The following is a 57,671-nucleotide window of genomic DNA, read 5'->3' on the forward strand; positions in this document are numbered from 1 at the left end:
GGCGCGGCCGGCGCCGGGCCCCGGGATGCGGGGGCCGGAGCACCCGCCAGCACCGCCGGGCCACCCGCCGGCGTCGTCGGGGCCACGGCGGCGGCCGCGGCCGTGGTGGTGACGGTGACGGTCGCGCCGGCCGCGGTGACGTCGGTGACGGTCACGGTGAGGCCTCCGCCGGGGGCCGACACGGGCGTCCCGACCGGGAGGGCGGCCTGCAGGTCGCGGTCCCAGGAGCCGGCCGGGGCCGGGGTCCCGTCGAGGAGCAGCGACGTGTCCGGCATCGAGCCGGCCCGGTGCAGGAGCACGCCGGTCTGCAGCCGGAAGCGGTTCTCCGCGGCGCCGAGCCAGGCGTCCCGGAGGGCGGGCGCGCGGTACTCCAGCCAGTAGGTGCCGCCGTCGGAGCCGGCCAGCCGGATCGCGCGGGTGCCGGTGCGACCGGAGAGCGGGGCCAGGGTGAGCGTCGTCGTCGCGCCGTCGGCGGGCAGTACCGCCTGGGCCGCCGCCGGGAGGACCCCGAGAGCCGCCGCCTGCGGGGCGTTGAGGACGCCGACCTGGCTCCAGGAGGCCCCCATGACGTCGTAGTAGTCGCGGTAGGCGGCGGTGCGGCAGGTGCCGCCCTCGACCGCGCCGTCGCACTGGTGGCCCGAGGAGTGGCCCAGGCCGAAGTTGTGGCCCAGCTCGTGGGAGATGACCGAGGGCAGGACGTCGCGGACGTACAGCCGGCCACCGGAGTCGGGACCCGAGCCGACCTCGCCCATCGCGTAGGCGCAGCCGGAGCCGTCGCCCGGGGCGCCGGCCACGTACAGCAGCAGGTGCCGGCCCGGGCCGTCCTGGAAGCCGACGGCGGCCGCGACCTGGTTCCACAGGACGGTGGGTTCGGCGCAGTCGACGGTCGCCTGCACCCAGCCCGGGACGGCGGTGGTGACCCCGACCCGGATGGCGCCGTCGCTCTCGTCCGCCCAGAACCCGGCGACCGGCCCGTCCACGGCCGCCACGAGCTGCTCCAGCGACGTGCCGTCGTCGGAGCCGCCCGGCGGCAGGACCCGCACCACGGTGACCTCGTTGGTGAGCGGCGCCGCCCCGCCGCCGTCGGCCGCCTCGGCCGGGCGCAGCAGCTGGGCGTCGAGCAGGTCGAGCGCCGGCTCGAGGCCCGCCTCGGCCGCGGCGTCGGGGAGCTGCCCGCCCACGGTGACCTCGACGGTCGCGCCGACCGGGAGGTCGCCGGCGGCCTCGGTCGGGATGCGGACCTCCCCGGTCGCCGTCTCGACCAGGGTCAGCGGCGCGCCGTCGGCGTCGTGGTCGCCGGCCGGGCCGGCCTCCGGGTAGACCTGCACGACCTCGCCGACCACGGTCTGGACCGGGGTCTCGTCGGCCTGCGCGGCCGTCGCGGGCAGCGCCAGGGAGACGGCGACCGCCGCCACGGCACCGGCCAGCGCCCGGATCGGGCGGCGGCGGTCGGCGGGGGACGTCGGCTGGAGGCGCATCCCCCACCCCATCGGCGGGATCTGCGCCCATCGGCACCGGATCCGGGAAATCCAGCCGAACGCGCCGCCACATCCGCCCCGCGGACCGCGGCGCCCCCACCCGTTACGCCAGGGCGTCCCCGTTACGCCAGGGCGTCGGCCCCCATCAGCCGGCGGCCGGCCTCGGTGATCGACCCGGACAGCGACGGGTAGATCGCGAACGTGTGCGCGAGGTCGGTGACCGTCAGCCCCTTCGTCACCGCCAGCGCGATCGGCAGGATCAGCTCCGACGCCCCCGGGGCCACCACGACCCCGCCGACGACGACGCCGGTCGCCTGCCGGGCGAACAGCTTGACGAAGCCGTCCCGCAGGTCGCTCATCTTGGCCCGGGCGTTGGTGGCCAGCGGCAGCCGGACGACGTCGATCTGGACGTCATCGGGCAGCGACGCCTCCTGCACCCCGACGGTGGCGATCTCGGGGTGGGTGAAGACGTTGGCCGCGACGGTCTTCAGCCGGATCGGGGTGACCGCCTCACCGAGGGCGTGCCACATGGCGATCCGGCCCTGCATCGCCGCGACCGAGGCCAGCTGGAACACGCCGGTCACGTCCCCGGCGGCGTAGATGCCCGGCACGCTGGTGCGGGAGACCCGGTCGACGACGACGTGGCCGGACTCGGCCACCTGCACGCCGCACCGGTCCAGGTTCAGCCCGGCGGTGTTGGGCACGGTACCGACGGTCATCAGCGCGTGCGAGCCGTCGACGCTGCGCCCGTCGGTGAGCTCGACCGAGACACCCTTCTCGGTGCGCCGGACGCCGGCGGCCCGGCCGCGCTCCAGCCGGCCGCCGCGGGACTGGAAGACCTGCTCGAGCACCTCGGCGGCGTCGGGGTCCTCGCCGGGCAGCACCCGGTCGCGGGAGGAGACGAGGGTGACCGGGACGCCGGCCTCCAGGTAGCCGGAGGCGAACTCGGCGCCGGTGACGCCGGAGCCGACCACGACCAGGTGCTCGGGCATCTCCTGCAGGTCGTAGACGTCGCGCCAGTCGAGGATCCGCTCGTGGTCGGGCTCGGCGCCGGGCAGCACCCGCGGGTCGGCGCCGGTGGCGATGAGGACGACGTCGCACTCGAGGGTCTCGCTTTCCGCGCCGTCGGCGTCCACCACGTCGACGCGGTGCTCCGCCAGCCCGCGCACCTCGTCCGACAGCCGGCCCTGGCCGGCCAGCACGCGCACGCCGTCGGCGAGCAGCCGGGCCTTGATGTCGGCGGACTGCGCGACGGCCAGCCCCTTGACCCGCTGGTTCACCGCGTCCATGTCGATGCCGACGGCGGCCAGCTCCGCGCCCTGCACGCCCAGGGACACCGAGTCGCGGACGCTGGTCATCACCCCGGCCGAGGCGATGAAGGTCTTGGAGGGCACGCAGTCGGTGAGGACGCTCGCGCCGCCGATGCCGTCCCGCTCGATGACGGTGACCTCCGCACCGAGCGAAGCGGCGACCAGCGCGGCCTCGTAGCCGGCGGGGCCGCCGCCGATGATCACGATGCGGGTCATGGGGGTCCTTGTCGGTGCGCGGTGGACACGAGCGGGCCCATTCTCCCCGCCGGTGCGTGCTGCCGTCGTCCATCCCCCGGGGTCGGTCGCGCCACACGCCCGTAGGCTCGGGGGCGATGGGCCTCTACGCCGCCTACGGGTCGAACATGGACCCCGCGCAGATGTTGCGGCGGTGCCCCTCCTCCCCGCACACCGGGACCGGCTGGATCCGCGGCTGGCGGCTGACCTTCGGCGCGGAGGACCTCGGGTGGGAGGGCGCGCTGGCCACCCTCGTCCCGGACGACACCCCGCCCGGCGAGGCTCTCTCCCCCGGCGTCTTCGTCGCCCTCTACGACCTCACCGAGGCCGACGAGCGGGCACTGGACGCCTGGGAGGGCGCCGACGTCGGGCTCTACCGGAAGCTGCACCTCCGGGTGCACACGCTCACCGGCGACCAGGTCGCCTACGTGTACGCGCTGGACGCCTTCGAGGGTGGACTTCCCTCGGCCCGCCACCTCGGCGCGCTGGCCGACGCCGCGCAGGCCGCGGGTGCCCCGGACGACTACGTGGAGGAGCTCCGCTCCCGGGAGTGCCGCTCCACCAGCTTCTGAGGCCGGTGATCCGCCGCGATCATGAAGTCCGGGAACCGACACGCCGGATCGCCGCCGCGTGTCGCTCTCGGCGACTTCATGATCGCGGCCTGAACGGGACGCCGAGGGCGCGCGCCGTCCGCGCCACCATGGCCACGTGCCGGCGGTACACGTCGCTCGCGGTGAAGTGCAGCAACGTCCACCGGTGCGCGGTCACCCAGTTGTGCCGGCTCCGGTCGGCGTCGAGCTGCTCACGGGTCATGTGCGCCTCGAGCCCATCGAACTCCGCCCCGACCGACTGCTCCTCCCACCCCATGTCGAGGAAGTGCCTCCGGCCTGCGCCGACCAACCGGACCTGCAGCCGGGGAGCAGGCAGGCCGGCGTCGAGGAACCGCCACCGCATGCGCGACTCCATCGGCGACTCGGCCGCTGCGTCGGCCACCGGTACGAGTTCGCGCAACCGGATGACCTGCCGCAGACCGGCCTGGTCGGCGGCCGCCGCCGCCAGCTGCTCACGGGTGCACGCACCCGCCCGGAGCGCGGCGTCCAGTGTCGCCAGGCCGTCGATCGGTGCGGTCGTGCGGACGACGTCGCAGGCCGTGCGCGCGGGCGGGGTGCGCCAGACACCGCCCACGAGCACCGCGTCGTCCGTCCCGAGCGAGGACGGGTGCACCTGCACGCCCGGCAGCCTCCGGTTCACCAACTGGGGCGGCCCCAGGAAGTGCAGCGTCCGGTCCCCGAGCACGTCGAACCCCCACACCGACGCCGCGGTCGAGTGGCACGCCACGAGGTCACCGCCGACCGCCAGCGCCGCGGCGCGCAGTAGCAGCACCGGTGAATCGGGGAGCTCCCCGTCGAGGAGCACGCCCCTCCACGGGCTCCGGCGCCAGCGGCCCGTGCGCACCAGCGATCGGACCTCGGCGTCGGTGCAGTGGTCCAGCGCCTGCGACGTGGAGAAGACCCCGTGCTGTGCGGCGATGAGGCGGTAGAGCGCGAAGTCCACGCTGGGCAGCGTCCGGCGTCACCGGACCCCGCTGCCCCGCCCCGGTGCATCTGTGGACCCCTGCGAGGCTGTGGACAGCCCCGTGATCATGAAGTCCGGGAAGTGACACGCCGGGCGACAGCGGTGTGTCGGTTCCCGGACTTCATGATCACGCCGAGAGAAAGGTCTCCAGCAGCTGCTGGGCGGCCAGCGCCGGGGTGAGCTCGCCGGCGAGCACCGCCTTCTCCAGCTCCGGGGCGGACGAGCGGACGCCGGGGTGCGCGCGCAGCCGGTGCTCGAGCTCGCCGCGCACCAGCTGCCACGTCCACCGCACCTGCTGGGTCCGCCGCTGCTCCTCGAGGGCCCCCGACGCCCTCCGGCGGTCCTGGTGCTCGACCAGGGCCGCCCAGACGACGTCGAGCCCCTGGCCGGTGAGCCCGGCGCAGGTCAGCACCGGGACCTCCCAGTCCTCGCCGTGCCCGCGCAGCATCCGGATCGCCCCGGCCAGCTCGCGGGCCGCCTTGCGCGCGTCGGCGGCGCCGGGGCCGTCGGCCTTGTTCACCGCGATGACGTCGGCGATCTCGAGGATGCCGCGCTTGATGCCCTGCAGCTGGTCGCCGGTGCGGGCCAGCGTCAGGAACAGGAACGAGTCGACCATCTCCGCGACAGCGATCTCCGACTGCCCGACCCCGACGGTCTCCACCAGGACGACGTCGTAGCCGGCCGCCTCCACGACGACCATCGACTCCCGCGTCGCCTGGGCGACCCCGCCGAGCGTGCCCGAGGTCGGCGAGGGCCGGATGAAGGCCGCCGGGTCCACCGACAGCAGCGCCATCCGCGTCTTGTCCCCGAGGATCGACCCGCCGGACCGGGCCGACGACGGGTCGACGGCGAGCACCGCGACGCGCGACCCCGCCGCGGTCAACGACACCCCGAGCGCGTCGATGAAGGTCGACTTGCCCACGCCCGGCACGCCGCTGATGCCCACCCGCCGGGCGGCACCCGCGTGCGGCTGCAGCCCGACGAGCAGCTCCTGCGCCCGCTCGCGGTGGTCGGTGCGGTGCGACTCGACCAGCGTGATCGCCCGCGCGACCGACCGCCGGTCGCCGGCCAGCACACCCTCGACGAGCGCCGGGACGTCGACCGGCCGGCTCACGCCCCGTCCCCCGGAGGGGCAGAAATGGCCATTTCTGCCCCTCCTGTCAGTGGCCGAGGCGCGCGGACAGCGTGCGCAGCAGGTCCTGCGCGGCCTCGGCGATGACCGTCCCCGGCAGGAAGACCGCGGCCGCCCCCATCTCCTTCAGCGTCGGGACGTCGTCGGGCGGGATGACCCCGCCGACCACGACCACCACGTCCTCGGCGCCCAGTGCGGCGAGCGCCTCCCGCAGCGCCGGCACCAGCGTCAGGTGGCCGGCGGCCAGCGAGGAGACGCCGACGACGTGCACGTCGGCCTCGACCGCCTGGCGGGCGACCTCCTCCGGCGTCTGGAACAGCGGCCCGACGTCGACGTCGAAGCCGAGGTCGGCGAAGGCGGTGGCGATCACCTTCTGGCCGCGGTCGTGGCCGTCCTGGCCCATCTTGGCGACGAGGATGCGCGGACGGCGTCCCTCCGCCTCCTCGAAGGCCTCGGCCATGCGGCGGGTCTCCTCCACGGGTCCGGAGTTCCCTGCCTCGTCGCGGTACACACCGCTGATGGTGCGCACCTGACCGGCGTGCCGCCCCCAGACCTCCTCGAGCGCGTCGGAGATCTCCCCCACCGTCGCCTTCGCACGGGCCGCGTCGACGGCGAGCTTGAGCAGGTTCGAGTCGAGCGAGGAGTCCCGCCGTCCTTCTGCGGCGGCGCGCGCGGCGTCGGTGAGCCGGCGCAGCGCCTCCTCGACCGCCGAGCCGTCGCGGGAGGACCGGAGCTCGACCAGCTTGGCCTTCTGCTGGGCCAGCACGTCGGCGTTGTCGACCCGCAGCACCTCGATCGCCTCGTCGGCCTCGACGCGGTACTTGTTCACGCCGATGACCGGCTGCCGGCCGGAGTCGATGCGTGCCTGGGTGCGGGCCGCGGCCTCCTCGATGCGCAGCTTCGGGATGCCGTCGTCGATCGCCTGCGCCATGCCGCCGTGCTCGGCGACCTCCTCGATGTGCGCCCACGCGCGGCGGGCCAGGTCGTAGGTCAGCCGCTCCACGTACGCCGACCCGCCCCACGGGTCGATGACCCGCGTCGTCCCCGACTCCTGCTGCAGCAGCAGTTGGGTGTTGCGGGCGATCCGGGCGGAGAAGTCGGTCGGCAGGGCCAGCGCCTCGTCCAGGGCGTTGGTGTGCAGCGACTGGGTGTGCCCCTGGGTGGCGGCCATGGCCTCCAGGCAGGTGCGGACGACGTTGTTGTAGACGTCCTGGGCGGTCAGCGACCAGCCCGAGGTCTGCGAGTGGGTGCGCAGCGACATCGACTTGGCGTTCTGCGCGCCGGCGTCCTTCACCAGCCGGGCCCACAGCAGCCGGGCGGCGCGCAGCTTGGCGACCTCCATGAAGAAGTTCATCCCGATCGCCCAGAAGAACGAGAGCCGCGGCGCGAACGCGTCGACGTCCAGCCCGGCGTCCTTGCCGGCGTTCAGGTACTCCACCCCGTCGGCCAGCGTGTAGGCCAGCTCCAGGTCGGCCGTCGCCCCGGCCTCCTGGATGTGGTAGCCGGAGATGGAGATCGAGTTGAACCGCGGCATCTCCTGCGAGGTGAACGCGAAGATGTCGCTGATGATCTGCATCGACGGCTTGGGCGGGTAGATGTAGGTGTTGCGGACCATGAACTCCTTGAGGATGTCGTTCTGGATGGTCCCGGTCAGCTGACCGTGCGCCACCCCCTGCTCCTCGGCCGCGACGATGTAGAGCGCCAGCACCGGCAGGACGGCGCCGTTCATGGTCATCGAGACGCTCATCTTGTCCAGCGGGATGCCGTCGAACAGCTGCCGCATGTCCAGGATCGAGTCGATCGCCACGCCCGCCATTCCGACGTCGCCCGGTACCCGCGGGTGGTCGGAGTCGTAGCCGCGGTGGGTGGGCAGGTCGAAGGCGATCGACAGGCCGCGCTGCCCGGCGGCCAGGTTGCGCCGGTAGAACGCGTTGGACTCCGCCGCGGTGGAGAAGCCCGCGTACTGGCGGACCGTCCACGGCTGGGTCGTGTACATCGTCGGGTAGGGCCCGCGCAGGTACGGCGGGGCGCCCGGGTAGGTGTCGAGGAAGTCCAGTCCGGCCAGGTCCGCCGGGGTGTGCAGCGGCGGGACGGCGATGCCCTCGGGCGTCTCCCAGGTCGCCTCCTCCACCCCGCGCCCGGTGGCCTCCTTGAACGCCTTCGCCCAGTCGTCGGTGGTCGCCCGCGCCGCGGGCCGGCCCAGCTCGACGCTGCCGAAGTCGGGGATGCCGCTCATGCCGTGACTCCCAACTGCTCGTGGACCGTACGGAGGACGTCCAGCGCGTCGCACCCGGCGTACACGTACCCGTCGACGCCGTCCACATCCTGGGACGGCTTGCCGGCCAGCCACACCTGGGTGGCGCCGGCGGCGCGCAGGTCGGCGGCCAGGGTGGCCGCGGACTCTGCGTAGTCGCGGTCGGTGCCGCAGATGCAGGCCACCGTCGTCCCCGCGCCGGCCAGCCCCGCGGCCCCGGCACCGGACGGCGTCTCGAGGCCGCCGGCCTGGAACAGGTTGCCCGCGAAGGTGGCCCGCGCCGTGTGCCGCGCGATCGGGCCGATGGTGGCCAGGTAGACCCGCGGCCGGCTCGCGGCGGCGTCGGCGCGGTCGCGCAGCTCCTCGTAGGCCTGCGCGGCACGGACCCGCGGCAGCCCGCCCCCGGCCCGCACCTCGGCCGCGGGCTCGCGGACCGGCAGCCGCTCGGTGAGGTTCGGGAACTCGCTGACGCCGGTGATCGCATCGGTGCGGTGCGCCAGCCGCTCGACCCGGGCGTCCCAGGCCGCGGCCAGCCGGTCCCGCACGAGCCCGGAGTCGAGGGCGGCGGCCAGCCCGCCGGCCCGCTCGATCTCGGTGAACCAGTCCCACGCCGCCTGGGCCAGCGACTCGGTGAGCGACTCGACGTACCAGGAGCCTCCGGCCGGGTCGAGCACGCGGGCGAGGTGCGCCTCCTCCACCAGCAGGCTCTGGGTGTTGCGGGCGATCCGGCGGGAGAAGGAGTCCGGGAGGCCGAGCGCCGCGTCGAAGGGCTGCACCGTCACGACGTCGGAGCCGCCCACGCCGGCGGCGAAGCAGGCCACCGTCGTCCGCAGCATGTTGACCCACGGGTCGCGCTTCGTCGTCATCACCGCGGAGGTGACGGCGTGCTGCCGCTGGGCCCGGACGTCGGGCGCCGCGCCGCTCTCCTGGCCGACGCGGTCCCAGAGCCGGCGGGCCGCGCGCAGCCCGGCGATCGTCGTGAACTGGTCGGCGCTCGCGGAGTAGCGGAACTCCAGCTGGCCGAACGCCTCGTCGACGGACAGCCCGCCGTCGGTGAGCGCCCGCAGGTAGGCCACCCCGGCGGCCAGCGAGCACCCCAGCTCCTCGACCACCGAGGCACCCGCGTCGGCGTAGACCGTCGCGTCGACGACCACGGTGCGCAGGCCGGGGTGGGCGGCGGCCCGGCGGGCGACGTCGGCCAGCCCGGTGAGGTCCTGCGGCCGCCCGGAGGCGGCGTGCTCGCCGATCGGGTCCAGCCCGAGGGAGCCGCCGGGGGCCAGCTCGCGACCCTCGGCGAGCGCGAGGAACGCCTCCGCGGCAGGCACCCCGCCCTGCACGGCGATCGGCGCCAGGTCGAGGTAGACGTCGGTGAGCACGTCGCCCAGGGCGTCGACCGGGACGGCGCCCTCCCCGAGCACCAGCCACAGCGACGTGACGCCGTTCTCCAGGTCGGCGGCGATCGCCTCCCTGGTCCCCGCCACGTCGGGGTGCGCGTGCCGCTGCCGCACGTCCCAGCCCCCGGGCACGTCACCGCCGGCCGCGCCGGCGCGCGCCCCGCGCACGAACGGCGCCAGGCCCGGGACGCCGACCGCCGTCGGCAGGTCGCCGGCGTCCTCGGCGGTGTAGAGCGGCGCCACCGTCACCCCGGTGGCGACGGGCACCCGGAGCACGTCCTCGACGGCGTCGGGCAGCCCCTCGCGGCCGGCCTTGCGGAGCACGGCGGCGAGGAGCTCGCGCCACTGCTCCCGGGTGGTGACGGGGAACTCGCCGGCGAGCCGGAGCTCCTCGGGCACCTCGTGCTCGGCCGGCACCTCGGCATCGGGGTGGGCGGGCTGCTGATCGGTGGAACGCATCGTCGGGCTCCCCTCGGGTCGATCAGCGACAGTGTCTACCGGCGCTTGGGCTGTCCGGAACGCGCGGGGTGCGGCGAGGGTCCGGACGGGGCCACGCCGGCGTCCGCCGCGAGCGCGTGCAGGGCGGTCCGGGCCAGCAGCCGCACGCCGACCTCGATCGCCCGCTCGTCGACGTCGAACGTCCCGCGGTGCAGGTCCAGCGGGGCCCCGCCGCCGTGGGTGCCCAGCCGGGCCAGCGCGATGGGCAGCACGTCGGCGAACCAGCCGAAGTCCTCGCCGCCCATGCTCTGCGGGGACAGCCGGAGCCCCTCGCTGCCCACCGTCTCCAGCGCCGCCGAGCGCAGCAGCGCCACCGCGCGCGGGTCGTTCACCACCGGCGGGACACCCCGGATGTAGTCGACCTCCACCTGGGCGCCGGTGGTGGCGGCCACCCGCTCGACCAGCGAGCGCAGGACCGTCTCGGCCTCCTGCCACATGTCCCGGTCCAGCACCCGCACGGTGCCGCGCAGGCAGCCCCGCTGCGGGATCGCGTTGGCCGCGACCCCGGCGTTGACCGCGCCCCACACCAGCGACATCCCGGCCCGGGGGTCGATCTGCCGGGACAGCAGCGAGGGCAGGTCGGTGATCAGCCGGCCGAGGGCGTCGACCAGGTCGACGGTGAGCTGGGGGCGGGCGGTGTGCCCGCCGGGGCCGGTCAGGGTGACGTCCATCCGGTCGCAGGCGGCGGTGATCGCCCCGGTGCGCAGCCCCACGGTGCCGGCCGGGAGGGAGGGGTCGCAGTGCAGCGCGAAGGCCCGGGAGGCGCCGGCCAGGATCCCGGCGGCGACCACCTCGGTGGCCCCGCCGGGCACCGTCTCCTCCGCGGGCTGGAAGACGCAGCGCACGGTGCCGGGCAGGTCGTCGAGCGAGGCCAGCGCGAGGGCGGCGCCCAGGACGACGGTGGTGTGGACGTCGTGGCCGCAGGCGTGGCACAGCCCCTCGCGGGTGGAGGCGTACGGGACGTTCTTCAGGTCGGCCAGCGGCAGCGCGTCGATGTCCGCGCGCAGCACCACGGTCGGTCCGGGCCCGCCCGCCCCCTCGCCGATCTCCACGACCAGCCCGGTCCCGCTGGGCAGCCGCTTGGGCTCCAGGCCCTCGTTGCGCAGCCGCTGCTCGAGGAAGGACGTCGTCTCGAACTCGGCGAAGGCCAGTTCGGGGTGGGCGTGCAGGTGCCGGCGGACGGCCACGAGCTGCTGCTGCCGCTCGGCGGCCCACTCGTCGACCGCCGTGCCCAGCTTCTCGGCGAACTCCGTCATGCGGAGCTGCCCCCGGCGAGGCCGGCGGGGTCGGGCGCCGGCAGGCCGTTCCGCAGCTCGGCGAGCAGGCTGTCGACCACCGCGCACAGGTCGCCGTCGTGCGCTGCGGCGACCGCCCGCTGCCGCTGGTAGGAGGCGCCGACGGCGAGCACGCGCTCGACGTCGGCCAGCTCGGCCTCGCAGCCCAGCCGGCGGGCGGTGGGCGTGAGGTCCTCGACCAGGTCGGTTATAGCCTGGCGCACCGGCCGGACGGTGCCCTTCTCGTCGACGACGATGTCGGCGTCCAGGCCGTACCGGGCCGCCCGCCACTTGTTCTCCCGCAGCACCCAGGAGGCCGGGACCGGCAGCGTGTAGCCGCGGTCGAGCTCGCGGTCGAACTGCTCGACCAGGCACTGCGACATCGCGGCGACCGCGCCGATCTCGTCGAGCGTGGGCAGCCCGTCGCAGATGCGCAGCTCGACGGTGCCGAAGTCCGGGTGCGGGCGGATGTCCCACCACACCTCCCGCACGCTCTCGATGGCGTGGGTGGAGATCAGCGTCTCCATGTACTGCTCGAAGCGCTCCCAGCCCGCCAGCTGGTAGGGCAGCCCGGCGGTCGGCATCCCCTCGAAGACCTTGGACCGGGCCGAGGCCAGCCCGGTGTCGGCGCCCACCCAGTACGGGGAGGACGCCGAGAGCGCGAGGAAGTGCGGCACGTACTGGGTGAGCGCGTTGACGATCGGGATGGCCTTCTCCGGCGCCCGGACGCCGACGTGCACGTGCACCCCGAAGATCTGCAGCCGGCGGGCCAGCCACTGCATCTTCTCGACCAGCTGGAGGTAGCGCTCCTTGGGCGAGATCTGCTGGGTCTGCCAGTCGGTGATCGGGTGGGTGCCGGCGCACATCAGCCCCAGCCCGTGGCGCTCAGCCGCTGCCCGGACCTCCTCGAGGGTGCCGGCGAGGTCGGCCTTGGCCTCGCCGACGGTCGTGCAGATGCCGGTGATGATCTCGATCGTCGACTGCAGCAGCTCGTGCTTGGCCTTGGGGTGCTCGGCGGCGCCGTCGGGCCGGATCTCCTCGAGGATCTCCACCGCGCCGGCGGTGAGCTGCCGGGTCTCCAGGTCGACGAGCTGCAGCTCCCACTCGACTCCCAGGCTGGCGCGCTCGGAGGAGCGGAAGGGGATCTGCACGCCCGGAGTCTAGAAGGACCCGCCTGTCCCCCACCCCTCGCGAGCTCGCGGCGGGCCCCTGCAGGCGGGCCGACCGCTCCCGGCTGCCGGAACCGCTTCACGGCGACCGGGCGGCCCCGACGTCCCGTCCGGCGCCGGGGCGACGTCCCGGACCGGCGCGGTCAGGACGCCGCGACGAGGTCCTCCGTGCGGGCGACCGGCCGGTGCACCCAGCGGTCGGCGGGCACGCGCGCACGGACGACGGCTACCGCGCGCCGGCCGAAGACGGCCTCGTGCACCCGCACCGTGCAGAGGTTCCGGCCCACGACGAGGACCCCCCGGCCGTCCTCGGTGGGGACGGCGCACTCCAGCAGCTCCCACGGCACCCGGTGGACGTCTCCGTCGGCGTCCTGGTGCGCCAGGACCGTGTCGCCGATGACGAGGGTGCGCCGGTCCACCGGGCGGAGCAGGCGGGTCAGCAGCGGCGGGCGGAACGTCTCGCCGTCGGGCAGCACGGACTCCAGCGTGCACAGCGTGCGGTGCTCGACCGGCGCGCCGGGGCCGGGGTACCGGACGCCCTCGGGCACGGCGAGCACCGCCGTCGTCCGTGCGCGCCGCAGCGCGGCGGCGACGTCGGCGGGCGTGGTGGCCCGCCAGGCGCGCACCACGTCGTGGACCGGGCGGAACGGCAGGCCGGCGACCGTGCAGTAGGCGGCGTCGGCCAGCTCGGCCTCCACCACCGCCTGCTCGTCGGCGTCGAGCTCCTCCTCGAAGCCGGCCACCGCGTGCGCCAGCTCCCCCGGCGTCGGCCCGGCGTCGCCGAGGGCCACCAGCTGCTGCCAGACCAGGTCGGCGACGGCGGCCTCCTGCCCCTGGCGGGCGTCGACGACCACGGCGACCTCGCGGTGGCCGGCGTGCAGGTCCAGGCCGACGGAGTCCACCGAGTAGCTGATCCCGCGGGTGTGCCGGGCGGTGTCCCGCAGCCGGTCGAGCAGCACCTCGACGCCGAGGCGCAGCGCCGGGTCCCACGGCCCGGTCGCCCCGAGCAGCAGGCCGACCCCCGCGCCGGGGACGACGGTCCACACCGGCCCGGTCTGCGGGCGCGGCTGCGGCGTGGTGCGTCCGGGCGACGGCCCGTCGGGCAGCGGCAGGCGCAGCCCCTCCGGCAGCGGACCCCGGCACCACAGCGCGGCGTTGCCCCGCACGAACCAGCGGCGGGCGTGCGCGCGGACGACGTCCTCGGTGAGGAACTCCCGGCCCGGACCGTCGGCGACGACGAGACCGGGGCCGGCCAGGCCGAAGCGGGCCGCCCACAGCGCGCCGAGGGTGGAGTCGGCGGTGGAGCAGTTCTCCGCCTCCAGCACCCCGATCTCGACGTCGATCCGGTCGGTCGGCAGGTCGGCCAGCGCCCGGCAGACGCCCTCGAGGAACGCGCCCACGGCGGCCGGTCGGCCGGTCGCGAAGAAGGTGGTGGTGTCGACGTCGGTGACCGCGTTGCAGCGCAGGTGCGACTTGGGCAGGGCGCTCATCGCCAGGTGCTCGACGAGGTGGGTGACCTCGATCGCGGCGAAGGTCTCGTCCCGGAGACCCACCCCGAAGACGAGCGCGGCGGTGGTCCGGTCCCCGCCGGGGGCGGTCAGGACCGGGACGCCGTCGATGTCGGTGTGGTGCACCCGCCCATGCTCCGGGTGCGACGCCCCGCGGCCGGTGGACACGCCCGAGCGGGAGAGGAGGGGCAGGTGTGACGTCCCGGACCCGCCGAGCACTGGGTTAGCGTCGCCCGGTGAGCCAACCTCCCGCGGGGAACGACCCCGCGACCCTCGCCCGCCTGGCGGCCGACGACCTCACGACCGCCCTCGGCGCCGGTGCCGACGTCGCGATCGTCATGGGGTCGGGCTGGGCGCCGGCCGCCGACGCGTTCGGCACCGTCGAGGCGTCCGTCGCGATCGGGGAGCTGCCCGGTTTCGCCGCACCGACCGCGGTCGGCCACGGTGGCGAGGTCCGCGCGGTGCGGGTGGGCGAGCGCCGGGTGCTCCTCTTCCTCGGGCGCACGCACCTGTACGAGGGCCGGGGCGTCGACCCGGTGGTGCACGGCGTCCGGACGGCGGCGGCCGCGGGCGTGCGCACCGTCGTCCTCACCAACGCCGCGGGCGGGCTGGCGCCGGAGCACCGCGTCGGGCAGGCGGTCCTGATCAGCGACCACCTCAACCTGACCGCGCGCTCGCCGCTGGTCGGCGCCACCTTCGTCGACCTCACCGACCTCTACTCGGCCCGGCTGCGGGCGCTGGCGCGGGAGCTCGACCCCACCCTCACCGAGGGCGTCTACGCCGCGCTGCCCGGCCCGCACTACGAGACGCCGGCCGAGATCCGCATGCTGCGCACGCTCGGCGCCGACCTGGTGGGCATGTCCACGGCGCTGGAGGCGATCGCCGCGCGCGCCGCCGGGACGGAGGTCGTGGGCATGTCGATGGTGACCAACGCCGCCGCCGGCATCACCGGGGAGAAGCTGGACCACGAGGAGGTGCTCGCCACGGGCAAGGCCGCCGCGGGGCGCCTCGGCGAGTTCATGGTCGAGTTCGTGGGGCGGCTGCCGTGAGCCTGGTGCTGGTCACCGGCGCCGCGGGGCGGATCGGCACGGTGCTGCGCGGCGGGCTGCCCGAGCGGGGCTGGGCGGTGCGCTGCATGGACGTCGTCCCGATCATCGACACCCGCCCCGGCGAGGAGCAGGTGGTCGCCGACATCACCGACCTCGCCGCGGTGCAGGACGCCGTCGCGGGTGTCTCCGCGGTCGTGCACCTGGCGGGGATCGCCACGGAGTCGACCTGGCCGGCCATCTCGCACGCCAACATCGAGGGCACGTACCGCGTGCTCGAGGCGGCGCGGCTGGCCGGGGTCTCCCGCGTCGTCCTGGCCAGCAGCAACCACGCCACCGGGTACACCCCGCGGCCGGACGGCGGGCTGCTGCGCGAGGTCGACGCACCGCCGCGGCCGGACACCTACTACGGCGTCTCCAAGGTGACGATGGAGGCGCTCGGCTCCCTCTACGCCGACCGGTACGGGATGGACGTCGTCTGCCTGCGGATCGGCAGCGCCTTCCCGGAGCCGACCACCACGCGGATGCTGGCCACCTGGCTCTCCCCCGGCGACACCGTCTCGCTGGTCGACGCGGCGCTCCGGGCGCCCGCCCCGGGATACACGGTGGTGTGGGGCGTCTCGGCGAACACCCGCAACTGGTGGGACCTCACGGCGGCCCGCGCCCTGGGCTACGAGCCGGCCGACGACGCCGAGGTGTTCGCCGAGGCGCTGGTCGAGGTGCACGGCGAGCCCGACCCCGCCGACCCGGTGCACGCGCGGGTGGGCGGCGAGTACACGACCGCCGCCTTCGACGCCGACGCCCTCGAGCCGCCGCTCCCCCGCGGGGACATCGCACCGGGCAGCGGGGCCTCGTGACCACGATCGACCTGGCCCGGGAGTGGGCCGCCGCCGACCCGCACCCCGGCGACCGCGCCGAGATCGAGGCGCTGGTCGAGGCCGGGGACACCGTCGAGCTGGAACGCCGCTTCGCCGGCCCGCTGGCCTTCGGGACCGCCGGGCTACGCGGACCGCTGCGCGCGGGGCCGGCCGGCATGAACGCCGCCGTGGTCACGCGGGCCGCGGCCGGGCTGGCCCGGTACCTGGTCGACGCCGGGCGCGCCGGTGCCCGGGTGGTCATCGGGTTCGACGCCCGCCGCCGCTCCGACGAGTTCGCGCGGATCTCCGCGGCGGTGCTGGCCGGGGCCGGGTTCGCCGTCCACGTCCTGCCCCGGCCGCTGCCCACGCCGGTGCTGGCCTTCGCGGTCCGGCACCTGGGCTGCGCCGCCGGGGTGATGGTGACCGCGAGCCACAACCCGCCCGACGACAACGGCTACAAGGTCTACCTGGACGACGGCGCCCAGCTGGTGCCCCCGGCCGACCGGCTGATCGAGGCCGCGATCGCCGGCGTCGGACCGGCCCGCGAGGTGCCCCGCTCCGACGGCTGGGACACCCTCGGGGACGGCATCGCCTCCGACTACGTGGCCGCCGTCGTGGCCGCGCTGGAACCCGGCCGCGTGCCCGCTCCGGCCCGCGCGGGGCTGCGGATCGCCTTCACGGCGATGCACGGCGTGGGCGCGGAGACCACGCGCACGGTGTTCGCCGCGGCCGGGTTCGCCCCGCCGGCGAGCGTCGACGAGCAGGACGTGCCCGACCCGGCCTTTCCGACGGTCGCCTTCCCGAACCCGGAGGAGCCGGGCGCGGTCGACCTGCTCCAGGCCCTGGCGGCGCAAATCGGCGCCGCCGTGGCCATCGCCCTGGACCCCGACGCCGACCGCTGCTCGGTGGTCTGCGGCGGCCGGCAGCTCACCGGCGACGAGGTGGGCGCGCTGCTCGCGGACTGGCTGATCGGCCGCGGTGTGCGGGGCACGTACGCGTCGTCGCTGGTGAGCGGCTCACTGGTGCACGCCATCGCGGCGGCCCACGGGGTCCGGTCCGCCGAGACGCCGACCGGCTTCAAGTGGATCGTGCGCGCCGGCACCGCCGACGACCCGCTGGTCTTCGGCTACGAGGAGGCGCTGGGCTACGCCGTCGCGCCGGACGTGGTCAAGGACAAGGACGGCATCTCCGCCGCGCTCGCCGTCGCGCTGCTCGCCGCGGAGCTCGAGGCCTCGGGCCGCACGCTGCTGGACCGGCTCGACGAGCTGGCCGGCGAGCACGGGCTGTTCGTCACCGGGCAGCTCTCGGTGCGGGTCGAGGACCTCTCCCGCATCGGCGCGATGATGACCCGGGTGCGCGCCCGGCCCCCGGCCACCTTGCTCGGGCGGCCGGTCGCCTGCTCCGACCTGGCGCACGAGGACCCGCCGGTGGACGCCGTCCGGCTGCTCGGCGACGGCGTCCGGGTGATCGTCCGGCCCAGTGGCACCGAGCCCAAGCTCAAGGCGTACCTGGAGACGGTGGTGCCGGTGCACGACGACGCCGGCCTGATCGCCGCCCGCGGCCGAGGAGCCGACGAGCTGGACGAGCTGCGGGCGGAGATGTCCGCCGCCCTCGGGCTGTAGCCGTGGACGTCGGCGCCCTCGTCTTCGACGTCTTCGGCACGGTGGTCGACTGGCGCGGCGGTGTGGCGCGGGAGGTGCGCCGGCTGCTCGGCCCGTCCGTCGACGCGTCCGCCGTGGCCGACGACTGGCGCCGCCGCTACGTGCCGTCGATGCAGCAGGTCCGCTCCGGCGAGCTGCCCTGGACGCCGCTGGACGCGCTGCACCGGTCGTCGCTGGACGACGTGCTCGCCGACGCCGGCCTGTCCGGGGTGCCGGCCGAGGTCCGGGACGAGCTGACGCTCGCCTGGCACCGGCTGGACCCGTGGCCGGACGTCGTCCCGGGGCTCACCCGGCTGCGCCGGGAGCACGTGCTCGCCCCGCTGTCCAACGGCAACGTGGCGCTGATCGTGGACATGGCGCGCCGGGCCGGTCTGCCGTGGGACTGCCTCCTGGGCGCGGAGATCGTGCGGCACTACAAGCCCGACCGGGAGGTGTACGACTCCGCACCCCGGCTGCTGGCGCTGCCGCCGTCCCGGGTGCTGATGGTGGCCGCGCACGTCGAGGACCTGGCCGCTGCCCGCGCCCGCGGGCTGCGCACGGCGTACGTGCACCGGCCCGACGAGTCCGGCGGCCGGCGCGTGCCCCCGGCGACCGACCCGGACGCCGACCTGTCGGTGCGCTCGTTCGAGGAGCTGGCCGACCGGCTGGGCGCCTAGGGTCTGGCCGTGATCACCGGCTTCCACACGATCGTCTACTCCGAGGACCCGCCGGCCACGCGGCGCTTCTTCAGCGAGGTGCTGCGGTGGCCGTCGCTGGACGCCGGGGGTGGCTGGCTCATCTTCCGGACCCCGCCGAGCGAGCTGGGCGTGCACCCCAGCTCCGCGGACCCGGCCGAGGCCTGGGCCACCGTCCCGTACCACCAGGCGTCCCTGATGTGCGACGACATCGAGGCGACGATCGCCGACCTGAGCGCCCGCGGAGTCGACGTCCGGACCGAGGTGCAGGACCAGGGCTTCGGCCTGGTGACCTCGCTGCGCGTGCCGGGAGCCGGCTGGATGCTGCTCTACCAGCCCCGGCACGGGCTCGCGTACGAGCTCGAGGGGTGAGTCAGCGGACGGGCGCCAGCAGCGAGTCCAGGTCGACCTCCCCGTCGAGCAGCCCCTGGGCCTCGGCCAGGTCGGTGAACACCTCGAACGTCTCCTCGCTGACCTCGGTGTTCCACTCCGGCAGGCGGACCTGCGCGGCCAGCTCCGGCGTGATGTCGAGGTAGGTCGGCAGGACGGCCCGGACGGCGTCGGGGTTCTCCTGCGCGAAGGTCAGCGACTGCTCCATCGCGGTGGTGAAGCGCTCCACGACATCGGCGTTCTCGGTCGCGAACTGCGTGCTCGTGAAGTAGGTGGAGACCTCGATCTGCACGTCGGTGAAGTCGTTCAGCGGAGTGGTGAGGACCCTGATCCCCTGCTGCGCGGCCAGGGTGACGAACGGCTCGACCAGCCAGGCCGCGTCGACGTCTCCCGCCAGCACCGCCGCAGCCATGTTCGGGAACGGCAGCTCGACGAAGTTGATCGTGTCCGGGTCACCGCCGTCGGCGCGCACGGAGGCGCTGACGACGCTGTCCCCGATGGCGTTGATCGTGTTGGTGGCGACGGTCTTGCCCGCGAGGTCGGCGGGCCGGGTGATCGCCGGGTCGGCGGTGACGATGGTGAAGGGGTCCACCGCGGGGTCTCCGGTGCTGTCGACGGCGCTGCAGATCACCTGCAGCGGCAGGCCGCTCGAGGCGGCGACCACCAGGGAGAGGTTGTTGCCGAAGCCGATGTCGATGCTGCCGCTGGCGACGCCGGGCACGATCGCCGCACCGCCCTGCCCCGCACTCAGGTCGAGCTCGATCTGCTGCTCCTCGAAGAAGCCCTGCTCGATGCCGAGGTAGACGGGGGCGACGTCGATGATCGGGATGATGCCGAGCGCGACGGTCTGCGGCCCCTGCCCGCCGTCGCCGCCCTCCTCCCCGGAGCCGCTCTCCGAGCCGCTGGAGCAGCCCATCAGCAGCACCGGCAGGGCGAGCACCGCGGCGGCCGCCGACCGTCCGACTGTCCAGGCGTTGGTCACCTGCGAATGGTGACACGAGGCACCGGAGGGGGCGCGGGTTGCGGGTGTTCCTCGCCCGTTGCCGGTCCTGCACGGTCGGCAGACCGCGAGGAACGCCGGCAATGCGATCGGGTGGTTGTCCACAGGGCCGCGTGCCCGGTCCGGCGCGGCTCCGTAGTCTCCCGGCGGTCGGAGTGATCAACACGGGGGTGGACGACGTGGCACGGCGCGCGACGCTGCGACTGGTGGCGGGCATGACGATCGGTGTGGCCCTGCTCGGCGGGTGCGCGGAGGAGCAGCCGGCCAGCGACACGCTGCCGGCTGCGAGCGCGGAGGCCGAACCGTCGGACGCCGACCTCCCACCCCTCGGCCCCGCCGACTTCCCCGTACCGCCCAAGGCGCGCGAGAAGACACCCGAAGGCGCGGCGGAGTTCATGCGCTATTACATGGACTTGAACGCGTATGTCGCGGAGGGACCGCGCGATCCCAGTCCACTGCTGGAGCTCAGTCAGGAATGTGCGTATTGCCGAGCGTTGGCAGACTCTTACAGAAACGATCTGTCCGCGGGATACACCTACGCACCTCTGTCCTACGAGTATCAGGCAAATGGCCCCGGACTAGTCTCCGGTGATGCAGCTGAAGTTGGCTTTGTCTACAGCCAGGGCGCATTCCAGACGTACGACTCCAACGGTCAACTCGTCCCCGGCAGATCCGGACCTGCATCTGGCGCGCTCCAGTCTGGCGCACATCTCGCCTGGAACGAGCGCCTCGACACCTGGATCGTAACTAGCATGACAGTCGGCTGAGCGAATGAGCCGCTACACGCTTGCCGGCCTTTTGCTCGCGGTTGTCTTCCTACTCCAGGCGCCAGCTGTAGCGGATGATTGCCTCGGTGGGATCTGCAGCACTCCGCAGGTATCAACTGGACCGGGCACCCTCGAAGCCTCCTACGTCGCTGGCACGAACGGCACCTGGATTGCAAGCAACGCCGCACCCGTTGCGCATCCATACACCTATCGCCTGATCGACCCGTGCGTGTTCAACGACGCCACGACCGGCAGTTGCCAGGGGCAGGACTTCCGGGCCTGCCCGTCCGCGCCGGGCCGCGTGGCCGACTTCCTTCTCATCCAGCAGCGACGGCTGGTGCTGCCGGACGGGTCGACGATCGACGGATTCACTGTCCCGCCCGGTACCGCTCCCGGGACCCCGGTCGGGGACTGGCAGAGCGTCGCGCGCGAGTGCGTGGACATCACGGCGCTCAACCCGCCGCCGTCCCCCGGTGAGGTGTTCCGCTACTTCCAGACCCTCCCGCTGCCCCAGCTCCCCACCCAGCAGCAGCCGCCGGGCAACGCACTGGTCGGCCTGCCCGTCGTCTTCTACACCGACGGGCCGACCACCCAGACCTTCACCGTCGACATCCGCGGGTTCAGCGTCGACATCGTCGCCACGGCGAGCGGGTTCGCCTGGCACACCGGCGACGGCACCACGCTCACCAGCACCGACCCCGGCGCCCCGTACCCCGACCACACGGTCAGCCACGACTACCGCACCGGCACGTACAGCGCCTCGCTGACCACCACTTGGAGCGGCACCTTCAGCGTCGACGGCGGGGCCAGCGCCGACGTCCCCGGCACCACGACCACCGACGGCCCGCCGGTCACCTTCGCCGTCCTCCAGGCCGCACCGGTCCTGACCAACCCCTACGACTGAGCCACTCCCGCGGTGTCCTGCACCCTCTTGCGGCGCTGCACCACCGCAAGAGGGGGAACGAGACCGCGGGAGCGGGAGCCGGAGCGGGAGCGGGATCAGGAGCGGGAGTTGGAGCCGGAGCTCAGGCCGACACCGGCTCCCGGCAGCCCGACTCCAGCGCCCGCCGGGCCGTCGCCAGGACCGCGACCACCTCGCGGCCGAACCCGACGTCGCAGGGGTGGATGCCCCCGGCGACCGCCGCGGCCGAGAGCTCGTCGACCGCCACGGTCAGCGCCTCCACCGGGTGCTCGGTGTCGGGCAGCAGGACCACCCGGCCGGCGTCCCCGTGCACGTAGAACTCGATGCCGGTCGACATCGGCGCCACGGTGTGCGAGAGCGTCACCGTCGAGGAGACCCCCGCCTCGTGCTGCAGCACCAGGTGGACGGTGTCACCGGACCCGCCCCCGGCCTGCACCGTGACGACCGGGCCCAGCGCCGGCAGCAGCAGCGACAGCGCGTGCGGGCCGATGTCCCACAGCGCCCCGTGCCTGCGCCGCCAGGCCGAGTCGAAGGGGCTGCCGGCCAGGGCGCTCAGCCACGTGCCCGAGCCACCGGCGAGCAGGGTCCGCCCCGCCTGGGCCAGCCACGAGGAGGTGCCCGCCTGGAACCGGAAGGTGAAGAAGACCACCGACGCCACGCCCGCCGACCGCACCGCCGCCACGACCCGGTCGGCGTCGGACAGCGACAGCCCGATCGGCTTCTCCAGCAGCACGTGCTTGCCGGCCGAGGCGGCCTGCTCGACCAGCGGCACCTGCACGTCCGGCGGGACGGCGATGGCGACGGCGTCCACCTGGTCCAGCAGGGCCCCCAGGTCGTCGTACCCGGGGACGTCGAACTCCGCACCCAGGGCCTTGGCCTTGGCCAGGTCGCGGCCCCACACACCGGTGAGCGACGCCGACGGGTGCTCCGACAGCGCGGTCGCGTGGACGACGCGCGCCCAGTGACCGGTGCCCAGCACCCCGAAGCGCATCGTCACACCGCGCCGAACTGCCGGTCGCCGGCGTCGCCCAGGCCCGGGACGATGTAGGCCTTGTCGTTGAGCCCCTCGTCGACCGACGCGGTGAACACCCGCAGCGGCAGCCCGCTGGCCTCCAGCCGGGCGATCCCCTCGGGCGCGGCCAGCGCGCACAGCACCGTGATCGAGGTCGTGCCGCGCTCGGTGAGCAGACCGCAGCAGTGCACCAGGGAGCCGCCGGTGGCCAGCATCGGGTCGAGGACGAACACCTCCCGGTCGACGAGCGACTCGGGCAGCGAGGCCATGTACGCCTCGGGCTGGAAGGTCTCCTCGTTGCGGGCCAGCCCGACGAAGCCCATCTGCGACTCCGGGAGCATCCCGTGCGCGGTGTCGGCCATGCCCAGGCCCGCCCGCAGCACCGGCACGATCAGCGGCGGGGCGGCCAGCCGGTAGCCGGTGGTGCCGGTGACCGGCGTGGTGATCGGGTCCTCGGCGACGGCGAGGTCGCGGGTGGCCTCGTAGACCAGCATCTGGGTGAGCTCGCGCAGCGCCGCGCGGAACGCCGCGTTGTCGGTCCGCTCGTCCCGCATGCGGGTCAGACGGGCGCGGGCCAGCGGGTGGTCGACGACGGTGAGCTGCACGCGCGACACCGTAGCGGCCGTGCTGTCGGCGGCTCAGGGGAGAATGCCCCCATGACCCACGTGCTCGACCCCGACGCTCTGACGGCGAAGACCCCGCCGCGGCGCGAGCCCCTGGCGCCGTTCGGCGACGTGACCCGCTCGGACGCGGCCTTCCGGGCCTTCCTGCACGGCCTCCCCGGCGTCGACCAGGTCGGCGCCGAGGCGCGCGTCGGCGTGCTCGGCACCCGGTCGATCAAGACCACCGCGAAGGCGTGGGCGATCGACACCGCCATCTCGATGGTCGACCTCACCACCCTCGAGGGCGCCGACACCCCGGGCAAGGTCCGCAGCCTGGCCGCCAAGGCGCGCCGTCCCGACCCCACCGACGCCTCCTGCCCGCCGGTCGCCGCGGTCTGCGTCTACGGCGACCTCGCCGGCATCGCACGCGACGCCCTCGCCGGCACCGGCATCCACACCGCCGCCGTCGCCACCGCGTTCCCCAGCGGCCGGGCCAGCCGGGCGGTCAAGCTCGCCGACGTCGGGGACGCCGTGGCCAACGGCGCGGACGAGATCGACATGGTCATCGACCGCGGGGCCTTCCTCGCCGGCCGCTACCTCGACGTCTTCGACCAGATCGTCGCGGTGAAGGAGGCCTGCGGCGACGCCCACCTCAAGGTCATCCTCGAGACCGGCGAGCTGGTCACCCTCGACAACGTCCGCCGCGCCTCCTGGCTGGCCATGCTGGCCGGCGGCGACTTCATCAAGACCTCCACCGGCAAGGTCTCCCCCGCGGCCACCCTGCCGGTCTGCCTGGTGATGCTGGAGGCGGTTCGCGATTTCCGCGCCACCACCGGCCGGCAGATCGGCGTCAAGCCGGCCGGCGGCATCCGGACGACGAAGGACGCCGTCAAGCACCTGGTCCTCGTCAACGAGGTGGCCGGGCCCGACTGGCTCTCCCCCGACTGGTTCCGCTTCGGCGCCTCCACCCTGCTCAACGACCTGCTCCTGCAGCGGCAGAAGCTGCGCACCGGCCACTACTCCGGCCCCGACCACGTGACGGTGGACTGAGATGAGCACCCCCTTCGTGTACGCCCCCGCGCCCGAGTCGCGGTCCATCGTCGACATCGCGCCGTCCTACGGCCTGTTCGTCGACGGCGAGTTCGTCGACGGCGGCGGCGAGTCCTTCAAGACGGTCAACCCGGCCACCGAGGAGGTCCTCTGCGAGGTCGCCGCCGGCACCGACGCCGACGTCGACCGCGCCGTCCGCGCCGCCCGCCGGGCGTTCACCCGCGTCTGGGGGCCGATGCGGCCGGCCGACCGCGGCAAGTACCTGTTCCGCATCGCCCGGCTGCTGCAGGAGCGGGCGCGGGAGTTCGCCGTCCTGGAGTCGCTGGACAACGGCAAGCCGATCCGGGAGTCCCGCGACGTCGACGTCCCCCTGGCCGCGGCGCACTTCTTCTACCACGCCGGCTGGGCCGACAAGCTGGACTGGGCGGGGCTCGGCCCGGGCCCGCGGCCGCTCGGTGTGGCGGGCCAGGTCATCCCGTGGAACTTCCCGCTGCTCATGCTGGCGTGGAAGGTCGCCCCGGCGCTGGCCACCGGCAACACCGTCGTCCTCAAGCCGGCCGAGACCACCCCGCTGACCGCCCTGCTGTTCGCCGAGGTCTGCCGGCAGGCCGACCTGCCGCCGGGCGTGGTCAACATCGTCACCGGCGCCGGGGACACCGGCCGGGCCGTGGTCGAGCACGACGACGTCGACAAGGTGGCCTTCACCGGCTCCACGGAGGTGGGCCGGGCCATCGCCCGCGCGGTCGCCGGCACCCGCAAGTCGCTGACCCTCGAGCTCGGCGGCAAGGCGGCCAACATCGTCTTCGACGACGCCCCGATCGACCAGGCCGTCGAGGGCATCGTGCAGGGCATCTTCTTCAACCAGGGCCACGTCTGCTGCGCCGGCAGCCGGCTGCTGGTGCAGGAGTCGGTCCACGACGAGGTGATCGCGTCGTTGCAGCGCCGGATCGGCACGCTGCGCGTCGGCGACCCGCTGGACAAGAACACCGACATCGGCGCGATCAACTCCGCCGAGCAGCTGGCCCGCATCCGCGAGCTGTCCGACATCGGCGAGGCCGAGGGGGCGCAGCGCTGGCAGCCGGCCTGCGATCTGCCCGACCGCGGCTTCTGGTTCCCGCCGACGGTGTTCATCCACGTCTCCCCCGCCCACCGCATCGCCCGCGACGAGGTCTTCGGGCCGGTGCTCAGCGTCCTCACCTTCCGGACGCCGGACGAGGCGGTCGCCAAGGCCAACAACTCGACCTACGGCCTCTCGGCCGGCATCTGGACGGAGAAGGGCTCGCGGATCCTCAAGATCGCCAACCAGCTCCGCGCCGGCGTCGTGTGGGCCAACACGTTCAACAAGTTCGACCCGACGTCGCCCTTCGGCGGCTACAAGCAGTCCGGGTACGGCCGCGAGGGCGGCCGGCACGGGCTGACCGGATACCTGAAGGGCGCGACCCACTCATGAGTGACCGGCTGGCCGTTCGCAAGACCTACAAGCTCTTCGTCAACGGCGCGTTCCCGCGGTCGGAGTCCGGGCGCACCTACGAGGTCACCGACACCAAGGGGCACTTCCTCGCCAACGCGGCGTGGGCCTCCCGCAAGGACGCCCGGGACGCCGTCGTGGCCGCCCGTGCCGCCTTCGGCACGTGGTCGGGGACGACGGCCTACAACCGCGGCCAGGTGCTCTACCGGGTGGCCGAGGTGCTGGAGGGCCGGCACGTCCAGTTCTGCGAGGAGGTGTCCGCCGGCGAGGGGATCTCGAACTCCCGGGCCCGCGCCGCGGTGGACGCGGCCATCGACCGCTGGGTCTGGTACGCCGGCTGGACCGACAAGCTCGCCGCCGTCCTGGGCGGGGCCAACCCGGTCGCCGGGCCGTACTTCGACTTCTCGATGCCCGAGCCGACCGGCGTCGTCGCCGTCCTCGCCCCCCAGCAGTCCTCGCTCCTCGGGCTGGTCAGCGTCCTCGCCCCGGTGCTCGCCGGCGGCAACACCGCGGTCGTCGTCACGTCCCGGGAGCGGCCGCTGCCGGCGGTCACCCTCGGGGAGGTGCTGGCGACCAGCGACGTCCCGGCCGGTGTGGTCAACCTGCTCACCGGCGACGCCGGCGAGATCGGGCCCTGGCTGGCCGAGCACGACGACGTGGACGCCGTCGACCTCACCGGCGCCCCGGCGGGCCGCGCGATGGAGCTCGAGCGCCTGGCGGCCGGCAGCATCAAGCGGGTGCTGCGCCCGCCGGTCGAGGAGCCGGACTGGACGGCCGACCCCGGACTGTCGCGGCTGACGCCGTTCCTGGAGACCAAGACGGTCTGGCACCCCATGGGCGTGTGACAACCCGGAGGTGCGCCGCCGGGAGGACCGGGCAGGATGGCCCCGTGGCAAGGCCCAGCATCGTCCCCATCGCGCTCACCGTCGACGACCGAACCGGATACACCCTGTGGGCTCCACCGTGGGAGGAGGACGGGGAGGAGTGGCAGGCCTTCCTCGGCGCCTCCGAGGGCGACCGGGCGAGCGTCCACCTCTTCCCGACCCCGGCGGCCCTCGCCGCGTTCTGTCGCACCCGCACCGACCACGACCTCGCCGACCACCCGGTCTGGCCGGTCGTCGTCGGCCTGGGCGCCGCTGACCTGACGCCGGACGACGACCACCGCTACGACCTCGACGGCGTCTACGACATCGCCGCGGAGAACCCCGACCGCTGGGCGGTGGAGGAGCTCGCCGCGACGGTGGACATCGTCACCCGGCTGGCCGAGTGCCTGGACACCGGCGACGACGAGCTGGACGACGACCTGGACGACGACGAGCTCACCGACGAGGACGACGACCGCACCGTCGACGCCGACGTCGACCTCGACCGCCGTCCGGGCACCGACGTCGAGCGGGGCGGGGAGTTCGGCGCGCTGGCCGACCTGGTGGCCCGCCCCGAGATCGGCTCGCTGGGCCTCGGCGTCGACGCCTTCGTGGGCCGGGCCGGCGAGGACGCCTGGGGCGGCGTCGGCTCCGCCCTCGACGACCTGTGGGAGGACGTCCTGCAGGAGCTCGGCACCCACCTGGACTGGACCGGCGGCGGCACGGTCACCCTCGCCGACTACCCGTCGGCGGAGGAGGCGGACGAGGCCGCCGAGGACGAGGACCTCGAGGACGACGCCGAGACGCAGGAGCCGGCCGTGGCGGCGTCCCCGCCGACGCCGGTGAGCGCGATCGCCCGGCCCGGCCGGATCAGCGCGCCCCCGTCGGAGGTCGCCAAGGCCGCCGAGTTCTGGGAGGCGGTGGGGATCCTGCCGGTGGAGGTCGTCGTCCCCGAGGGCTCCGGGGTGACGCTGCGCTGCTACGTGGAGGACGAGGCGCGCTTCCTCGGCCGGGACGGCGAGGTCTTCGTCTTCCCCTCCCCCGCGCAGCTCACCCGGTTCTGCGCCGGCGACGAGGAGCACGACCTCGCCGAGATCGCCTCGTGGCCGGAGGTGGCCGACACCGACACCCCGCCGCTGCCGGCCGAGCAGGACCGCTACGACCTGACCGAGCTCACCGAGGTGATGGCGGAGGTCGCTGACGGCGCCGCCGGCCTGGTCCCGCACCGCGCGCTCGCCCAGCCGGTGGAGGGCGTCCGCGACATCGCCGAGTACGCGGGGCTCGACCGCGTCGAGGAGCTGCTGCGCCCGAGCGAACCGCTGGGCCGGACGGTGGCCCGCGCCGAGCGGGAGCCCGACGCCCCGCTGCGGGCCGAGGACGCCGCCGCGCTCCGGTCGGTCTGGGACGAGGTCGTCACCCAGGTCAGCGGGGCCCTCGTCTTCCGCGACTGAGGCACGCCCCCTCGAGGCATAGGAAGCTCTTCCCACGTCTTGCGGCCCCCGACGTGGGAAGAGCTTCCTATGCCTCTCCCACCGGACGGCAGCGGCCGGCCCCGGGGAACCGGGACCGGCCGCTGCCGGGTGGATCAGGTGCTCAGTCGGAGAACTGCGTCGACCGGCCGGGGCGGGCGCCCTGGGCGCGGTGGACGCTGGGACGACGGTCCCCGCCCCCGCGGCGCTCGCCGCCGCCCGACCGCTCGAAGTGAGTGCGCTCGCCCGTGGGGCGGTCGCCGTCCCGGCGCGGCCGGTCGCCGTAGGGACGACGCGGACGGTCGCCCTCGCGGCGCGGACGCCGGGCACCGGCGCCCGCCGGTCGGCGGGACTCGCGCACCGGGCGCTCGATCGGCTCGACGTGCACGCCGCTGGCGACCAGGTCGGCGATCGGGGCGTCGCCCGGACGGATCCGGTCGACCAGCGGGTCCACCTTGGCCGAGCGGAACCGGCGCTTGGCCTGGCCCACCTGGTCGGGCAGCAGCAGGGAGACGACCACACCGCCGGCACCGGCGCGGGCGGTGCGGCCCGAACGGTGCAGGTAGGTCTTGGCGTCCGTCGGCGGGTCGTAGTGCAGGACCAGCGACACGTCGTCGACGTGGATGCCGCGAGCGGCGACGTCGGTGGCGACCAGGACCGGCGAGCGGGCGTCCATGAACGCCTCCAGCGCACGCTTGCGGGCCGACTGCGGCAGCCCGCCGTGGATGGCCTCGGCCTTGATGCCCGCGGACTGCAGGTTCTCGGCGAGCCGGTCCACACCCAGCTGGGTGCGGGCGAAGACGATCGTCCGGCCGGGGCGACCGGCCAGTTCCGTGGCCACCTGCAGCTTGTCGCGGAAGGCGAGGCTGAACGCCAGGTGCTCGGCCGGCGGGGCCTCGCCGCCGGGGCGGACGACTTCGTGCCGGGCCGGGTCCTTGAGGTAGCGGCGGACCAGCGAGTCGACCTCGCCGTCGAGCGTGGCCGAGAACAGCAGCCGCTGCGCGTCGGAGACCGTCTGGTCGAGCAGCTCCTTGACGACCGGGAGGAAGCCCAGGTCGGCCATGAAGTCGGCCTCGTCCAGCACGGTGACGACGACCTCGGCGAGGGTGGCCTCGCCCTGGCTGATCAGGTCCTGCAGCCGGCCCGGCGTGGCGATGATGACATCGACACCGCGGCGCAGCTGCTGGATCTGGCGGTACATCGGCGCACCGCCGTAGACGGTGGCCAGCTGGACACCGATGGCCTGGCCGAGCGGGGCCAGGGCGTCGTGCACCTGCTGGGCCAGCTCGCGGGTGGGGACGAGCACCAGGCCACGCGGGGCGCGCCGGCCCTGCTTGGCCTCGGCACCGATCCGGGCGAGCAACGGCAAGCCGAAGGCCAGCGTCTTGCCCGAGCCGGTGGCGGCCTTGCCGAGCACGTCGCGCCCGGCGAGGGCGTCCGGCAGGGCCGAGGTCTGGATCGCGAAGGGGTGCCGGATGCCGCGCCGCTCGAGGGCGGTCACCAGCTGCTGGGGCAGACCCAGCTGGGCGAAGGTCGGGCCGGTGGGCGCCTCGACCTCGGGGGTGTGCTCAGGGGTGGTCGGGACGTCGACAGCGTCGAACGTGGTCATACGGGTGTGGGACTCCGATGCTTCTCGGGCGCGTCCCGTGGTCATGCGTGAACGCCGTCGACCGGCGTCCTCACTGGCGATCGCTCACGTCAGCTGTGACGCCCGGATCTGCACGGATGCGCTCATACCCGGACGGACCGTCCGGGAGGATGACCGGCGGTGTGCCGGTACACCCAGGTTAGCAGCGCGGGCCGACCCGCGATTCCCGAGCGCAGGGTGGTCCCCGCCACCCTCAGCCGCGCAGGGCGGCGAACCCCGGCCGGACGACGTCGGCGAGCAGCCGGGCGCGCTCGGTCTCCTCGACGAACGCGGCCGCCAGAGCCCGCTCGGTGACCGTCTGGACGTCGTCCCAGCCCCAGCCGCAGGTGGCGACGACGTCGGCCAGCTCGCTGGTCACCGAGACGCCGCTCATCAGCCGGTTGTCGGTGTTGACGGTGACCGCGAAGCCCAGCCGGTGCAGCCGGTCCACCGGGTGCTCGGCCAGGGAGGGGTAGGCGCCGGTCTGCACGTTGGACGACGGGGCGACCTCCAGCGGCACCTGCTCCTCGAGCACCCGCTTCGCCACCGATCCGAGCGACCCGTCGGCGGCCACCTCGTCGGCGATCCGCACGCCGTGGCCCAGCCGCTCGGCCCCGGCGGCGTCCAGGGCGGCGACGATGCTGTCGATCCCGGCGGCCTCACCCGCGTGGATGGTGCGGTGCGCGCCGGCCCGGTCGAGCAGCGCGATCGCCGACGGGTGCCGGTCGGGCGGGAAGCCGATCTCCGGGCCGGCGAGGTCGAAGCCGACCACCCCGGCGTCCCGGTAGCGGACGACCAGCCCGGCGACCTCGTCCCACCGGTCGGCCTGGCGCATGGCGCAGAGCAGGGTGCCGACGGTGATCGGGGTGGCGGCGTCCCGGCTGCCCGCCGCGAAACCGTCGAGCATCGCCTCGACCGCTTCCGCGATCGGCATGGCCGTGAGCAGCTCGGGGGCCATGCGGACCTCGGCGTACACGACGCCGTCGGCGGCCAGGTCGAGGGCGCACTCGCGGGCCACCCGATGGACCGCCTCCGGCCGCTGCATCACCGCGACGGTGTGCGCGAAGGTCTCCAGGTAGCGGACCAGAGAGCCGGAGTGCGCAGCGCCGTGGAACCACCGGGCGAGCGCGTCGGCGTCGTCCGCCGGCAAATCCCGGTACCCGTGCTCGTCGGCGAGCTCGAGCACCGTCTGCGGCCGCAGCCCGCCGTCCAGGTGGTCGTGCAGGAGGACCTTGGGAGCGCGGCGGAGCGAGGCGGCGTCGAGCGGTGCGGGCACGGCGCAACGCTACCCAGCCGTCACCCTGGGTCCCGGAACCACCGGCGGTTTCCGCGGAGGACGACGGGACTCCTCCGGCGGTTTCCGCGGAGGACGACGGGACTCCTCCGGCGGTCCCCGCGGAGGACGACGGGAGGGGCTCAGCCGGTTCCGCGGTCCTGCCAGCGGAAGGTGAGCACGCACAGCACCAGGCCGGCGACGCACCACACGGCCAGCACCAGCGCGACCCGGCCCAGCTCCCAGCTGCCGGCCGGCTCCTGCGCGGCCAGGGCGTCGGGCAGGAACACCGACCGCAGGCCCTGCGCCATCCACTTCAGCGGGAACAGCGCCGCGATCGTCTGCATCCACGTCGGCACCTGGCTGAACTGGAAGAAGACGCCGGAGATGAACTGCAGCACCAGCGCGATCGGGGTGACCATCGCCGACGCCGACCGGCCGGTCTTGGCCAGGCTGGAGACGGCGATGCCGAGCAGCGTGCACGCCGCCGAACCCAGCGTCGCGACCCAGACGAACGTGAACCAGTCGCTCCCCGAGGGCAGCGGCACGCCGTAGGCGACCGCCCCGACGGTCAGCAGGATCGCGAGGATGAGCACCGTGACGGCGAGGACCTGGACGACCTTGCCGACGAAGTAGGCGCTCTTGGGCATCGGGGTGCCCCACAGGTGCTTGAGCGTCCCGTCGGAGCGCTCGGTGGCGATGCTGATCGCCATGTTCTGCAGGCTGGCGCCGAGGATGCCCGCAGCGATGATCCCGGCCATGAAGTACTGGGTGAAGGTGACGCCGTTGCCGATGTCGTAGTCGAGGACGGCGCCGAAGACCACCAGCAGGATCACCGGGAACAGCAGCGTGAAGACCACCGACTCGCGCTGCCGGAAGAACTCCTTGAGCTCCACCGACGAGCGCGAGCGGTACACGCTCGACAGCGACGGCAGGGCCGTCGTCTCCTGGACGGCGGTCACGCCGGCTCCCCGATCATCCGCAGGTACACGTCCTCGAGCGTCGGGCGGGCGACCGCCAGGTCGGGCACCTCGCCGGGGAACCGGGTGGCCAGCTCGCGCACGAACGCCGTCGGCGTCGCGGTCGCCTCGGTGCGGCGGACGCCGCCCTCGGTCCAGGTGACGACGGCCGGCGCGGTCTCCCGGTCGCCGAGCCGGGAGGGGACGGCGACCTCGACCAGCCGGCCGCGGGCGATGACGCCGACCCGGTCGGCCAGCGCCTCGGCCTCGTCGAGGTAGTGGGTGGTGAGCAGCATGGTCGTGCCGAGGTCGCGCAGCGAGCGGATCAGCGACCAGAACTGCCGCCGGGCCTCGGGGTCGAAGCCGGTGGTCGGCTCGTCGAGGAACAGCAGGGTCGGCCGGCCGACGATGCCCAGCGCGACGTCCAGCCGCCGCCGCTGACCGCCCGACAGCGACCGGCCGCGCGCGCCGGCCTTCTCGGTGAGCCCGACCAGCTCGAGCACCTCGTCGGGGTCGCGCGGGTCGGGGTAGTAGGACGCCTCCGCGCGGAGCAGCTCGCGGCAGGTGAGCTGGCTGTCGCCGGCCCCGGACTGCAGGACGATCCCCAGCTGCGCCTTCCACCGCCGCGTCGCCTGGGCGGGGTCGGTGCCGAGGACGCGGACGTCGCCGCCGTCGCGGCCCCGGAAGCCCTCGCAGATCTCGACCGTCGTCGTCTTGCCGGCGCCGTTCGGACCGAGCAGCGCGAAGATCTCGCCGCGGTGGATGTCGAGGTCCAGGCCGTCGACGGCGGCGGACTCGCCGTAACGCTTCACCAGACCGCGGACGGAGATCGCCGCCTCGGGATCCAGCGGCTCCCTCTCGGGGCCCGCCGCGAGCTCGCGAGTGGTGGGGAGGAGGGAGTCCTTCTGCACGACAAGACAGTGTCCCCCATGGCCCTGAGGCTCGGTCCTCACGCCGTGATGCGGTCGAGCAGCAGCGGCAACGGCTCGTCGTCGGTGTCGACGCCGACCGCCCCCTCGAGCGCCTCGAGCGCCCGCTCGATCCGCGCGGGGTCGTCGGTGTGCAGCTCGAGCAGCGGCTGCCCCTCGGTGACCGTCTCCCCCACGCCGGCGGTCCAGGTGACGCCGGCGGCGGCCGACACCGGGTCCTCCTTGCGGGCCCGCCCGGCTCCCAGCCGCCAGGCGGCCACCCCGAGGGCGTAGGCGTCCAGCCGGGTGAGCGTGCCGGTCGCCGGCGCCGTCACCACGTGCTTCTCGGCGGGTTGCGGCAGCGGCGCGTCCGGGTCGCCACCCTGGGCCGCGATCATCCGCCGCCACACGTCCATCGCCCGGCCGTCGGCGAGGGCGCCGGCGGGGTCGACCTCGGACCGCCCGGCGCCGGCCAGCATCTCCCGGGCCAGCGCGAGGGTCAGCTCGACGACGTCGGCCGGCCCGCCGCCCGCGAGCACCTCCACCGACTCGGCCACCTCGACGGCGTTGCCCGCGGCGCGGCCCAGCGGCCGGTCCATCGCGGTCACCAGGGCGACGGTGCGCACCCCGGCCGCCTCCCCGAGGCCGACCATCCTGCGAGCCAGCTCGCGGGAGGCGTCGGGGTCCTTCATGAACGCGCCCGAGCCGGTCTTGACGTCGAGGACCAGCGCGTCGGCGCCCTCGGCGATCTTCTTGCTCATGATCGAGCTGGCGATCAGCGGGATCGACTCCACGGTGCCGGTGACGTCGCGCAGTGCGTAGAGCTTCTTGTCCGCCGGGGCCAGGTCGTTGCCGGCCGCGCAGATCACCGCGCCCACGTCGCGCAGCTGCGCCAGGTAGGCCTCCTCGTGGACGTCGGCCCGCCAGCCGGGGACCGCCTCCAGCTTGTCCAGCGTGCCGCCGGTGTGGCCCAGCCCCCGCCCCGACAGCTGCGGCACGGCCACCCCGCAGGCGGCCACCAGCGGCGCCAGCGGCAGGGTGATCTTGTCGCCGACCCCGCCGGTGGAGTGCTTGTCGGCGGTCGGCCGGCCCAGCGCGGAGAGGTCCTTGCGCTCGCCGGAGTCGATCATCGACTGCGTCCACACGGCCAGCTCGTCGGGCGACATGCCGCGGAAGAACACCGCCATCAGCAGCGCGCTCATCTGCTCGTCGGGCACCTCGCCGCGGGTGTACGCGTCGATCACCCAGCGGATCTGCTCGGCGGTCAGCCGGACGCCGTCCCGCTTGGCGCGGATGACGTCGATGGCGTCGAACGCGGCCATCAGCCCTGTCCCCGCTCCGCCGCCGCCACGAGGTCGTCCGGACCGAACGCGTCGGGCAGCACCGCGCTCATCGGCACGATGCCGAGCGACACGGTCTCGATGAGCATGCCGGCGCCGCCGTGCTCCCACAGCAGCTGCCGGCAGCGGCCGCACGGCATCAGCGGCTGCCCGTCGCCGCCCACGCAGGCGACCGCGACCAGCCGGCCGCCACCGGAGCGGACGAGGTCACTGACCATGCCGCACTCGGCGCACAGGCCCACCCCGTAGGAGGCGTTCTCCACGTTGCAGCCGGTGACCACGCGACCGTCGTCCACCAGCCCGGCCACGCCGACGGGGAACTTCGAGTACGGCGCGTAAGCGTGCGTCATCGCCTCCCGCGCCGCCGTCCGGAGGACGTCCCAGTCGACCTGCATCAGTGTTCTCCTCGTCGATAGACCAGGCCGTCGGCCTTGGGCATCCGCAGGCGTTGGGACGCCAGCGACAGCACGAGCAGCGTGGTCAGGTGCGGGGTGAAGAAGACGATGCCCGCGGGCAGCCGCTCGATGGTGAGGAAGCCGACCAGAGCCGCGGCCGCGAAGGCCCCGGCGAGCACCGCCTGCACGAGCTTGCGCTGCACCCCCTGGTACACCGCCACCGCCGCCAGGAGCACGGCCACGAGCAGCAGCAGCGCCACCACGGCGGTCCGGCTGCGCAGTTGTAGCGCGTCGGCGAAGCCGAACAGCCCCGCACCGGCGGCGAGACCGCCGGGCCGCCAGTTGCCGAAGATCAGCGCGGCCAGGCCGATGAACCCGCGGCCGCCGGTCTGGCCCTCGCGGTAGATGTTGGCGATGAACACGAGGGACACCCCGCCCAGCCCGGCCAGCGCCCCGGAGATGACCACGGCGGTGTACTTCAGCCGGTACACGGGCACGCCGAGCGAGTCCGCCGCCGCGGGGTTCTCCCCGCAGGAGCGCAACCGCAGGCCGAACGCCGTCCGCCAGAGGACGAGGTAGGACACCGGGATCAGCAGGACGGCGACCAGGGTGAGCACACCCACGTCGCTGGTCAGCCCGCGCAGCACGCCGGCGAGGTCGCTGATCAGGAACCAGTGCCGCTGCTCGAGCGAGCCCAGCAGGTCCGGCCCGGAGGACAGCACCGGGAGCGAGAAGTCCGGCGGCTGGCTGGCCAGCGGGGGTGACTGGGCGGCGCCGCCGCCGGCGGGGTTGTCGATGTAGTTCAGCTCGGAGAGGAAGCGCACGATGCCGGCGGCGAGGAGGTTGATCGCCACGCCGGACACCACGTGGTCGACGCCGAAGGTGACCGTGGCGATCGCGTGCAGCAGGCCGCCCACCGCGCCGAGGACCACCCCGCCGACCACGGCCGCGCCCCACCCCCACTGGTAGCCGGCCCAGCCGGCGCCCCACGTGCCGAGGATCATCATGCCGTCGAGGCCGATGTTGACCACGCCGGCCCGCTCGGAGAACAGGCCGCCGAGCGCGGCGAGCGCGATGGGGACGGCGAGCAGCAGCGCGGCCGCCATCGTGGACGACGACGTGAGCTCCTGCTCCCCCGAGACCACGCGCACCACGGAGACCAGCACGAGCACGCCGAGGACGAGCCACAGCACCCGCCGGGAGCGGCCACCGCCGGTGAGCAGGTCGGTGAGCGGCCCGCGGCTGGGCCGGGCAGGCGGACTCTGCACGGTGCTCATGCCTGCGCTCCCTGCTGTTCACCGGGCACGGGGGTGTAGGCGCGGCGGCCGCCGTCGGGACCGTCCCCCGGGGGCGAGCCGCCGCCTCCGCTGCCCCCGGAGTCGGGCGGTGGGGCCGCGGCGGACGACCCGGCCCGCTCCGCCGAGCGCAGCGCCAGCCGGCGGGCGATCTCGTTGGCGATGACGACGGCGAGCACGATGGTGCCCTGGATGATCGTGACCACCGACGACGGGATGTCGGCGAACTGCAGCGGCAGGGCCGCCCGGTCGAGGAAGGCGAACAGCAGCGCCGCCACCGCGATGCCCAGCGGGCTGTTGCGGCCCAGGAGCGCCACCGCGATGCCGAGGAAGCCGAGCCCGGCGGTGAACTCCGTGCCGAACTCGTGGACGTCCCCGAGCAGCTCCGGCATGCCGATCAGGCCGGCGATCCCGCCGGACAGCAGCATCGTCTTGATCACCATGCCGCGGGCGTCCACGCCGCTGGCCCGCGCGGCCGACGGCGAGAGCCCCGTCGCCCGCAGGTCGAATCCGAAGCGGGTGCGCCTGAGCAGCACCGCGACCGCGACGCCGATGACGATGGCGACCAGCAGGAAGCCGTAGAGCTCCGAGCGCGGCTCGGCCAGGCCCAGCCCGGTGAGGACGCCGTTGAGCCCGGGGAACCAGCCGGACTCGGGGATGGTCTTGGTCGTCACGATCGACTGGCCCTCGGCGCTGCCCCGCAGCGGCCCGGTGAGCAGGAACGAGGCGATGCCCAGCGCGACGAAGTTGAGCATGATCGAACTGATCACCTCGCTCACGCCACGGGTGACCTTGAGGACGCCGACGATGCCGGCCCACACCGCCGCGACGACCACGGCCACGACCACGATCAGCAGCACGTGGAGCGGTGCCGGCAGCGTGACGGCGGCGCCGACGGCCGCGGCGAGGATCGTCGCCAGCCGGTACTGGCCCTCGACGCCGATGTTGAACAGGCCCATCCGGAACGCGACGGCCACCGCGAGGCCGGCCAGGAACAGCGGGACCGCCCGGTTGAGGATCACCACGATCGACTGGGTCTGCTGCGACGGGGTGTCGCCCAGATCGGTCATGACCCGCAGCGCCGCGATGGGGTCCTTGCCGATCAGGGCGATGACGATCGCCGTGACGATGAGCGCGACGACGATGGCCATCGCCGGCCCGAGCAGGGCCAGGCCGACCCGGCGGAGACGGTTCACGCGGCACCTGCCGTCGTCCGGGCACCGGTCATGTACCCGCCCAGTTCCTCGGGGGTGACGCGGGAGGGGTCGACGGTGGCGACGAGCGAGCCGCGCAGCATGACGTGCAGCGTGTCGGACAGGCCGATCAGCTCGTCGAGGTCGGCGGACACGAGCACGATCCCCATCCCCTCGGCGCGGGCGTCCTTGAGCAGCTCCCAGATCACCGCCTGCGCGCCCACGTCGACGCCCCGGGTCGGGTGCGCGGCGATGAGCAGCCGGGGAGCGGCGCTCATCTCGCGCCCGACGATCAGCTTCTGCTGGTTGCCACCCGACAGCGCGACGGCCAGGGTGTCCGGGCCCGGCGCGCGGACGTCGTACTCCTGCATGATCCGTTCGGTGTCGGCACGCGCGGCCCGGCGGTCGAGGAACCAGCCTCTCACCGCCGGCGGCCGCGTCTGGTGCCCGAGGATGCGGTTCTCCCACAGCGGGGCGTCCAGCAGCATCCCCTGCCGGTGCCGGTCCTCGGGGATGAAGCCGATGCCGGCCTCGCGCCGGGCGCGGGTCGACCAGCCGGTGACGTCCTCGGCGCCCAGGGTGATCGTGCCGCCCGCGAGCGGGCGCAGGCCCATGATCGCGTCGACCAGCTCGGCCTGGCCGTTGCCCTCGACGCCGGCGATGCCGACGACCTCGCCCTCGCGCACGGTCAGGTCCACGTCGTGGACGAGCGGCCGGCGCCCGGGCTCGCCCACGGTCACGTGCCCCAGCTGCAGCACCGGCGTGTCCCGCACGGTGGATGTCCTCGTCTCCGGCGTCGGCAGCTCCGCGCCGACCATCATCTCGGCCAGTTCCCGCGTGGACGTCGTCCTCGGGTCGGCGGTGCCGACGGTGGTGCCCCGGCGGATGACGGTGATGGAGTCGGCGACGCGGCGGACCTCGTCCAGCTTGTGCGAGATGAAGATGACCGTCAGGCCCTCCCGCTTGAGCTCGGCGAGGTTGCCGAACAGCTCGTCGACCTCCTGGGGCACGAGGACGGCGGTCGGCTCGTCGAGGATCAGCGTCGTCGCCCCCCGGTACAGGACCTTCGCGATCTCGACCCGCTGCCGGTCGCCCACCCCCAGGTCCTCCACGTGCTCGTCGGGATCGAGGTCGAGGGCGTAGCGGTCGGAGATGTCGGTGATGCGGCGCCGGGCCTCGGCGCGGTCCAGGCCCAGGCCGCGGGTGGGCTCGCTGCCCAGGACGACGTTCTCGAGGACGGTGAAGTAGTCGGCCAGCATGAAGTGCTGGTGGACCATGCCGATGCCCGCGGCGATCGCGTCGGCCGGGCTGCGGAAGTGCACCTGGCGCCCGTGCAGGAAGATCTGCCCCTCGTCCGGCCGGTGCATCCCGTACAGGGTCTTCATCAGCGTCGACTTGCCGGCGCCGTTCTCCCCGACGATGGCGTGCACCTCGCCGCGGCGGACCCGCAGCTCGATGTCCTTGTTCGCCACCACGCCGGGGAAGCGCTTGGTGATGCCGTGGAGCTCGACCGCGTACGGGGCGGCGTCGCCGTCCGCACCGCCGGCCGCCGCCTCCCCTGACGGGACGCCTGCTGTGGCCATGGTGGGCCCTCCCTCGTTGCGCCCTCCGGGTGTGCGGGCGCGTCCAACTCTGCTGCATGGGGCGCGCGGGATCGACCGCTCCCCTCGTCCGGCCGGGGTCCCCCCGGCCGCCGCATGATCGCTCACCGGGAGGGCAGGGGCCCGGCGCTCACGACGGCGGGCCCGGGGGCGGAAGTGCTCCCCCGGGCCCGCTGTCGTCGTGCGTCCGCTCAGCCGGCCGGCGTCACGGGGTCGTGGGGACCTCGATCGTGCCGTCGATGATCTGCTGGCGGTAGGTGTCCAGGTCGCCCTGGATGTCGTCGATGAAGCCACCGGTCGTGGCCAGCCCGACGCCCTCGCTCTCGAGGTCGTAGAGGATGTCGGCGCCGCCCTCCACGTTCCCGTCGACGAAGGAGCCGACGAAGGCGGTCACCGCGTTGTCGACCCGCTTGAGCATCGAGGTCATGATCACGGCCTGGAGGGCCGGGTCGTCGACCGTCTGGTACTGGTCGGAGTCGACGCCGATCGCCCGGGCACCCGCGGCGGCCGCCGCCTGGAAGACGCCGGTGCCGGAGCCGCCGGCCACCTGGAAGACGATGTCCGCCCCGCCGGCGTACATGCCCGAGGCCAGGATCTGCGCGCGCGCCGGGTCGTTGAACCCGGAGAAGTCACCGGCCGGCGAGATGTACTGCACGTCGATGCCGATGTTCGGGTTCACCGTCTGGGCCCCGGCCTGGTAGCCGGCCTGGAAGGTCTGGATCAGGGGGACGTCGACACCACCGACGAACCCGATGCGGCCGGTCTCGCTCTTCAGCGCGGCGGCGGCGCCGGCGAGGAAGGACCCCTGCTCCGCGGCGAAGATCAGGCCGGTGACGTTGTCACCCTTGCTGGTGCCGTCGGGCAGCTCGTGCGAGCCGTCGACCTGCGCGAAGGTCGTGTCCGGGAACTCGGCCGCGACGTCGGCGATGATCTGGTCGTAGGCGAAGCCGACCGCGATGACCGGGTTGTAGCCCTGCTCGGCGAGCTGGGCGAGGAGCTCGGCACGGTCCGAGCCGTCCTCGTTCGGGGTGACCTCGCGGTACTCCCCGCCGAACTCGGCGATCGCGGCCTCGGCGCCGGCGAAGGCGGAGTCGTTGAACGAGCGGTCGCCACGACCGATGGCGTCGTAGGCCAGGCCGATCCGCAGTTCGGTGCTCTCGGCACCGCCACCGCCGCCGCCACCGCTCTCCGGCTCGTCGCTGGCGCAGGCCGCCAGGGCCATGCTGCCGGCCAGCAGCATCGCCGCGGCCTTCATCCTCCGCGCTCGGCGCAAGACGGTCTCCTCTCTGGGGGGACGGGCCCTCGCAGAACCGGGCCCCTCCCGGTGGGATCAGGGGTCGCGCGCCGCCGGCCGGGACCGCGTGCGGCCGGGCCGGAACGAGCGACCAGGGCACGCTAACCGCGGGTCGCACCACCGCCACCACCTCGGGAGGACACCGAGATGGGATCGTTGCGAAGGGCCGCCCGCGCAGTGGCGCCGGCCACGGGCCGGTCCGGGGTGAGCGCGGCGACCTGCAGGTCTAGCCTCCACCCCCGTGGGACGACGGACGGCCGCGGCGCGGCTGGGAACCGCACTCCTGGCGGCCGCGCTGCTGGTGCTGGGTGGTGCCGGCGCCGCCCTGGCGGAGGAGGCCCGCCCCACCGCCGACCTGTCGGCGCCGACCCCCACCGCCCCGGAGCCCGGCGGCCCGCCCCAGGGCAGCGGGCCCGGTGGGGTGACCGTGGGCGGGGAGGGGCTGGACACCCGCGGCACGGTCGTCGTGGACGGCGCCCCGCCGCTGCCCGAGGGCATCGCCGCCCCCGGGTGGCTGGTGGCCGACGCGACCACCGGCGCGGTGCTGGCCGCCCGCGACCCGCACGGCCGCTACTACCCGGCGAGCACCCTCAAGACCCTGACCCTGCTCACCCTCGCCCCGCTGCTGGACCCCGCCGAGGTGGTCGAGGGCACCGAGGAGGACGAGCGGATGGAGGGCAGCCGGGTCGGGATGGTCGCCGGCGGGCGCTATCCGGTCTCGCTGCTGTTCGAGGCGCTGGTCCTCCAGTCGGGCAACGACGCGGCCAACGCCCTGGCCCGCGCGGCCGGCGGGGTCGGGACGACGGTGCGGGCCATGAACGACACCGCGGCGGCGATCGGCGCGTTCGACACCGTCGCGGGGTCGCCGTCCGGGCTGGACGTCGCCGGCCAGTCCTCCTCCCCCTACGACCTGGCGCTGGTCTTCCGCCGGCTGGTCGCCGACCCGCGCACCGCCGCGATCCTGCGGACGCCGCTGGCCGCGATGCCCCCGGTCGAGGGCCGCTCCCCCGGCTACCAGATCCAGAACGAGAACCCGCTGCTCACCGCCTACCCCGGCAACCTCGGCGGGAAGACCGGCTTCACCGACGCCGCCCGGCACACCTTCGTCACCGCCGCCGAGCGTGGGGACCGGCGCCTGGTGGTCAGCGTGATGGGCACCGAGAGCCTTCCGCTGCGGGCCGCCGACCAGGCCGCCCTGCTGCTCGACTGGGGGTTCGCCGTCCCGTCGGGAGCGGCCGGCGTGGGCGTGCTGGTCGACTCGGCCGACGACGTCGCGGCGCCGCCCACCGTCACCTCCGCCGCCGCCCCGGTGGCGGAGACGGACGGCGCCCTGGCCGCACCCGCGGCGCGCACCGCCGGCGACGATCCGGCCTCGCCGCTGGTGCCGGTGGCGCTGGGGATCACCGCCGTGGTGATCGTCGTGGCGACCGTCGTCGGCTGCCGGCGGGCGGTGCGGATCGTCCCGGCACCCCGGGTCAGGCGGCCGGGGGGACCACCGGGTCGTCCGGGTCCCGGACCGCGGGGGCGGCCCGCTGCACCCGGGGCAGGGTCGCCGTCCAGGCCGCGGTGAAGAACGCGAACCGGCAGACGGTGTTGAGCCACACGAGGATGCCGACGGCGCCGCCGAACGCCGAGGCGGTCACGCTGCCGGAGATGAGCGACAGGTAGAGGCTGCCCAGCAGCTTCATCGCCTCGAAGCCCGCGGCGCCGAAGACCGCACCCGGCAGCAGCAGCCGCACCGGGTGCGGGTTCGCCGGGACGACCTTGAGCAGCCACAGGAAGACGACGACGTCCGTGCCGAGCGCCAGGGCGAGGCCGAGCACCCAGGTCAGCACCCCGAGGCCCGGTGCGCCGTCGAGGCCGAGCACCCCGAGCAGCCGCCCGCTGGCCTGGGTGACCGCGCCGGTCAGTCCGAGGCTGAGCAGCCCGGTGGCACCGAGGGCGACCAGCGCGGTGAGGTCCTGCAGGTTGTCCCGGAGGAACTCCGGCTCGTCGGCGCGTCCCCGCCAGACCCGCTCCATGCCGATCCGCAGCTTGTCCATGGCCCGCAGCCCCGCGTACAGGAAGCCGGCCAGGCCGATGAGGCCGGTGACCCCGGCCGCGCCGACCGCCCCGCGCAGCTCACCGACGATCTGCTCGCCGGTGGAGCCGGGGAAGGCCTCGCGGATGGCGTCGTAGAGCTGTTCCTGCAGCAGCGCGTCGCCGGCGAGCGCCAGCCCGATGACCGAGGCGACGAGGAGCAGGACCGGGACGAGCCCGAGGAAGACGAAGTAGGTGACCCCGGCGGCCATGAGCTCGCCCTGGGTGCGCCGGTAGCGGCCGCCGGCGCGGGCCAGGTGGTCGAACCACGGCCGGCGGCGGCGCAGCCCCGCGACCAGGTCCCCCCAGCCCGTGGCCAGCCGGGTGGCCCAGGCGAGACGGCCCGCGGGCTCGGACCGCTCGGTCCGGGTGGCACTCACCGCTCCCGGTCTGCGGCCTGGCGGAGACCCGCGCGCCACGGTCAGGAGAGCGGCGGGCCGGTGAGGGGGTACTCGCGGGCGATCGCCCAGGCGCCGTCGGGTGTCTGCTCGAACTCGGTGAAGTGGGTGACCCGGAACTCCGCCGAGAGGTCGGCCAGACCGCAGTAGGCGAGGTCGAGCATGTCGGCCGGGACGTCGTGGGCGACGGTCACGTGCGGGTGGTACGGATAGGACAGCGAGCGGGTCAGGGGGCCGCGCCGGACGTCGTTGGCGATCAGCTCGCAGTTGCCGATGCCCCGGGCGACCGCCACGAAGACCACCTCGGAGACCGGCGAGAACGTGCCGGTGCCGGACAGGTGCATGTCGAAGGCCGGGTGCGCCCGGGCGACCGCGGCCAGGTGCGCGCTGATCGCCGGGCGGTCGGCGACGGCGACCTCGGTGGGCGGCAGCAGCGTGACGTGCGGCGGGACGAGGGTGGCCTGCGCGTCGCCGACCTTCGTCCGCCAGTCGACGAACACTTGCGCCCACGGCTCGGGGATCGGCACGACCACCCCGAGGACGGCGGTCTCCGGCACCGCGATCCGGCTGCGGGGCACGAAGGTGTCGTCGTTCACGGCCTCACCCCCGCAGGCGGCAGGAAGCCCACGCGGTCGTACGCGGCCGCGACCGTGCCCGCGGCGACCTCCCGGGCACGGGCCGCGCCGGCGGAGAGCACCCGCTCGAGCTCGGCCCGGTCGTCGAGCAGCTCCTGCGTGCGCGCGCGGACCGGCGTCACGAATTCGACGACGACCTCGGCGAGCTCCTTCTTGAGGTCGCCGTAGCCGCGGCCGGCGAACCGCTCCTCCAGCTCGGCGACGGGAGTCCCCGACAGCGCGCTGTGGATGGTCAGCAGGTTGGTGATCCCCGGCTTCGCCACGGGGTCGGCGACGACCTCGCGACCGGTGTCGGTGACCGCCGAGCGGATCTTCTTCGCCGTCACCTTGGGGTCGTCGAGCAGCAGGACGCAGCCGGCCGGCGGGAGGCTCTTGCTCATCTTCTTGTCCGGCTGCTGGAGGTCCATGACCCGGGCCGCCCCCTCGGGGATGATCCCCTCGGGCACCGGGAAGGTGTCCCCGAAGCGGCCGTTGAAGCGGATCGCGACGTCGCGGGTGAGCTCGAGGTGCTGCCGCTGGTCGTCGCCGACCGGCACCTGGTGGGCCTGGTAGACCAGGATGTCGGCGGCCATGAGCACGGGGTAGGTGAACAGGCCGACGGTCGTGCCGGCCGCCCCCTCGCGCTGGCTCTTGTCCTTGAACTGGGTCATCCGGCTGGCCTCGCCGAACCCGGTGAGGCACTCCAGCACCCAGGACAGCTGCAGGTGCTCGGGCACGTGGCTCTGCACGAACAGCGTGCTCCGCGCCGGGTCGACTCCCAGGGCGAGCAGCTGCGCCGCCGAGACCAGGGTGTTGCGCCGCAGCTCCGCCGGGTCCTGCGCGACGGTGATCGCGTGCAGGTCGACCACGCAGTAGAAGGCGTCGGTGGTCTCCTGCAGCTGCACCCACTGGCGCAGCGCGCCCAGGTGGTTCCCGAGGTGGAAGGAACCCGCCGTCGGCTGGATGCCGGAGAGCACACGGGGAGGAGGCACGTCGGTCATCAAACCAGCCGCCGCGCGGCCGCCGCGCCGGGCGTCCCGAACGGGCTCGTCACCGTCGGCGGGTCACGCGGCCGGCGTGGCGGAGCGCACCTGGTCGAGCGCCGCGAGGAAGGCGTCGTCCTCCTCGGGGGTGCCCACGGTGACCCGGATGCCCTGGCCGGCGAAGGGCCGGGTGATGACCGCCCGCGCCTCGAGTGCGGCGGCCAGGCCGGCCGCCTCCTCCGCCACCGGCAGCCAGACGAAGTTCGCCTGGCTGTCGGAGACGTCGAACCCGCGCTCGCGCAGCGCCGCGGTCAGCCGCTCCCGCTCGGCGGTGACCGCCGCGCAACGCCGGCGCACCTCCTCCTCGCTGGCCAGTGCGGCGACGGCGGCGGCCTGGGCGAGCGAGGAGACGCTGAAGGGGACGTGCGTCCGGCGCACCATCTCGGCCACCGCGGGGTCCTCCGCGACGAGGTAGCCGACCCGCAGCCCGGCCAGCCCCCAGGCCTTGGAGAAGGTGCGCAGCACGGCGACGTTGGGCCGCCCGCGCATCAGCTCCAGCCCGTCGGGGACGTCGGGGTCGGTGACGAACTCGCGGTAGGCCTCGTCGAGGACGACGAGCGTCTCGGCCGGGACGGCGTCGAGGAAGCGCTCCAGCTCCGCGCGGCGGACCGCCGTCCCGGTCGGGTTGTTCGGGTTGCACACGAAGACCACGCGGGTGGTGTCGTCGACCGCCGCGGCCAGCGCGTCGAGGTCGTGGGTGTCGGCCGGGCCGCCCGGCCGGCCGGGCACCAGCGGGACCATGACCGCCCGCGCACCGGCGACCTGGGCGAGCAGCGGGTACATCTCGAAGGACCGCCACGCGAAGGCGATGCTCGTCCCCGGGTCGTTGAACGACTGCGCCAGCTGCTGGCAGAGCATCACCGCACCGCAGCCGGCGACGACCTGGGCCGGGTCGACGCCGTACCGCCGCGCCAGCGCGGCGGTCAGGACGACGGCGCCGTTGTCGGGGTAGCGGTTGGTCTCCCCCGCCGCGGCGGCCAGCGCCTGGACGACGGCCGGCAGGGGCGGGAACGCGACCTCGTTGCTGGCCAGCTTGACCGCCTGCGGCACCCCGATCTCACGGGCGAGGTCGGCGGGGTTGCGCCCCGGCTTGTAGGCGGGGAGCTGCTGCACCGCCGGTCGTGCGCTGACCACTGGCTCGTCCTCCTCGACCGCGCCGCAGGGTGGCCCGCCCCGCGGGCTTCTAGGGTGGGCGCATGCGCGTACTCGTCGCCGGTGGGGCCGGCTACATCGGCAGCGTAGTCACGGCCGCTCTCCTGGAGAGCGGCCACGAGGTCACCGTGCTCGACGACCTCTCCACCGGGCACGCCGACGCGGTCCCGTCCGGGGCCCGGTTCGTGCAGGCGTCGCTGCACGACTCGGCCCCGGTGCTGGCCGACGTCCGGCCCGAGGGGGTGCTGCACTTCGCGGCGAAGAGCCTGGTCGGTGAGTCGCAGGTCAAGCCGGAGATCTACTGGGACACCAACGTCGGCGGCTCCCTCGCGCTGCTGGAGGCGATGCGCGCGGTGGACTGCCGCCGGATCGTGTTCTCCTCGACCGCGGCCACCTACGGGGAGCCGGAGCAGGTGCCCATCCGCGAGGACGCCCCGACCCGGCCGACCAACACCTACGGCGCCTCGAAGCTCGCCGTCGACGCGATGCTCACCTCGTACGCGACCGCCCACGACTTCGCCGCGGTGAGCCTGCGCTACTTCAACGTGGCCGGTGCCGCCTACGGCCTCGGCGAGCGGCACACCACCGAGACCCACCTCATCCCGATCGCGCTGCAGGTCGCGGCGGGCACCCGCCAGGCGATGACCGTCTACGGCGAGGACTACCCGACTCCGGACGGCACCTGCATCCGCGACTACATCCACGTCGCCGACCTCGCCGACGCCCACCTGCTCGCGCTGACCGCACCGGCCCCGGGCGAGCACCGCATCTACAACCTGGGCAACGGGACCGGATTCTCGGTGCAGCAGGTCGTCGACGCCGTCCGCGAGGTGACCGGCCACCCGGTGCCGGTGGAGGTGGGCGACCGCCGGGCCGGCGACCCGGCCCAGCTCGTGGCCTCCAGCGACCGGATCCGCACCGACCTGGGCTGGAAGCCGCAGCACACCGATCTGGCCGGCATCGTCCGCGATGCCTGGGAGACCGCCCGCTCCCGCACCTGAGCAGGCATAGGAAGCGTTTCCCGCGTCGTACCACCTGAGACGTGGGCATGGCTTCCTATGCCGCGGGGCCGCCGGTCGCGGGCTCGGGGTCGGGCGCACCGCTCACCAGGAGCCGGGCGATCCGCCGTCCGTCGAGTTCGAGGACGGTGAGCGTCCGGCCCCCGGCGGTCACCGAGTCCCCCGGTTCCGGCAGCCGGCCGAGCTCGGCGAGCACGAAGCCGGCCACCGTCTCGTAGGGGCCCTCGGGCAACTGCAGGCCGGTGACCTCGCGGAAGTCCTCGAGGTTGAGCAGGCCGTCGACCTCGTGCGGGCCGCCGGGGACCTCCTCGCCGCCGGAGGCGACGTCCTCGTCGTACTCGTCGTAGATCTCCCCGATGACCTCCTCGATGAGGTCCTCGAGGGTGACGATGCCGTCCGTGCCGCCGTACTCGTCGACGACGATGGCGAGGTGGTGGTTCTCCCGCCGCATCTCCGACAGGGCGGTGAGGACGCCGGCGGTGCCGGGCAGCCGCTTCACCTCGCGCACGAGGTCACCGACGGTCGCCGCCCGCCCGGCCGGGTGGTTGGTCAGGAACAGGTCGCGCACGTGCACGAAGCCGACGACGTCGTCCTCGTCGCGGCCGGCCACCGGATAGCGCGAGTGGCTGGAGTCGTGCACCTGGCGGGCCGCCCGGCTGGCCGTCATCGACGCCTCCAGGAAGTCCACCTCGGTGCGGGGGGTCATGACCTCCCGCACCTCGCGGTCCCCGGCGCGGAAGACCTCCCCGATCAGCCGGCGCTCGTCGGTGCTCAGTGACTCGTGCGCGGCCACGAGGTCACGCAACTCCTCCTGGCTGATCGCCTCGCCGCTGGCCCGAGGGTCGCCGCCGAGCAGACGGACCAGGGCGTTGGTGGACACCGACAGCAGCCAGATGACCGGGCGGAACAGCGTGGCGATGCCGTTGAGCGGAGCCGCGACCAGCAGCGAGAAGCCCTCGGCGCGCTGCAGGGCCAGCCGCTTGGGGGTGAGCTCGCCGACCACCAGGGACAGGTAGCTGATCGCGATGGTGACCAGCACGAGGGCGAGGGTGTCGGCGAGCCCCTGCCCCATGCCGAGGCCCTCCAGGCGGTCGCTCAGCGGCTCGGCGAGCGTGGACGCACCGAAGGCCGCCGAGAAGAAGCCGGCCAGCGTGACGCCGACCTGGACGGCGGCGAGGAACCGGTTGGGGTCGCCCAGCAGCCGGGCGACCGTGCGGCCGCGGCGTCCCCGCTCCGACATCGCGCGGACCTGTGACTCCCGGAGGCTGACCAGCGCGATCTCGGCGCCGGCGAAGGCGCCGCCGACGAGCACGAAGACCACGACCATGACGATGTTCAGCCAGACGTCGCTCACCGGCGGCGTGCTCCTCGATGTCGGTAGACGGACACCGACCATGCTGCCCGTCCCCGGGCTCCGGGACACCGCCCCGGAGGGGTTGAGTCGACCCACCGGTTACTTCCGTCACAGCCGACTGCCGATCATGGCCTCCGCCCGGCTACTGTCTCCAAGATAACGGTCCGTGATCTAGCAACTCGTGAGGGTTACCTCGTGCACCACATGCCAGCGGGCTCCCCGCTCTCTTCCCGGCTCTCCCGCTGGATCTCCGCGCTGTGGCGCGGGATCGGCCTCCGTCGGTTGGTGCCGGTGCTGGTCGTGGCCGGTGCCGTCGCCACCATCGCCCTGGCCGGCCCGGTGGTCGCGCAGGTGGTGACCGGGTCCACCGAGTCGCCCGCGGTGGCACTGGACTCCTCGTCCTCCTCCGCGGGTGCCACTGCGGCACGGACGTCCTCCAGCTCGGCGGGATCGTCGGGCGCTGCGACCGGTGCGCCGACCGGTGGCCCCGTGCAGATGGGCGTCGACGGGGCCCCGGCCACCGAGACCCCGGTGGCGCCCCCGGCGGACGCCTCGACCCCGCCGGCGGCCGAGACGACGGCTGCTGCGGACGAGCCGTCGTCCGAGCCCGCCGCGGAGCCGGACTCCCCGGAGCCGGCCGGGCAGAGCACTCCGTCGTCGTCCGCGGCCGAGGACGACCCGGAGCCGGCTCCCGCACCCGCCCCCGCGCCGCGGGCTGCCGCGCCCGCGGCCGCCGCGGCGCCGGCCGACCCCTCGACCGAGGGGCAGGTGCTGGCGCTGGTGAACCAGGAGCGGGCGGCGGCCGGCTGCTCGGCGCTGGTCCCCGACGGGGCCCTGGCCTCGGTGGCGCGGGCGCACAGCGCCGACATGCGCGACCGCGACTTCTTCTCGCACACCAACCCGGAGGGCCTCTCGCCCTTCGACCGCGCCGAGAACGCCGGGATCACCTACTCCCGCGCGGAGAACATCGCCTACGGCCAGCCGGACGCCGCCGCCGTCATGGATGCGTGGATGAACAGCTCCGGCCACCGGGCGAACATCCTCGACTGCGGTCTGCGGACGCTGGGCGTCGGCGTGGCCGAGGGCCCCGGCGGCCCGTGGTGGACCCAGCTCTTCGGCAGCTGACGGACATCCCCGCCCTCCAACGCGGACCGGCCCCCTCGACCGTGTGGTCGAGGGGGCCGGTCCGCGTCACGCCCCTGGGAGGGGGCCGCCTTCAGGCCATGGCCTTCTTCAGGTTGCTGTCGATGGCCGCCAGGAAGTCCTGGGTGGTCAGCCACTCCTGGTCGCGGCTGATCAGCAGCGCGAGGTCCTTGGTCATCTGGCCGCCTTCGACGGTGTCGATGCAGACCTTCTCCAGGGTCTCGGCGAAGCGGGTCACCTCGGGGGTGCTGTCCAGCTTGCCGCGGTGGGCGAGGCCCCGGGTCCAGGCGAAGATCGACGCGATCGGGTTGGTCGACGTCTCCTTGCCCTGCTGGTGCTGCCGGTAGTGGCGGGTCACCGTGCCGTGCGCGGCCTCGGCCTCGACGGTGCGGCCGTCGGGGCTCATCAGCACCGAGGTCATCAGGCCGAGCGAGCCGAAGCCCTGGGCCACGGTGTCGGACTGCACGTCACCGTCGTAGTTCTTGCACGCCCAGACGTAGCCGCCCTCCCACTTGAGCGAGGCGGCGACCATGTCGTCGATCAGCCGGTGCTCGTAGGTGATGCCGGCGGCGGCGAACTTGTCCTTGAACTCGGAGTCGAAGACCTCCTGGAACAGGTCCTTGAACCGGCCGTCGTAGGCCTTGAGGATCGTGTTCTTGGTCGAGAGGTAGACCGGGTACTCGCGGTTGAGCCCGTAGTTCATCGAGGCCCGGGCGAAGTCGCGGATCGACTCGTCGAGGTTGTACATCGCCATGGCGACGCCGCCGCCCGGCGACTGGAACACCTCGTGCTCGATCGGCGCGGAGCCGTCCTTGGGCGTGAAGTTGATCGTCAGCGTCCCCTCGCCGGGGAACCTGAAGTCGGTCGCCCGGTACTGGTCACCGAAGGCGTGACGGCCGACGACGATCGGCTTGGTCCAGCCCGGCACCAGCCGCGGCACGTTCTGCATGATGATCGGCTCGCGGAAGATGACGCCGCCGAGGATGTTGCGGATCGTCCCGTTCGGGGACCGGTACATCCGCTTGAGGCCGAACTCCTCGACCCGCGCCTCGTCGGGGGTGATCGTGGCGCACTTGACGCCGACGCCGTGCTGCTTGATCGCGTTGGCCGCGTCGACCGTGATCTGGTCGTCGGTCTCGTCGCGCTTCTCGATCCCGAGGTCGTAGTACTCGAGGTCCACGTCGAGGTACGGGAGGATCAGCTGGTCCTTGATGAACTGCCAGATGATCCGGGTCATCTCGTCGCCGTCGAGCTCGACGACCTTGCCCTCGACCTTGATCTTGCTCACGCTTGACATCCCTCTCTGCAGCTCTGACCGGATGGTCAGAGGTCGGCCACGTCGGCCTGCTTGGCGCGCACGGCCTCGGCCGCCTCGCGCAGCCCGGCCAGCTCGCTCTCGGTCAGGTCACCCTCGACCACCCGCCGGACGCCGCCGCGCCCGATCTCGGCCTCGACGCCCAGGTACACCCCGGAGATGCCGTACTCGCCGTCCACCCAGGCGCACACCGGCATGACGGCGCCGGAGTCCTCCATGACCGCGCGGGCCATGCGGGCCGCCGCGGCCGATGGCGCGTAGTAGGCCGAGCCGGTCTTCAGCAGTGCCACGACCTCGGCCCCGCCGTTGCGCGTGCGGTCGACCAGGTGCTCGATCCGGTCGGCGGCCAGCACGTCGGCGAGCGGCTTGCCGTCGACGGTGCAGCGCGAGGGCACCGGCACCATCGTGTCGCCGTGCGAGCCGAGGGTCAGGGTCTGCACCGAGCCCACCGGGACGCCGAGCTCCTCGGCGACGTTGTTGGTGAACCGCGCGGTGTCGAGCATGCCGGCCTGGCCCATGACCCGGTTCTCCGGGAACCCGGTGGCCAGCTGCGCCAGCGCGGTCATCTCGTCCAGCGGGTTGGACACCACGATGACGACGGCGTCGGGCGAGGTCTGCGCGATGTTCTCGGCCACCTGGCGGACGATCTTGGCGTTGGTCTCGATGAGGTCCATCCGGCTCATGCCGGGTTTGCGCGGCAGCCCCGCGGTGATCACCACGACGTCGGAGCCCTCGGTGCCCTCGTACGACCCGCCGCCGACACCGACGACCCGGGTCTCGAAGCCCTCGATCGGCCGCGACTGGTTCATGTCGAGGGCGATGCCCTCGGGCTTGCCCTCGACGATGTCGGTCAGCACGACGGTCTCGAAGATGTCGTACTCCGCCAGTCGCAGGGCGGTGGTCGAGCCGTAGAACCCGGCACCGACGACGGTCACCTTGCCGTTCCTGGGCTGGTCTGCCATGGCGGCCAACCTATCGCTGCCCGCGGGGAGCCGCCTGCGGGGGTCGGCCCGGGGCTCAGCCGCGGGCCAGCGCCAGGGTGAACGCGGTGAGGGTGATCCCCACCCCGATGAGCAGGACGACGTCCACCGGCCGGCTGCGGACGGCGAGGAACCCGACCCGGCGCACCGGCAGCAGCAGCCGCATCAGCCCGCCGGCCACCAGCGCCACCCCGACGGTGACCAGCCCCTGCCGCCAGTGCTCGAACGCCACCATCACCAGACCCGCCGCGACCACCAGAAGCACCACCAGCAGGGGCAGCTGCCGGATCAGCCCGGCCAGGAACGGCCGGCGCGTGTAGAGCGGCGGGCGGCTCATCAGGCGGTCAGCACGTCCTCCGCGGCGGCCTGCTCCGCGGCCAGGACGACGTTCTGCAGGAGCATCGCGCGGGTCATCGGCCCGACGCCGCCGGGGTTGGGCGCCACGAACCCGGCCACCTCGACGACGTCCCGGGCGACGTCCCCGGCGATCTTGCCGTCGACCCGGCTGACCCCCACGTCGAGGACGGCGGCCCCCGGCTTGACGACGTCCCGGGTGACCAGGCCGGGGACGCCGGCCGCGGCCACGACGATGTCGGCGGTCCGCAGGTGCGCGGCCAGGTCACGGGTCCCGGTGTGGCAGAGGGTGACCGTGGCGTTCTCGCTGCGGCGGGTGAGCAGCAGCCCCAGCGGCCGGCCGACGGTGATGCCGCGGCCGACGACGACCACCTCGGCCCCGGCGATCGGCACGCCGTACCGGCGCAGCAGCTCGACGATCCCGACCGGCGTGCACGGCAGCGCCCCCGGCACGTTGAGCACCAGCCGGCCGAGGTTGACCGGGTGCAGGCCGTCGGCGTCCTTCGCCGGGTCCATCCGCTCCAGGACGGCGCTCTCCTCGATCCCCTTCGGCAGCGGCAGCTGGACGATGTACCCGGTGCACGCCGGGTCCGCGTTGAGCTCGTCGACCACGGCCAGGACGTCGGTCAGCGTGGCCGTCGCCGGCAGCTCCCGCTGGATGCTGGCGATCCCCACCTGGGCGCAGTCGGAGTGCTTGGCGTTGACGTACCACCTGCTGCCCGGGTCGTCGCCGACCAGCAGCGTGCCGAGGCCCGGACGGTGACCGGCCGCGGCGAGGGAGGCGACGCGTTCGGTCAGCTCCACCCTGATGGCTGCTGCGGTGGCCTTGCCGTCGAGGATCGTCGCGGGCACGGCCGACAGTGTGCCCGAGAGCCGTCCACCGGAGGCCACCCCGCCCTAGGCTCGGCGGGAGCGGGTGCGGTCCCGCCTGCCGACCTGCGAGGAGAGCAGATGACCGAGCGCGAGCAGTCCCCCACCGGCGCACCGGGGGGCACCGGCGACTGGCGCGAGCAGACGACGCCGGGCATCCAGCCGGTGCGCGGCGCGCCGGGCGACAGCGGCACCGGGTACGGCAGCGGCTACGGCAGTGGACCCGGGCACGGCAGCGGACCCGGCTTCAGCGGCGGCCAGGGCTCCGGCAGCGGCTACGGCGCCGGCTCGGGTCCCGACTACTCGATCAGCGGCGCCGGAGGGGCCGGGGCCGCGCTCGGCGGCGCCGGCGCGAGCACCACCACGCCGGAGTACTCGACCAGGCCGGTGTCGGTCCGGCGGGCCGACACCTTCGCCAGCCTGCTGCTGATCCTCGCGGGCCTCGCGGCCGCGGTGAGCCTGCTGCTGCGCTGGCTGCCCGGCAGCGACCTCACCGGCTGGGATCTCGTGCAGCGCGGCTTCGACGAACTGGAGGACGGTGTCGGCCGGCTGATCGACACCGGCTTCTGGCAGCCCATGGCCGTCGTGCTCGGCGGCGGGGTGCTGTTCGTGCTGGGCCTGCTCGTCGTCCTGCCGGCCAAGACGCACCGGTTCCTCGGCGTCCTCGCGCTCCTGGTCAGCCTGGTGGCGGCGGCCGGCGTCCTGGTGCCGCTGGCGAACACCGGCTGGGACCTCGACCAGGTCGACACCGGGTTCTGGTTCGCCGTCGCCGTCCCGGTGTTCGGGCTGCTCGGCGCCCTGAAGGCCATGTTCACCGGACCCCGTCGCCGTTAGTCGGCGACGAGCGCGCCCCGGGAGCGGGCGACCTGCACGGCCTGCAGGAGGTCGAGGCGGACGCCGGTCAGCTCGAACGCCGGCCAGTTCACCGAGTCGGTGGAGGCCCCGCGCAGGTCCGAGCCGCGCAGCTTCGCTCCCTGCAGCCGGGCGCGGTCGAGGTCGGCGCCGGTGAGGTCGCACTCCCGCAGGTCGGCGTCGGTGAGGTCGGCCTCGCGGAACCGCTGCCCGGACAGGTCCAGGCCGGAGAGGTCGGCCCCGCGCAGCGACGTCCACGACCAGTCGCAGTCGACCGACGTCATCGGCCGCAGGACGGCACCGGGGAACTGCGAGCCGGTGAGCTTGCAGCCGGTCCAGACGACGTCGAACAACCGCGCCCGGTCGAACCGGCAGGAGAGGAACGCCGACCCGGTGTGCCGTGAGCCGCCCATCCGCACGCCGGTCAGCACGCAGGAGTCGAAGACGCACCGCCGGGTGACCAGCTCCTCCAGCCCGGCGTCGTCGAAGCGGCAGCGGGTGAAGGTGACGCCGTCGAGCTCGGCTCCCCACCAGTCGACCCGGGCGTAGTCCTGGCCCTCGACCTCCGCGCCCGCCTCGGGCGGGCGGACGTGCGGCTTCGGCCCCGTGCAGGGACCTGCCGCGAGCTTGCGAGTGGTGGGGGGCACGGGACCTCCCTCAGTGGGCGAAGTGGCGGGTCCCGGTCAGGTAGACCGGCACGCCCGCTGCCGCCGCCGCGGCGATGACCTCCTCGTCGCGCACCGAGCCGCCCGGCTGGACCACCGCCCGCACCCCGGCCTCCAGCAGCACCTGCAGGCCGTCGGCGAAGGGGAAGAAGGCATCGGAGGCGGCGACCGACCCGGCGGCCCGCTCCCCCGCCCGGGTCACGGCCAGGCGGGCGGCGTCCACCCGGTTGACCTGCCCCATGCCCACCCCGACGGTGGCCTTGTCGTGGGCCAGCAGGATGGCGTTGCTGCGGACCGCACGGACGCTGCGCCAGGCGAAGACGAGGTCGTCGAGGCCGGCGGCGTCCAGCGGGTCCCCGGTGGCGAGGGTCCAGGTGGTGGGGTCGTCCCCCGGGGCGTCGATCCGGTCCACGACCTGGAGCAGCAGCCCGCCACCGACCGGGCGCAGCTCGGTGGCCGAGCGCGTGTCGTCCGGCAGCCGCAGCAGCCGGATGTTCTTCTTCGCGGTCAGCACCTCGACGGCGTCGCGGGTGAACGACGGCGCGACGACCACCTCGGTGAACACGCCGGCGATCTGCTCGGCCATGGCGAGGTCGACCTCGCGGTTGGCGGCGATCACCCCGCCGAACGCCGAGACCGGGTCGCAGGCGTGCGCCTTGCGGTGCGCGGCGGCGATGTCGGTGCCGACGGCGATCCCGCAGGGGTTGGCGTGCTTGATGATCGCCACGCAGGGGTCGGTGTGGTCGTGCGCGGCCCGCCAGGCGGCGTCGGTGTCGACGTAGTTGTTGTAGGACATCTGCTTGCCGTGCAGCTGCTCGGCGTGCGCGAGCCCGGGCCGCCCGCTGCGGTACAGCGCCGCCTGCTGGTGCGGGTTCTCGCCGTAGCGCAGCACCTCGGCGCGCTCCCAGCTGGCCCCGACCCAGGCCGGGAACACGGTGTCGGTCTCGGGGGCCAGCACGCTGCCCATCCACGACGCGACGGCGATGTCGTAGCTCGCGGTGTGCCGGAACGCGGCGGCGGCCAGCCCCTGCCGCTCGGCCAGCGTGAAGCCCCCGGCGGCGACCGCCGCGAGGACGTCGCCGTAGCGGGCGGGGTCCACGACGACGGCGACCGAGGGGTGGTTCTTGGCCGCGGCCCGCACCATCGCGGGCCCGCCGATGTCGATCTGCTCCACGCACTCGTCCGGCGTCGCACCGGACGCGACCGTCTCGGTGAACGGGTAGAGGTTGACGACCACGAGGTCGAACGGCGCGATGCCGAGCTCGTCGAGCTGCTGCTCGTGCTCGGGCCTGCGGCGGTCGGCGAGGATGCCGGCGTGCACCGCCGGGTGCAGCGTCTTCACCCGGCCGTCCAGGCACTCGGGGAAGCCGGTGACCTGCTCCACCGGCGTGACCGGGACGCCGGCGTCGGCGATCCGCCGTGCGGTCGCGCCGGTGCTCACCAGCTCCACGCCGGCGTCGGCCAGCACGCGGGCCAGCTCCTCGATGCCGGTCTTGTCGTAGACGCCCAGCAGCGCGCGCCGGATCGGGGTGCGGTCGCTCATCGGGGGTCCTCCTCACCGGTGGCCAGTCGCGCCACCGTCTCCACGAGGAGCTCGCGCTCCACGGTCTTGATCCGTTCGTGCAGCCGCGCCTCGTCGTCCCCGGGTAGGACCGGCACCTCGCGCTGGGCGAGCACCGGGCCGGTGTCGACACCGGCGTCGACCAGGTGCACGGTGCTGCCGGTGACCGGCACCCCCGCGGCCAGCGCGTCCCGGACCGCGTGCGCGCCGGGGAAGGCGGGCAGCAGCGCCGGGTGGGTGTTGATCAGCCGCCCGTCGAAGGCGTCGAGGACGGCGGGGCCGACGATCTTCATGAAGCCCGCCGAGACCACCAGGTCGGGCCGGTGCCCGGCGATCGCCGCGGCCAGCGCGCGGTCCCACGCGGCGCGGTCGGCGTGGTCGTGCAGCCGGCAGGTGAAGGTGGCGACGCCGCGCCGTCGGGCGTGCTCGAGCCCGGCGGCGTCGCGGTCGCTGCCGACCGCGACGACGGTGGCCGGGTAGCCGGGGTCGTCCGTCGCGTCCAGCAGCGCGGCGCACAGCGAGCCGGTGCCCGAGATCAGGACGACGACCCGCGCCCGCGGGGACGGCTCAGGTGCGGGCACGACTGCGACCCTAACCGGACGGCACCGCCCCTCCCCGGCCGGTCCTCAGCCCCGCGACCGCCAGCGGGACACCACGGCGCCGACCGCCGCGGCGATGCCCGCCTGGGCCGCGACGGCCAGCCCGGTCGCCACCGGAGGGGCGCCCACCTCCGCCAGCCCGCCGTCGCCGAGCGAGCCGCCGGCGACCCAGGCCAGCAGCCCGCACGCGGCACCGAGCAGGACGCCGGCCAGCACGCCCCAGAGCCCGGCCACCACGGGCCGGCCCTGCTCCAGCCGCCGGCCGACGGTTCCGCCGGCCACGAGGCCGGCCAGCGCGGGCACCACCTGGGAGGCGAAGGCCAGCAGCGGCACCGCCTGGGTGTCGGGCAGCGCGGCGAGCAGTGGCAGCGCCGGCACGGCCCCGAGGGTCACGCCGTGCACCGACACCAGCGTGCCGGTGCCGACGACGAAGCCCGGCCCGGCGGCCAGGCCGATCGCGGCGACGGCGGCGTTCGGCAGCAGGAGCGCGCCCAGGGCGATCAGCCCCACCGCCCCGGCTCCCGCTCCGCCCAGGGCCCTCGTCAGCGCGGCGTGGCCCTCGGTGTCGGAGGCCAGGGCGATCGCCACCATGACGAACCCGAGGGCCAGCGCGGCGAGCAGCCCGGCGAGGACGGCCCTCAGCAGCGGCCGGACCGGTTCGGGCAGCCGGCCCAGGGCGGCGTCGAGGAGGCCGGACTCCCGCACCGTGCACCACCCGGCGGCGAGGAGGGCCAGCACGGCGCCGCCGACGGCGCAGCGCAGCAGGTCGACGTCCGCCCCCGGGGTGTCGACGGCGAGGCCCAGCAGGAGGGTCAGCAGGGTGTGGGTGCCCGTGACGGCGGCGACGACCGCGACCGCGGTCCGCCCGTCGCCGACGTCGTACGCCCGGACGACGCCGCGCGCGGCGCTGGACAGCCCCCAGGCGACGACGAGGGTGAGCAGCAGCGGAGCGAGCACCAGCGGGCCGGAGCCGAGGACGAGACCACCGCCCTGGGCCAGCAGCCAGAGCGCGCCGGCGACGCGTGCCGACTCCGCGACCGGCAGTCCGCCGGCCGGGTCGAGCGTCTGGACCACCACCACGGCCAGACAGAGCCCCAGCAGCCCGAGCACCGACACCGCGACCGCGGCCACGGCGGCGAGGACGGGCGCGCGCCGGCGGGCGGCGCGCGGGTCCCGCCCGGCCAGGCTGAGGCGGGCCAGCAGGGAGGTCACCCCTCCACTCTCCCAAGCCGGCGGCCGGGTTCGCCGTCGCACGCGCCCGTCGGTGCCGACAAAGCCGACGAGGGCCGGCGGCACGCGGCCGGCCCTCGTCGGCCGGGTGCGCCCTGCCGGGCGCCGGTGGATCAGGCGGGGTCGGTGGAGCTCGGCTGGTGGCCGGAGGCCGTCGAGCCGCCGGGCCGGCCGGGGTCGCTCCCGCCGGGCCGACCAGGGGGGAACGGGGGCAGGCGGCGCTCCTGCGGCGCGCCCGACGGCGGCTGCTGGCCGGCGGGCTGCTGGCCCGGAGCCGGCTGCCCGTAGCCCGACTGCTGCCCGTAGCCCGGCTGCTGCCCGTAGCCCGGCTGCCCGTAGCCCTGCTGGCCGTAGGGCTGCGGCGACCCGAACGACGGCGCCCCGTAGGGCGAGCCCTGCGGCGCGCCCGGTGCGCCCTGCCCGAACTGCGGCGCCGGCTGGTTGGCCCACTGGGTGGCGTCGGCCAGCCCACCGGGCAGCGCCGGCCGGTTCGTCAGCTCCGGGAGCAGCGACAGGACGGCGAACACGAGGACGGCCGCCGCGGTGAGGAAACCGAGCAGTGACCAGATGGAGAAGGCCAGGCCGTCCCCGAAGCTGTCCAGCCACCCGAGGAGCGCGAACAGGAAGCCGAGCCCGGCGAGGCCGACGGTGACGAACGACCTCGGGAAGCCGAGGCGGAGGGTGACGACGGCCGGCAGCACGGTCCAGACGGAGGCGAGCAGGAAGAGGAAGAACGCCGTCTTGACCTGGCCGGAACGCCAGCCGCTGAAGCTGAGGTCGGCGCCGAAGAAGAGGTCCTCGAGCTGGTACCAGGGGAAGAACGACAGGATCAGGAAGAGCACGGTCGCGCCGGCGATGACGTAGTCGGCCATCGTCAGCTTCTTCGGGTCGAACCCGACCGAGCCGCCCGTGCCGGCCGGCCGGCCGTACGGGTCCTGCCCGTACGGCGGC

General features: G+C 74.4%; 52 protein-coding genes (1 of these 52 running past the window's edge). 16 read left to right on the forward strand and 36 right to left on the reverse strand.

The window, feature by feature from the left end; all coding sequences use genetic code 11:
• Both MY520_RS19510 and MY520_RS19515 read right to left on the reverse strand, forming a co-directional pair.
• On the reverse strand, positions 1-1,478 hold a 1,478-nt coding region (locus MY520_RS19510; protein WP_436694226.1), incomplete at its 3' end, for a hypothetical protein.
• Positions 1,479-1,600: 122 nt separating this feature from the next.
• Positions 1,601-3,004: an NAD(P)H-quinone dehydrogenase gene (locus MY520_RS19515; protein ID WP_436694227.1), complete on the reverse strand. Its 1,404-nt coding sequence runs from the start codon at positions 3,002-3,004 to the stop codon at positions 1,601-1,603.
• 116 nt (positions 3,005-3,120) lie between these two features.
• Between MY520_RS19515 and MY520_RS19520 the strand changes: the two genes are divergently transcribed.
• A complete protein-coding gene (locus MY520_RS19520) occupies positions 3,121-3,594 on the forward strand; it encodes a gamma-glutamylcyclotransferase family protein (RefSeq protein ID WP_436694228.1) in 474 nt (157 codons plus the stop codon).
• Between the two features lie 76 nt (positions 3,595-3,670).
• Here the strand turns inward: MY520_RS19520 and MY520_RS19525 are convergent, their stop codons facing one another.
• The 7 genes from MY520_RS19525 to MY520_RS19555 all read right to left on the reverse strand — a co-directional run bounded on the left by MY520_RS19525 (position 3,671) and on the right by MY520_RS19555 (position 13,952).
• Positions 3,671-4,576 (reverse strand): hypothetical protein, encoded by a 906-nt coding sequence (locus MY520_RS19525; RefSeq protein WP_436694229.1) that lies wholly within the window; start codon positions 4,574-4,576, stop codon positions 3,671-3,673.
• A gap of 148 nt (positions 4,577-4,724) precedes the next feature.
• Positions 4,725-5,711, reverse strand: a complete 987-nt coding sequence (gene meaB, locus MY520_RS19530) for a methylmalonyl Co-A mutase-associated GTPase MeaB (RefSeq protein WP_436694230.1) — start codon at positions 5,709-5,711, stop codon at positions 4,725-4,727.
• A 46-nt stretch (positions 5,712-5,757) separates the two neighbouring features.
• On the reverse strand, positions 5,758-7,965 hold the full coding sequence (gene scpA / locus MY520_RS19535; RefSeq protein ID WP_436694231.1) for a methylmalonyl-CoA mutase: 2,208 nt from the start codon (positions 7,963-7,965) through the stop codon (positions 5,758-5,760).
• A complete protein-coding gene (locus MY520_RS19540; RefSeq protein ID WP_436694232.1) occupies positions 7,962-9,836 on the reverse strand; it encodes a methylmalonyl-CoA mutase family protein in 1,875 nt (624 codons plus the stop codon). Before MY520_RS19540 ends, scpA begins: the two co-directional genes overlap by 4 nt.
• A 35-nt stretch (positions 9,837-9,871) precedes the next feature.
• The gene (locus MY520_RS19545; protein ID WP_436694233.1) at positions 9,872-11,131 is read right to left on the reverse strand and encodes an amidohydrolase; all 1,260 of its coding nucleotides are present in this window, start codon (positions 11,129-11,131) and stop codon (positions 9,872-9,874) included.
• Positions 11,128-12,300: a glutamate--cysteine ligase gene (locus MY520_RS19550; RefSeq protein WP_436694234.1), complete on the reverse strand. Its 1,173-nt coding sequence runs from the start codon at positions 12,298-12,300 to the stop codon at positions 11,128-11,130. Before MY520_RS19550 ends, MY520_RS19545 begins: the two co-directional genes overlap by 4 nt.
• Before the next feature lie 161 nt (positions 12,301-12,461).
• A complete protein-coding gene (locus tag MY520_RS19555) occupies positions 12,462-13,952 on the reverse strand; it encodes a hypothetical protein (protein WP_436694235.1) in 1,491 nt (496 codons plus the stop codon).
• A 110-nt stretch (positions 13,953-14,062) separates the two neighbouring features.
• On the opposite strand from MY520_RS19555, the gene MY520_RS19560 reads away from it, so the two are divergent.
• The 5 genes from MY520_RS19560 to MY520_RS19580 are packed head-to-tail and all read left to right on the forward strand — an operon-like array spanning position 14,063 to position 18,436.
• Positions 14,063-14,875 carry a purine-nucleoside phosphorylase gene (locus tag MY520_RS19560; RefSeq protein ID WP_436694236.1) on the forward strand — a complete coding sequence of 271 codons (813 nt, stop codon included), beginning with the start codon at positions 14,063-14,065 and terminating at the stop codon, positions 14,873-14,875.
• Positions 14,872-15,729 (forward strand): NAD-dependent epimerase/dehydratase family protein, encoded by an 858-nt coding sequence (locus MY520_RS19565; protein WP_436694237.1) that lies wholly within the window; start codon positions 14,872-14,874, stop codon positions 15,727-15,729. Before MY520_RS19560 ends, MY520_RS19565 begins: the two co-directional genes overlap by 4 nt.
• The gene (locus tag MY520_RS19570; RefSeq protein ID WP_436694238.1) at positions 15,726-17,351 is read left to right on the forward strand and encodes a phospho-sugar mutase; all 1,626 of its coding nucleotides are present in this window, start codon (positions 15,726-15,728) and stop codon (positions 17,349-17,351) included. The genes MY520_RS19565 and MY520_RS19570 overlap by 4 nt, the downstream gene beginning before the upstream one ends.
• Before the next feature lie 2 nt (positions 17,352-17,353).
• Entirely contained in the window at positions 17,354-18,046 is a 693-nt protein-coding gene (locus MY520_RS19575) for a haloacid dehalogenase type II (protein WP_436694239.1), read from the forward strand.
• A 9-nt stretch (positions 18,047-18,055) separates the two neighbouring features.
• Positions 18,056-18,436: a VOC family protein gene (locus tag MY520_RS19580; RefSeq protein ID WP_436694240.1), complete on the forward strand. Its 381-nt coding sequence runs from the start codon at positions 18,056-18,058 to the stop codon at positions 18,434-18,436.
• A 1-nt stretch (position 18,437) separates the two neighbouring features.
• Here the strand turns inward: MY520_RS19580 and MY520_RS19585 are convergent, their stop codons facing one another.
• Positions 18,438-19,436, reverse strand: a complete 999-nt coding sequence (locus MY520_RS19585) for an ABC transporter substrate-binding protein (protein ID WP_436694241.1) — start codon at positions 19,434-19,436, stop codon at positions 18,438-18,440.
• A gap of 188 nt (positions 19,437-19,624) precedes the next feature.
• On the opposite strand from MY520_RS19585, the gene MY520_RS19590 reads away from it, so the two are divergent.
• Complete coding sequence (locus MY520_RS19590) at positions 19,625-20,221, forward strand: DUF6318 family protein (RefSeq protein WP_436694242.1); 597 nt, start codon at positions 19,625-19,627, stop codon at positions 20,219-20,221.
• Between the two features lie 229 nt (positions 20,222-20,450).
• Complete coding sequence (locus MY520_RS19595; RefSeq protein WP_436694243.1) at positions 20,451-21,125, forward strand: hypothetical protein; 675 nt, start codon at positions 20,451-20,453, stop codon at positions 21,123-21,125.
• Between the two features lie 121 nt (positions 21,126-21,246).
• Here MY520_RS19595 and MY520_RS19600 read toward each other — a convergent pair whose 3' ends face one another.
• Together MY520_RS19600 and upp are read right to left on the reverse strand one after the other, a co-directional pair.
• The gene (locus MY520_RS19600; protein WP_436694244.1) at positions 21,247-22,134 is read right to left on the reverse strand and encodes a Gfo/Idh/MocA family protein; all 888 of its coding nucleotides are present in this window, start codon (positions 22,132-22,134) and stop codon (positions 21,247-21,249) included.
• Between the two features lie 2 nt (positions 22,135-22,136).
• The gene (upp, locus tag MY520_RS19605) at positions 22,137-22,760 is read right to left on the reverse strand and encodes a uracil phosphoribosyltransferase (RefSeq protein WP_436694245.1); all 624 of its coding nucleotides are present in this window, start codon (positions 22,758-22,760) and stop codon (positions 22,137-22,139) included.
• 51 nt (positions 22,761-22,811) lie between these two features.
• On the opposite strand from upp, the gene deoC reads away from it, so the two are divergent.
• The 4 genes from deoC to MY520_RS19625 are packed head-to-tail and all read left to right on the forward strand — an operon-like array spanning position 22,812 to position 27,589.
• The gene (deoC, locus tag MY520_RS19610) at positions 22,812-23,807 is read left to right on the forward strand and encodes a deoxyribose-phosphate aldolase (RefSeq protein ID WP_436694246.1); all 996 of its coding nucleotides are present in this window, start codon (positions 22,812-22,814) and stop codon (positions 23,805-23,807) included.
• A 1-nt stretch (position 23,808) separates the two neighbouring features.
• Positions 23,809-25,257, forward strand: coding sequence for an aldehyde dehydrogenase family protein (locus MY520_RS19615; RefSeq protein WP_436694247.1), 1,449 nt, complete (start codon positions 23,809-23,811; stop codon positions 25,255-25,257).
• The gene (locus MY520_RS19620; protein WP_436694248.1) at positions 25,254-26,120 is read left to right on the forward strand and encodes an aldehyde dehydrogenase family protein; all 867 of its coding nucleotides are present in this window, start codon (positions 25,254-25,256) and stop codon (positions 26,118-26,120) included. Before MY520_RS19615 ends, MY520_RS19620 begins: the two co-directional genes overlap by 4 nt.
• A 44-nt stretch (positions 26,121-26,164) precedes the next feature.
• Positions 26,165-27,589: a hypothetical protein gene (locus MY520_RS19625; protein ID WP_436694249.1), complete on the forward strand. Its 1,425-nt coding sequence runs from the start codon at positions 26,165-26,167 to the stop codon at positions 27,587-27,589.
• Between the two features lie 142 nt (positions 27,590-27,731).
• On the opposite strand, the gene MY520_RS19630 is transcribed toward MY520_RS19625, so the two are convergent.
• From MY520_RS19630 to MY520_RS19675, 10 genes are all read right to left on the reverse strand, one after another.
• A complete protein-coding gene (locus MY520_RS19630) occupies positions 27,732-29,216 on the reverse strand; it encodes a DEAD/DEAH box helicase (protein ID WP_436694250.1) in 1,485 nt (494 codons plus the stop codon).
• Between the two features lie 232 nt (positions 29,217-29,448).
• Complete coding sequence (locus tag MY520_RS19635) at positions 29,449-30,510, reverse strand: adenosine deaminase (RefSeq protein ID WP_436694251.1); 1,062 nt, start codon at positions 30,508-30,510, stop codon at positions 29,449-29,451.
• A gap of 140 nt (positions 30,511-30,650) precedes the next feature.
• Entirely contained in the window at positions 30,651-31,469 is an 819-nt protein-coding gene (locus MY520_RS19640) for an ABC transporter permease (protein ID WP_436694252.1), read from the reverse strand.
• Positions 31,466-32,377, reverse strand: a complete 912-nt coding sequence (locus MY520_RS19645) for an ABC transporter ATP-binding protein (RefSeq protein WP_436694253.1) — start codon at positions 32,375-32,377, stop codon at positions 31,466-31,468. Before MY520_RS19645 ends, MY520_RS19640 begins: the two co-directional genes overlap by 4 nt.
• A 38-nt stretch (positions 32,378-32,415) precedes the next feature.
• The gene (locus MY520_RS19650; protein ID WP_436694254.1) at positions 32,416-33,696 is read right to left on the reverse strand and encodes a thymidine phosphorylase; all 1,281 of its coding nucleotides are present in this window, start codon (positions 33,694-33,696) and stop codon (positions 32,416-32,418) included.
• On the reverse strand, positions 33,696-34,109 hold the full coding sequence (locus tag MY520_RS19655; protein WP_436694255.1) for a cytidine deaminase: 414 nt from the start codon (positions 34,107-34,109) through the stop codon (positions 33,696-33,698). Before MY520_RS19655 ends, MY520_RS19650 begins: the two co-directional genes overlap by 1 nt.
• Positions 34,109-35,386, reverse strand: coding sequence for an ABC transporter permease (locus tag MY520_RS19660; protein ID WP_436694256.1), 1,278 nt, complete (start codon positions 35,384-35,386; stop codon positions 34,109-34,111). Before MY520_RS19660 ends, MY520_RS19655 begins: the two co-directional genes overlap by 1 nt.
• Positions 35,383-36,600, reverse strand: coding sequence for an ABC transporter permease (locus MY520_RS19665; RefSeq protein ID WP_436694257.1), 1,218 nt, complete (start codon positions 36,598-36,600; stop codon positions 35,383-35,385). Before MY520_RS19665 ends, MY520_RS19660 begins: the two co-directional genes overlap by 4 nt.
• On the reverse strand, positions 36,597-38,180 hold the full coding sequence (locus MY520_RS19670) for an ABC transporter ATP-binding protein (RefSeq protein ID WP_436694258.1): 1,584 nt from the start codon (positions 38,178-38,180) through the stop codon (positions 36,597-36,599). The genes MY520_RS19665 and MY520_RS19670 overlap by 4 nt, the downstream gene beginning before the upstream one ends.
• Before the next feature lie 223 nt (positions 38,181-38,403).
• Complete coding sequence (locus tag MY520_RS19675; RefSeq protein ID WP_436694259.1) at positions 38,404-39,471, reverse strand: BMP family lipoprotein; 1,068 nt, start codon at positions 39,469-39,471, stop codon at positions 38,404-38,406.
• Between the two features lie 262 nt (positions 39,472-39,733).
• Here MY520_RS19675 and MY520_RS19680 point away from each other — a divergent pair, with 262 nt between their 5' ends.
• A complete protein-coding gene (locus MY520_RS19680; protein ID WP_436694260.1) occupies positions 39,734-41,062 on the forward strand; it encodes a D-alanyl-D-alanine carboxypeptidase family protein in 1,329 nt (442 codons plus the stop codon).
• Here MY520_RS19680 and MY520_RS19685 read toward each other — a convergent pair.
• The 4 genes from MY520_RS19685 to hisC form a co-directional block, all read right to left on the reverse strand.
• Positions 40,968-41,951 (reverse strand): YihY/virulence factor BrkB family protein, encoded by a 984-nt coding sequence (locus MY520_RS19685; protein WP_436694261.1) that lies wholly within the window; start codon positions 41,949-41,951, stop codon positions 40,968-40,970. The genes MY520_RS19680 and MY520_RS19685 overlap by 95 nt on opposite strands.
• A gap of 41 nt (positions 41,952-41,992) precedes the next feature.
• Entirely contained in the window at positions 41,993-42,565 is a 573-nt protein-coding gene (locus MY520_RS19690) for a 2'-5' RNA ligase family protein (protein WP_436694262.1), read from the reverse strand.
• Positions 42,562-43,584, reverse strand: coding sequence for a tryptophan--tRNA ligase (gene trpS / locus MY520_RS19695; RefSeq protein ID WP_436694263.1), 1,023 nt, complete (start codon positions 43,582-43,584; stop codon positions 42,562-42,564). Before trpS ends, MY520_RS19690 begins: the two co-directional genes overlap by 4 nt.
• Before the next feature lie 63 nt (positions 43,585-43,647).
• Positions 43,648-44,760, reverse strand: a complete 1,113-nt coding sequence (gene hisC / locus MY520_RS19700; protein WP_436694264.1) for a histidinol-phosphate transaminase — start codon at positions 44,758-44,760, stop codon at positions 43,648-43,650.
• Positions 44,761-44,822: 62 nt separating this feature from the next.
• On the opposite strand from hisC, the gene galE reads away from it, so the two are divergent.
• Positions 44,823-45,779: a UDP-glucose 4-epimerase GalE gene (gene galE / locus MY520_RS19705; protein WP_436694265.1), complete on the forward strand. Its 957-nt coding sequence runs from the start codon at positions 44,823-44,825 to the stop codon at positions 45,777-45,779.
• Positions 45,780-45,834: 55 nt separating this feature from the next.
• Here galE and MY520_RS19710 read toward each other — a convergent pair whose 3' ends face one another.
• A complete protein-coding gene (locus tag MY520_RS19710) occupies positions 45,835-47,151 on the reverse strand; it encodes a hemolysin family protein (protein ID WP_436694266.1) in 1,317 nt (438 codons plus the stop codon).
• A gap of 204 nt (positions 47,152-47,355) precedes the next feature.
• On the opposite strand from MY520_RS19710, the gene MY520_RS19715 reads away from it, so the two are divergent.
• Positions 47,356-48,276, forward strand: coding sequence for a CAP domain-containing protein (locus MY520_RS19715; RefSeq protein WP_436694281.1), 921 nt, complete (start codon positions 47,356-47,358; stop codon positions 48,274-48,276).
• Between the two features lie 91 nt (positions 48,277-48,367).
• Here MY520_RS19715 and MY520_RS19720 read toward each other — a convergent pair whose 3' ends face one another.
• Genes MY520_RS19720 through MY520_RS19735 form a run of 4 tightly spaced genes read right to left on the reverse strand, consistent with a single transcriptional unit; the run spans position 48,368 to position 51,795 of the window.
• Positions 48,368-49,582: an NADP-dependent isocitrate dehydrogenase gene (locus MY520_RS19720; RefSeq protein ID WP_436694267.1), complete on the reverse strand. Its 1,215-nt coding sequence runs from the start codon at positions 49,580-49,582 to the stop codon at positions 48,368-48,370.
• A gap of 35 nt (positions 49,583-49,617) precedes the next feature.
• On the reverse strand, positions 49,618-50,571 hold the full coding sequence (mdh, locus tag MY520_RS19725) for a malate dehydrogenase (protein WP_436694268.1): 954 nt from the start codon (positions 50,569-50,571) through the stop codon (positions 49,618-49,620).
• 55 nt (positions 50,572-50,626) lie between these two features.
• Entirely contained in the window at positions 50,627-50,926 is a 300-nt protein-coding gene (locus MY520_RS19730) for a DUF3017 domain-containing protein (RefSeq protein WP_436694269.1), read from the reverse strand.
• The gene (locus tag MY520_RS19735) at positions 50,926-51,795 is read right to left on the reverse strand and encodes a bifunctional methylenetetrahydrofolate dehydrogenase/methenyltetrahydrofolate cyclohydrolase (protein WP_436694270.1); all 870 of its coding nucleotides are present in this window, start codon (positions 51,793-51,795) and stop codon (positions 50,926-50,928) included. Before MY520_RS19735 ends, MY520_RS19730 begins: the two co-directional genes overlap by 1 nt.
• 99 nt (positions 51,796-51,894) lie before the next feature.
• Between MY520_RS19735 and MY520_RS19740 the strand changes: the two genes are divergently transcribed.
• Complete coding sequence (locus MY520_RS19740; protein WP_436694271.1) at positions 51,895-52,647, forward strand: hypothetical protein; 753 nt, start codon at positions 51,895-51,897, stop codon at positions 52,645-52,647.
• Here MY520_RS19740 and MY520_RS19745 read toward each other — a convergent pair.
• From MY520_RS19745 to MY520_RS19765, 5 genes are all read right to left on the reverse strand, one after another.
• Positions 52,644-53,312 carry a pentapeptide repeat-containing protein gene (locus tag MY520_RS19745; protein ID WP_436694272.1) on the reverse strand — a complete coding sequence of 223 codons (669 nt, stop codon included), beginning with the start codon at positions 53,310-53,312 and terminating at the stop codon, positions 52,644-52,646. The two genes, MY520_RS19740 and MY520_RS19745, sit on opposite strands and share 4 nt — an antisense overlap.
• Before the next feature lie 10 nt (positions 53,313-53,322).
• Positions 53,323-54,873 carry a bifunctional phosphoribosylaminoimidazolecarboxamide formyltransferase/IMP cyclohydrolase gene (gene purH, locus MY520_RS19750; RefSeq protein WP_436694273.1) on the reverse strand — a complete coding sequence of 517 codons (1,551 nt, stop codon included), beginning with the start codon at positions 54,871-54,873 and terminating at the stop codon, positions 53,323-53,325.
• The gene (gene purN / locus MY520_RS19755) at positions 54,870-55,472 is read right to left on the reverse strand and encodes a phosphoribosylglycinamide formyltransferase (protein WP_436694274.1); all 603 of its coding nucleotides are present in this window, start codon (positions 55,470-55,472) and stop codon (positions 54,870-54,872) included. Before purN ends, purH begins: the two co-directional genes overlap by 4 nt.
• 45 nt (positions 55,473-55,517) lie before the next feature.
• Positions 55,518-56,702 (reverse strand): cell division protein PerM, encoded by a 1,185-nt coding sequence (locus MY520_RS19760; protein ID WP_436694275.1) that lies wholly within the window; start codon positions 56,700-56,702, stop codon positions 55,518-55,520.
• Positions 56,703-56,833: 131 nt separating this feature from the next.
• Positions 56,834-57,671, reverse strand: the 3' portion of a protein-coding gene (locus MY520_RS19765) for a hypothetical protein (protein WP_436694276.1). The gene runs 275 nt beyond the window's last position; only the last 838 of its 1,113 coding nucleotides appear in the window; its start codon lies beyond the right edge, outside the window — the gene reads right to left on this strand; the stop codon is at positions 56,834-56,836.

Source organism: Geodermatophilus sp. CPCC 205506 (assembly GCF_051383635.1).
In the GTDB taxonomy this organism is placed as follows: Bacteria; Actinomycetota; Actinomycetes; order Mycobacteriales; family Geodermatophilaceae; genus Geodermatophilus.

Bases quoted from the DNA above. Each gene is read 5' to 3' on its own strand.
- MY520_RS19515 (WP_436694227.1), bottom strand. From the start codon at position 3,004: ATGACCCGCATCGTGATCATCGGCGGCGGCCCCGCCGGCTACGAGGCC.
- MY520_RS19620 (WP_436694248.1), top strand. From the start codon at position 25,254: ATGAGTGACCGGCTGGCCGTTCGCAAGACCTACAAGCTCTTCGTCAAC.
- MY520_RS19520 (WP_436694228.1), top strand. From the start codon at position 3,121: ATGGGCCTCTACGCCGCCTACGGGTCGAACATGGACCCCGCGCAGATG.
- MY520_RS19730 (WP_436694269.1), bottom strand. From the start codon at position 50,926: ATGAGCCGCCCGCCGCTCTACACGCGCCGGCCGTTCCTGGCCGGGCTG.
- MY520_RS19630 (WP_436694250.1), bottom strand. From the start codon at position 29,216: ATGACCACGTTCGACGCTGTCGACGTCCCGACCACCCCTGAGCACACC.
- MY520_RS19650 (WP_436694254.1), bottom strand. From the start codon at position 33,696: ATGGCCGCGTTCGACGCCATCGACGTCATCCGCGCCAAGCGGGACGGC.
- trpS (WP_436694263.1), bottom strand. From the start codon at position 43,584: ATGACCGACGTGCCTCCTCCCCGTGTGCTCTCCGGCATCCAGCCGACG.
- MY520_RS19670 (WP_436694258.1), bottom strand. From the start codon at position 38,180: ATGGCCACAGCAGGCGTCCCGTCAGGGGAGGCGGCGGCCGGCGGTGCG.
- MY520_RS19615 (WP_436694247.1), top strand. From the start codon at position 23,809: ATGAGCACCCCCTTCGTGTACGCCCCCGCGCCCGAGTCGCGGTCCATC.
- purH (WP_436694273.1), bottom strand. From the start codon at position 54,873: ATGAGCGACCGCACCCCGATCCGGCGCGCGCTGCTGGGCGTCTACGAC.
- deoC (WP_436694246.1), top strand. From the start codon at position 22,812: ATGACCCACGTGCTCGACCCCGACGCTCTGACGGCGAAGACCCCGCCG.
- MY520_RS19740 (WP_436694271.1), top strand. From the start codon at position 51,895: ATGACCGAGCGCGAGCAGTCCCCCACCGGCGCACCGGGGGGCACCGGC.
- scpA (WP_436694231.1), bottom strand. From the start codon at position 7,965: ATGAGCGGCATCCCCGACTTCGGCAGCGTCGAGCTGGGCCGGCCCGCG.
- MY520_RS19660 (WP_436694256.1), bottom strand. From the start codon at position 35,386: ATGAGCACCGTGCAGAGTCCGCCTGCCCGGCCCAGCCGCGGGCCGCTC.
- mdh (WP_436694268.1), bottom strand. From the start codon at position 50,571: ATGGCAGACCAGCCCAGGAACGGCAAGGTGACCGTCGTCGGTGCCGGG.
- MY520_RS19655 (WP_436694255.1), bottom strand. From the start codon at position 34,109: ATGCAGGTCGACTGGGACGTCCTCCGGACGGCGGCGCGGGAGGCGATG.
- MY520_RS19715 (WP_436694281.1), top strand. From the start codon at position 47,356: ATGCCAGCGGGCTCCCCGCTCTCTTCCCGGCTCTCCCGCTGGATCTCC.
- MY520_RS19600 (WP_436694244.1), bottom strand. From the start codon at position 22,134: ATGCGCTTCGGGGTGCTGGGCACCGGTCACTGGGCGCGCGTCGTCCAC.
- galE (WP_436694265.1), top strand. From the start codon at position 44,823: ATGCGCGTACTCGTCGCCGGTGGGGCCGGCTACATCGGCAGCGTAGTC.
- MY520_RS19545 (WP_436694233.1), bottom strand. From the start codon at position 11,131: ATGACGGAGTTCGCCGAGAAGCTGGGCACGGCGGTCGACGAGTGGGCC.
- MY520_RS19540 (WP_436694232.1), bottom strand. From the start codon at position 9,836: ATGCGTTCCACCGATCAGCAGCCCGCCCACCCCGATGCCGAGGTGCCG.